Below are 57,311 nucleotides of genomic sequence, written 5' to 3' on the forward strand. Positions count from 1 at the left end.
GCGACCGGATCCCTCGGCGGCAAGGTCGTCGACGAACTCCTGGGGCGCGGCAAAAACGTCCGCGCCCTGGTCCGGCCGACCACCGACGCGAGCAGGCTCGAAAAGCGGGGTGTCGAGATCGCCCGCGGCGACATGCTCGACCTCGACTCGCTCGTCGCCGCCATGAACGGCGCCGACGCCGTCATCACCACCGCCGCCGGTTACACCCGCGGCGGCAAGAACGCGCACGACATCGACACCGTCGGCAACGCCAACCTCGCCGAGGCCGCCCATCGCTCCGGCATCCGACGGTTCGTCCTGACCAGCATCCTCACCAGCGACCAGACGCCCCAGGTCCCGCACTTCTGGCACAAGAAGCTCGCCGAGGACAGGCTCGAACAGCTCCGCGTCCCCTTCGTCGCACTGCGCCCGGGCGCGTTCCTCGACCAGATCGCGACCATGGCGGGCGACCCGATCGACAAGGGCCGTCTGACGTGGATCGGCAAGGCCACCGTCCCACTGACCTTCGTCCACACCTCCGAGCTCGCGGCGTACCTGGCCGCCGCCGTCGACGCCGAGGCCACCGACGGTGAGCGCGTCGACATCGGCTGGGACCGTCCGGTCAGCATGCGCGAGATGGCCGACCTGATGGGCAGGCGGGCCGGGAAGAAGATCAAGGTGCGGGCCGTGCCATCGATCGTCGCCCGCGCCGCGGGTGCCGTCGCCGGCCGCTTCCTGCCCCTCGTCAAGGACATGGCCGCGATGTTCAGCTGGTTCGACACCGGCCGCTACGTCGCCGACACCCGCCGCCAGGAGCAGCTGTTCGGCCCCGTGCCCACGGCCGAGGACGCCCTCGCCCGGTACACCGACGAGCTGGGCACGGCACGGCAGCGGTGACGGGCACGCATGCCGTTGCGGTCAGCTGGTGAGGCCGGCGTCGCGGGCCACGAGGGCGGCCTGGACGCGGTTGGTGACCTCCAGCGCGGTCAGGATGCGGCTCACGTGTGCCTTGACGGTGCTCTCGCGCATGGCGAGCCGGGTGGCGATGTCGGCGTTGGTGTCGCCCTGGGCGAGCAGCGCGAGCACGTCCCGTTCGCGGGGTGTGAGCCGCTCCAACCGGGCCTGGGCGGCTGTGACTTGGGATTGTTTCGTGGCGTGGTAGCGGTCGATGAGGCGCCGGGCAGCGGTGGGGTGGAGCATGGCCGACCCGGCGGCCACCAGGTGGACGGCCCGCAGGATCTCGGCGGGGTCGGTGTCCTTGAGGAGGAACCCGTCGGCTCCGGCGGCGAGGGCGTCGTAGACGTATTCGTCGAGGTCGAAGGTGGTCAGAGTGATCACCTTCGGGGGGTGCGGGAGGGCCCGTAGCCGGGTCGTGGCGGTGATGCCGTCCATGCGGGGCATCCGTACGTCGACGAGGGCCACGTCGATGCGGTGTGCCGCGGCCGGCTCGAGGGCCTGCAGTCCGTCGGCGGCCTGGGCCACGACCTCGATCAGAAGTGACGCTCCATCAGTTCTCCGTCTCTCAGGGCTCGTCTTCGAGAACTCGGGAGCGCCCGGCGCCGGGTCCCGGGACAATGATCGGTATGACGTCTCTCCACTCCAACCCGCTTTTCACTGGGCTTGCCGACGCCGAACGGATCCTCGTCTCGGGCGCGGGTGGGGGCTTCGACATCTACTCCGGCCTGCCGTTGGCTCTTTCCCTCTTGCATCAGGGCAAGCAGGTGTATCTCGCGAACCTTTCCTTCAGCGCGCTCGAGGGTCTTCCGATCGATGACTGGGTCGCCCCCGACCTGGCCGCTGTCACTCCCGACTCCGCTCTGCACCAGAGCTACTTCCCGGAGCGGACCCTCGCTCAGTGGCTGCACCGGCACGGCTACCCGTTCACCGTGTACGCCTTCCCCCGGACCGGGGTACGTCCGCTGCGCGCCGCCTACCAAGCACTGGTCGAGCTGCACCGTATTGACGCCGTGGTACTGGTCGACGGCGGTACGGACATCTTGATGCGCGGTGACGAAGCCGGGCTCGGCACTCCGGAAGAGGACTTGGCCAGCGTGGCGGCACTGGCCGCGCTGGACGGTATACCGACCCGCCTCGTCGTTTCAGTCGGCTTCGGGGTGGACGCGTACCACGGCGTGAACCATGTGCAGGTATTGGAGAACATCGCCGCGCTGGAGCGCGACGGCGCATACCTCGGTGCGTTCTCGATACCGCGTGCCACCCGTGAGGGCGCTCTCTACCTCGACGCGGTGACGCACGCTCAGCAGCACACCCCGGAGCACCCCAGCATCGTGAACGGTTCCATCGCTGCAGCCGTGCGCGGCTCGTTCGGCGATGTCCGGTTCACCGACCGCACCCGGGGCAGCGAGTTGTTCGTGAACCCGCTGATGTCCCTGTACTTCGCCTTCGACCTGCCGGGCCTGGCAGCACGCTGCCTCTACCTGGACCGGATCGAGGACACCCACCTGATGCGCCAAGTCCATTCACGGATTGCCGAGTTCCGCGAATCCACAGTGACTCGCCCGCCCCGCCGCTTCCCGCACTGACGACCAGGCCGACAATGCGGTGCTCGCGGTCCGTGTCCTCCGGTACCGCGTTGAGGCGATGGATCAGCACCCACCGACCGTCGTCCATCGCCTCACCGCCGGCCAGGCCGGTGACGCGCCCGCCTTCACCGACGTCATGGCCCGCCTGCGCGTCCCCGTATTCCTCCCGCGCGATCCGCGAGCACCTGCGCAGCGCGGTATCCGGGCGGTGATCCCCGTCCCCGCCGACCCGCGCGGACACCGGCTACGCCGGGCAGCCGCGGCAGCAGGTCACCGGCCTTCGACCGCGCGACCGACGAGCAGCGCAACACCGTCGAACGGTGCATCAACCGCCTGAAGCAGTGGCGCGGCCCCGCCACCTGAGGGCGTGCGGCGGTCCCCCGCGCCACTTCTCAGAGCTGGGTGATCGGGCGCATCGCCAGTCCCTCGGTGCCGGCCCAGCCGTTCACCCGCGCCGCGTCGTCGACGGAGACCGTGTCGAGACCGTCGGGCAGGTCGAAGATGAGCGTGCCCCTCAGTTCGGTGCCCTCGCCGGCGACCAGGGTGGCGGTGAAACGGTCGGACTGGTCGTACTCCGCCTCGCCGCCCTCGTCATTGCCGAAGACGTACAGGCCGGCGTACGCCTTGCCGCCTCCCTCGACGACGACGGGTTCGGTGTCCGGCTCTCCGAGCGTATCGACGCTCGGGGCGTCGTTGCCGGCCTTGAGCCGCACCTGCGGCGCGTCGTTGAGAACGCACGGCGTCCTGGTGCTGTTGGTGACGGTCAGCAGGAAGTGGCGGGGGGTCTCTCCTGCACCGTCCTGAAGCTCGACCGCGGTGTTGAGCCCGGTGACCTGGCAGTCGGCGTACGCGGTGCCGTTGCCGCCGCCGGTCTCGCCGCTGTCCCCGGTCCCCGCGCCCGTCGTGCTGCTGCTGCCGGTCCCGGAGTCGCCCGTGGACTCGGTGCTCTCCGACGTACTCCCCCCGGCCGAGGCGGAGCCCGAGCGGGCGGCGGTCGGCGATGCGGCTGCCTTGTCGTCACCTTCGGAGGGCTGGCAGGCGGTGGCCGTCAACAGAGCCGCGACCATGGTCGCGCCCAGGACGGCGCCACGCAGGCCCCGACGCGATGAGCCGGCTCCGACCGTCTTCGAGTTCATGCCGTTTCCTCTTCCCCCGTGACCGACCGAAGTCGGCCGATGTGTACGCGACATGGCTAGTCTTGCCACTCGGGGGAGCCGGATGACCGTCGGCCCGCGTTTGTTACAGCCCTCGCACGAACCAGCAGCCGTGACGTGACCATGACTCCGAGAGCCGCTGCGGCGAAGGGCTCGTTCGGGCGCCCCAGTCGTACTTGCTCCAGGGGGCGGCGTCTCGGTTCTCCCGGCGCGATGACCGGCACGACGGGGTCTTTCGGCCCGAGTACGCGATACCAGTCGTCGAACCCGGTCGGATCCGAGCCGCTCGCCGGGCGTCCGCCGCGTACGTGCACCCGCCCGTCTGATTCTGGTCGCCCGACTGGAACAGCGGGTCGGGCATGGGGAAGCGCCCCAGGGCGGGTCGTAGTTGCGCGCCCCGGGCAGGTCCAAGCCGGTCACCGAGTCCGTCGGCTTGCCCAGGCAGGCATGGTTCTCGTCCGCCGATCCCCACGTCGGCGGCTCCGAGCACCTCGGGTTCCCGTACGGGTCGTCATACCGACGCGTGACGACGAGACCGTGTCCTCGTGGGCGTACAGGCACAAGCCCTGCCGCCGCCACCGACCGCCGAACGAACGGCCCGTCAGGCCCCCTCGGCCACCGTCATCCAGCGCCACTGGGTGAACTGCTCCAGATTGGCGGTGCCGCCGATGCGGGAGCCGTTGCCCGATGCTCCCATTCCGCCGAAGGGGGCGTTCGCGGCGTCCTTGGCGGAGACGTCGTTGAGGTGCACCATGCCGGTGCGCAACTGCTCGGCGATGGCCGCGGCCCGCGGCACCGAACGGGAGTGCACGGCCGCTGTGAGGCCGTACACGGTGTCGTTGGCGATCTCGACGGCCTCCGTGTCGGTACGGAAGGCGACGACAGGGGCGACCGGCCCGAAGATCTCCTCGGTGAAGGCGGGCATGGTCCGCGCGACGTGGTCCAGGACGGTGGGCGGGTAGAACAGCCCGTCGCGGCGTCCGCCGGCCAGCACCCGTGCCCCGGCGGCCACGCTCTCGTCCACGATGCGTTCGATGTTCGCCGCCTGGCGCTCGCTGATCACGGGGCCGAGGGCCACGCCCTCCTCGCGGGGGTCGCCGACCCGCAGCGCGTCGGCCTGTCCGATCAGTGCCTCGGTGTACGGCTCCATGATGTCGGCGTGCACCAGATGACGTCCGGCGGCGACGCAGGCCTGCCCCTGATAGCCGAAGGAACTCATCGCCCCGGCCGCCGCGGCGGCGTCGATGTCCGCGTCGTCGAGCACGACGATCGAGTTCTTGCCGCCCAGTTCCAGGCCCACCCGCTTGAGCCCGTCGCCCGCGGCCCGGGCCACCGCCCGTCCCGCCTGGGTGGACCCGGTGAACACGACCATGGCGACGTGCGGATCGGCCACGACCGCCTCACCGGTGCCGGGGCCTCCGGGCAGCACGTGCAGCAGCCCCTCGGGAAGTCCGGCCTCCTCGAACAGCCGCGCCACGACGATGCCGCCGGACACCGGCGTGTGGGGATCGGGTTTGAGCAGGACGGCGTTGCCCAGCACGAGGGCGGGAGCGAGGGCCCGCATGGCGAACAGCAGGGGGGCGTTCCAGGGGTTGATGACGCCGACCACACCCAGCGGTACCCGCCACGCGTAACTGGCCGGGCCGGGTGTCGGCGGGCTCAGGATCTCGCCGCGAGGCAGCGAGGCGAGCCCGGCGGCCTGCGACAGCTGACTGAGTCCGGCCGCGATCTCGTAGTCGCCCTTCGCCGGGACGCCTCCGGACTCCCTGACGATCCACTGGCGGACGTCCCCGCTGTGGTCGCGCAGTGCCCGGGCGGTACCGAGCAGCACCTCGGCGCGCTCCTGAGGTGCCGTCTCGGCCCAGGCCCGCTGAGCCCGGGCGGCCAGGGCACCGGCCCGGGCGACATCCGCGGGCGCCGCCACACCCACCTCCGCCAGTCGCTCCCCCGTCGCCGGTTCGGTCACCGGCTGGGTCCCGCCCCCGGACTGCCGCCAGCCGCCGCTGTAGATCTTCCCGGTCCAATCGGCCGCGTCCGGCCACGTCCCCTCGCTGGTGGCAGTCATGGCAGGACCCCCATCATCGATCATTGGTAGCCTTTTGGGACTTATGACCTCGTTAAGCTTATATGTTCAACCACTTCCCGACCGAGGTGAGGGCGGATGAACGTGATGACGGGTTCTGAAGCCGCCGACGACGATCGGGCGGCCTTGCGGCCGGAGGACCCCGTCGACGAGTCGGCCACGGCCAGAGCCACCGTGGATCCCCGCGGCATTGTGACCGGGTGGAGCGAGGGCGCACGGCGACTGCTCGGATACCGGGCCGCGGAGATCATCGGCCGGCCCGCGGCGCCGTTGCTCGCCGCGGAGCCGCCCTTGGAGGCGCTGCGCTCCCTGCACACGCTGCCGAGGTGGAACGGGGCGGCGACTCTCCTGCACTCGGACGGCCACCACCTCACAGTGAACCTGCTGGCCCACCGCCGGGAACCCCACTCCGAGGACGACGGGGGCGACGAGTGGCTCCTGGTCTCCCCCCTGGCCCGGCCGCCGTCGCCCCTGCAGGACAACGCGCTGCTGAGGTGGGCGTTCACCCAGTCCCCGGCCACGTCGGCGCTCTACGACACCGGTCTGCGGCTGCGGCGGGCGAACGCGGACATGGAGCGGGTGATCGGCCTGCCCGAGGCGGCGATGCAGGGGCTTCGGGTGTCGGAGATCGTGGTCGACTCCGAGGGCGACCGGACGGAGCAGTGCATGCGGCGGGCGCTGGAGACCGGAGAACAGCAGCATCTGCAGCAGGTCCTGCGCCTGGCGGGCCACAGGAGCGAGAGCATCTGGTCGACGTCGCTCACCCCCGTGAAGGACGCCGGGGGAACGGTACGGGGCGTGCTCCTCTCCGCCTCCGACGTGACTGAGGAGCACCTGGCCCGACGGCGTCTGGCCCTGCTCAACGAGGCCAGTATCCGCATCGGCAGCACCCTGGACCTGGCCCGGACCGCGCAGGAACTGGCCGACGTCGCCATCCCGCACCTCGCGGACTTCGTCACCGTCGACCTGCTGCCCGCCATCGAAGGCGGCGACGACCCACGCGCCAGTTCGCCGGCCGGCCCGGTCATGCTGCGCCGTGTCGCCTACCAGTCGGTCCTGGAGGGCTGCCCCGAGGTCGTGGTGGAGCGCGGAACAGTGGCCGCCTACCCGGACGAGTCGACTGCGGCCAGGTGCCTGAGCGCCGGCCGACCGCTGATCGAGAACGTGACCGCTTCCGCGATGGACCGGGTGGCGAGCCAGACCCCGGACCGGGCCGAGCGGATGCGACGCTTTGGCTTCCACTCGGTGCTGGCCGTGCCGATGCGGGCCCGCGGCATCACTCTCGGCGTGGCGACGTTCTCCCGCCACCGGCGCCCGGAACCCTTCGAGCGGGACGACCTGCTCCTCGGCGAGGAGATCACCGCCAGGGCCGCCGTCTGCATCGACAACGCCCGCCGCTACGACCGTGAGCGCCGCACCTCCCTCACCCTGCAGAGCAGTCTCCTGCCGCAACGGCTGCCCCCGCAGGCCGCCGTCGACGCCGCCTCCCGCTACCTGCCCGCCAGCGCGCAGGCCGGCGTCGGCGGCGACTGGTTCGATGTGATCCCGTTGTCCGGCGCCCGGGTCGCGCTCGTCGTCGGCGACGTCGTCGGCCACGGCATTCATGCGTCGGCCACCATGGGACGGCTGCGCACCGCCGTACGCACTCTCGCCGATGTCGACCTCCCGCCCGACGAGCTGCTGACCCACCTGGACGACCTGGTCATCCGCCTGTCCGCCGAGGCCGAAACCACAGCCGACGCCGTGGGCGACATCGGCGCGACCTGTCTGTACGCCGTCTACGACCCGGTCTCCCGACGCTGCACCATGGCTCGCGCGGGCCACCCCGCACCCGCGGTGGCGACGCCGGACGGCACCGTGGAGTTTCCCGACCTCCCCGCGGGTCCGCCGCTGGGGCTCGGCGGCCTGCCCTTCGAAGCCACCGAGATCGAACTGCCCGAGGGCAGCCTTCTCGCGCTGTACACCGACGGTCTCGTCGAGGAGCGTGGCCGCGACATCGACGAGGGCCTCGACGCGCTGCGCGAGGTGCTGGCCCGGCCGGCCGCGTCCTTGGAGGACACCTGCGACACCGTGATCCGGAGGCTTCTCCCCGACCGCCCCGCCGACGACGTGGCGCTGCTGATAGCCCGCACCCGCGCCCTGGACGCGGCACATGTCGCCACCTGGGACGTGCCGGCGGATCCCGCAGCGGTCGCCGAGACCCGTAAGAACACGCGTCGGCAGCTGGCCACCTGGGGCCTGGACGAGGCCGCCTTCGTCACCGAACTGGTCGTCAGCGAACTCGTCACCAACGCCATCCGCTACGGCGGCGCCCCCATCCAGCTCCGGCTCATCCGGGACCGCAACCTCATCTGCGAAGTCTCCGACGCCAGCAACACCGCCCCCCACCTGCGCCGCGCCCGCACCTTCGACGAAGGCGGCCGCGGCCTGCTCCTCGTAGCCCAGCTCACCCAGGGCTGGGGCACCCGCCAGACCTACGACGGCAAGACGATCTGGGCCGAACAGGCCCTCCCCACGGCCTGAACGACATCGCCCTCCGCGCAGTGTCCGCAGCCGGACGAGGCGATGGCCATCGGCGTGCAGGTGGTCGGCGAGGGTCGGGCGGGCTCCTCGTCGAAGAGCGGCAGGGTCGCTTCGGCCGGTTCCATCGGTCTCTCGGGTCGGAAGCGGACGTGTGCGGACGTGTGCGGACGTGGCGAGCCGTGCACGGGGCACTGACAGGCTTCGGCTCAGCCGCTCGTGGGGAAGCTCGCGGCGCTCATCGGGCACCGGGGCGGTCGCGTCGCGGCAGCCGCTCGGCGACCAGGTCGTAGGAATCCACGACCGCGTCGGTGATCAGCCGCTCGGTGATGCCGGGCCCAGGACCGAGGGAGATCCAGTGGCGTTTGTCGAGGTAGCGGCCCGGTGTGATCGAGGCGTAGGCGTGTACGTGGGCGCGGGCGCGTTCGGGTTCGCACTTGACCGTGATGATCTGCTCGTCCGGGTCGTCGGTGACGATCAGGAACACCTTGCCCGCGACCTTGTACACGTCGAGTCCCGGGGTGAAGGGGTAGCCGTGACTGACGTCGGGGAGGGCCAGGGCCGTCCGGCGGGCGGTGTCCTGGAGGCGGTCACCGGCCGCGCTCACCGGGCCGCCCGCGTGCCGGTGCCGTAGGTGTGCGGGTCGACGGGCCGCTCGGCCTCGGGCAGGTGCGCGACGACGAGCCGGTAGGAGTCGGGGCCGAGCTCCCCGACGAGCTCCTTGCCGCGCACCTTGTAGACCTCCCAGTCGGGGCCGAAGGGATGCTCCAGCTGGGCTCCGGGGAGCTTCTCCGCGCAGTCGACGGCGGTCTTGTGCAGGGTCGATGGGTTCATGGGTGGTGGGCCTTCTCGGGTGGTGACGGACTGCGGCATCGAAGGAGGCGGAGGGCGCGCCGCGCGGGCGCCGTGGCACGTCCCATCCTTGCGTCGAAGCCGACGGGAAGAGCGGTAGGCTGCGGACACGTGATGGTCGAGAAGCGACACTCGGGGTCGAACGGGCAGGCCGGACCGGCTGCGGTTCCGCTGTACGGTTTCCAGCCCCCGGTCGGTACTCCGTACGGCCTCGAGGTGAGTACCGTCGAGGATTTCTTCGTCCAGCACGATGACTGGCCGTGGAACCCGCCCCGTCCGGGCCGTGCCACCTTCCACTACCTCATCGGGGTCACCGAGGGGGAGTTGCGGCATGACGTCGACTACGTCACGCGGACGGTCGCCCCCGGCCAGTGGCTGTGGGTGCGTCCCGGGCATGCGCAGTGCTGGCATCCGCCGAGCGCGGCCCGCGGCCCGTTCATCCTGTTCGAACCGGACGTGCTGCGGCCCGACATCGCCCGTCTCCTGGCCCCGCTCACCGCGCACGAGGCCCCTGCCGTGCTCAGCCCGCACCCCGACGACGCCGCCTGGCTCCAGCAGACGGCACTCCAGCTCCTGGACGAACACCGCGCACTCGGGCGCCGCCCCCTCGACATCCACCACGCCCTGCGGCGCAGCCTGCTCGAATCGCTGCTGCTGCGCCTGGCCAACTCCCCCGGCATCGCCCCCATCGGCACGGCCGCGGCCGGCGCGGGCCGTGCCGAGAGGTTCGGGCGCTTCCTGGACGCCTTGGAGCTGCACTTTCGCGAGCTGCACCAAGCCGCGGACTACGCCGAGTTGCTCGGCTGTTCGGTCCGCACCCTGAGCCGTGCCGCCCGGGACGCCACCGGCAAGGGGGTACGTGAACTGATCGACGAGCGGCGTCTCCTGGAAGCCCGGCGCCTGCTGGGAGGTGCCCGGTGGGATGCCCGGGCTGTGGCCGTCCACCTCGGCTTCACCGATCCCGCGAACTTCGGCCGCTTCTTCCGCGACCGCACCGGTCTCACCCCGGCCGCCTTCGCGGCCCGCGAAGCGAGGTCCGACGCCTGACGGCAGCGGTCTCGCGGCGATGGCCTTGGCGCTTCCCGCGATCAGTTCTCAGTCGTCCAGGACGACGACGTGCTTGCCCGGCGTGGTGCCGGATTCGAGGTCGGCCTGGGCGTCCCGGACCTGCTCCAGGCCGTGGTAGACCTTCGCGACCGGGACCTTGAGGCGTCCCTCCGCGATGGCCTGGAGTTGATCGGCGAAGACGTCGGCCGGGAGGTCGGCGGCCTCGCCCGCGTAGCTGGTCAGCCGCACCCCGCTGGGGATCATGAACGGGGTGAAGTCGGGGATGGCCCACGCGCCGCCCAGGGCACCGGTGAAGCAGACGGTGCCGTGCACGCGCACGCATCCGAAGGTGTCCGGCAGGGCTGTGCAGCCCACCAGTTCCAGCGCGGCGTCCACACCCTGCGGTGCGAGGCCCCGAACCTTCTCGGCGATGTGTCCGTCGTCCACGATCGGATGGTCGACGCCCATGGCCCGCAGTTCGTCGGCCCGTCCGGCGTGACGCGTGGTGGAGATGACGGTGGCGCCGAGCTCCTTGGCCATCGCCGCCGCGCTCAACCCGACCGTGGAGGTGCCGCCGCGGATCAGCAGCGTCTGTCCGGCCTCGAGGTCCAGGCCGCGGGTCAGGGAGCCGTAGGCGGTCTGGAACATCTCGGGCAGGGCGCCGACCACGTCCCACGGCAGGGTGGTCTCGAACGGGATGACCTGTGCCGCGGGGACGGTGACGTACTGGGCGTACGCGCCGTCGTACGAGCGGCCCATGTTGCCCATCATGGTGGCCACCTGCCGGCCCGGGCGCAGCCGGCTGTGCTCGTCGGCCTCGTCGACCACGCCGACGCCCTCGATGCCGGGAACCCGCGGGTAGGTGACCACCGCGTCCGACTCGCCCTTGCGGGTGGTGACCTCGGACTCGTTGACGCCGAACGCCTTCACCCTGATCCGCACCCAGCCGGGCTCGCGTACCGGCACCGGCAGGTCCTTGATCCGAAGTGCGTCCAGGCCGCCGGGCCGGGTGACGACGACGGCCCGCATCGTCGCCGGTGCGCCGTCGCCGGCTGCTATCGGTCGGCTCATACCGAGTTCCTCACTCTGTTTCGCCCCTTGGTGTGCTCTTCCGGATGGTGTCCCGCCAGCCGTCAGGGGCGGTCGATGCCCTCCCACAGGCCGAGGGCCTGCTGGTAGTGGGCGGTGGCCTCGAAGGGCGGATTGCCGACGCTTCCCGAGGTGGGTTCGTCCGTGACGGCGGGCCACAGACTGGACTGCTCACCGGTGGCGAAGTCGAGCACGATGTCGCGGATCCGCGTGTCACGCTCGGCTTGTTCGGCGCTGCGGCCCGGCTGTTCCTGGCCGACCAGGGCGTACATCTCGGTGCCGTGCACCGCGGGCGCGCCCTCGGCGGGCCCGATCATCAGGAGATGGGCGTTGCCGCCCGCGGCGGCGTGCGCCAGGGCGCCGCGGGCGGCCGGGAGCGCGAAGAGGTAGTCCGCCATGACCGCGGCGCGGACCTCGGCCGGGGTACGGCCGCCCTGGTCGTAGGCGTCGACGATCTTCTTCGCGCGGGAGCGGGAAATACGCCACCCCGCGACCTCGTCGACGACGCGGTCGCGGGTGTGCGGGTCGAAGCGGTCGAGGTCGTTCGCCACCCACCACCCCATGTCGTCACTCGCCATGCTCAGCAGCACGTCGACATCGCGGTGCGCGCCCGAGGCGAGGACGTCCATGGGATGGGCGTGCACCACCGCGCCGGGCTGCCCGATGTCCAGGACGACGCCGGTGGCCTTGTTGTCCACCCCGCCGCGGATTCCGAGGTCCGTCGGGGCGACCTTGCGCAGGGCGTCCCTCAGAGAGACCGCGTCGAGGTCGAGCAGTTTCTCCGGGTTGTCCGCCACGCCGAGTTCGGTGACGAACAGGTGCGCGAGCTCCTCGGCCCACCAGGCCGGGACGCTACGAGCGGGCCCGCCGGAGAACCCGGCCAGTCGCCGGTACAGGCCGTCGGCGGAGGAGGCGCCGAGCAGACCGAAGGTGGAGTAGGCGCCGGCGCTGTGGCCGTAGACCGTGACCTGGTCGGGATCGCCGCCGAAGTGGGCGATGTTCCGCTTGACCCAGGTGAGTGCGGCGATGACGTCCTGCAGGAAAAGGTTGCTTGCCTCGGCGAGCCGCCCGCCGTATTGCGAGAGCGAGAGCGCGCCCAGGGCGCCGAGCCGGTAGTTGACCGACACGCTCACCACGCGCCCCGTCGCGGCGAGACCGGCGGCGTTGGAGGTGATCTGTGTGTTCGCGCCGTACTCGAATCCACCGCCGTGGATGTACACGGTCACCGGAAGCGCCTTGTCGGCCGGCTGCTCAGGGGCCCACACGTTCAGGTTCAGACAGTCCTCGCCCATCCCGCTGTCCGCTTCGAGCCAGTCACCGCTGTCGGGCTGGACCGAGACGACGCCCTTGCGGTCATGGGGGAGGCCCGGATCGAAGCCCGCGACCACGGGGCGGCGGTACCGCTCGGCGGTGGCGTACGGGATCCCCCACCAGGACCGCACCCCTGGTGCAGTCGGCGCCTTGAGAGCGGGAGCGGTCATGACATCTCCTTCCAGCGCGGTTCGGGCGTTCGCGCGGTACTTCGGCGGCTGGTTGCTCGCGGTGACGTCCCCCATCGTTTCCCCGGATCCGACAAAACGCCCGGCGGGTGGCGGTCACCCGGTGGTCACCAGGTGACACTTCGGCAACCAGATCTCGGTGCAGGTCATGAGCTTCTCGCAGGAGGCGGCACCCCTGGCCCGGATGGCTGTCGCCGCGGCCGGTGAGCCCGCGCGGCACCCGAGGTCCTGCTCGACCGGACCGTCCGTGACGCGCCGTACGACGAACCCGACGACGGCCGCGTCGGTCTTGTCGAGCCACGTCACGTCACGTCACCGGCGAACACCAGCAGCACGCTCGGCGACCCTGGGCAGCGGACCAACACTGCTCCTCTCTGCTCTCCCTCTTGACACCCGCTCTTACCGCACCCTAACTTTTCGCCAAAATTACGAACAGTGTCCGGCATTTCGAACAAGATGCGCTCGCCGGACCTTCTGGCTCGCCTCCGCTCCCGCTCCGCGGCGCGAAACAAGGATGTCTCTGTCATGAGCATTGCTCCCGCATCTGCCGGTGTGGAACAGGCCGTCCGCCGACTCCAGTGGTCACGCGCCCGACACTCCGCTTTCACCCCGCTCCGGCACCCGCAGAAAGACAGGAAACGCACATGGCAAGGGTTCTCACCCGGGTCGCGGCGATACTGGTCGCCGTCGGCCTCTTCTTCACCTCCCAGTCCGTGATCACACCTCAGCGGGCAGCCGCCGCCGACCCCGGCTACCTGATGGTGCACTTCACCGGCGAGGGGGCGACCAACCAGCAGATGTACCTCTCGCACAGCACGGACGGCCTGCACTGGAACGACCTCAACGGCGGCGGCATGGTCCTGCGCTCCACGGTCGGCACGCAGGGGGTGCGTGACCCCGCATTCGTGAGATCCCCCGACGGCAGCAAGTACTGGATCATCGCGACCGACCTGTGCATCGACTGCGGGCAGACGTGGAGTCAGTCCATCAACGACGGCAGCCGCAACCTGGTGGTGTGGGAGTCGACGGACCTGGTCACCTGGTCGCAGCCGTGGCTGCTCAACGTCGCCGGCGCGATCCCCGACGGACGCAACGCCTGGGCGCCCGAGGCGATCTGGGACCCCCAGACCAACGACTACGTCCTGTACTGGGCGACGAACGTGCCCCTCAACGGCGCAACGAAGCACCGCATCTTCTACGCCCGCACCAGCGACTTCCGCACCATCACCACCCCGCAGCTCTACATCGACCGCCCCGGCAGCCAGGAAATCATCGACACCCAGATCATCGAGATGCCCTCCGGAGTGGGTAACTACCGTTACGTGCGGGCCTCCGGCGACGGGCAGATCACCCTCGAGGGCAGCAACTCGATCCTGGGGACGTGGACGAACCTGGGCAACCTCTCCGGCATCGGTCTGACCGGGTCGATGGTCGAGGGCCCGATGTGGATGAAGTTCAACGGCACCAACAAGTGGGCGCTCTACCTCGACCAGTACGCCACCAGCGGCGGTTACATGCCGGTCGTGACGACCGACCCGTCCAACCCCGCGACCTACCAGAAGCCGGCGTCGGGAAGCTACACCATGGGCGGCACGAAGAAGCGCCACGGCTGGATCATGAACCTGACGGCCGCCGAGGAGAGCCGTGTGCTCGCACGCTGGCCCAACACCGCGGCCAACCGGCTCCAGTCGTACAACTTCCAGGACCGGTACGTACGGCACACCAACTTCGACGTGCGCATCGATCAGAACATCACCGGCCCGGACGCGCAGTTCCGGCTGCGGCCCGGCCTGGCGGGCTCCGGCACCGTCTCCTTCGAGTCGGTGAACTACCCCGGACACTTCCTGCGGCACTCCGACTACGACTTCCGGCTCGCCCACAACGACGGCACCACCCAGTTCGCCGCGGACGCGACCTTCCGCCAGGTCGCCGGCCTCGCCGACTCGAGCTGGTCGTCGTTCCAGTCCTACAACCACCCCGACCGGTACATCCGCCACTACGCCTACTACCTGAAGCTCGACCCGATCACCACCGCGACAGCACGCAGCGACGCCACCTTCCGCGTGACGAACTGACCTGAGACCGGGATGCCGGCGCCTCCAGGGGAGAGCGCCGGCACCCCCCTCTGGTCGCACTACGGGCTCAACAGTGCCCGGCATTGTCGGCCGGGCAACCGCATCGGTGCAGCAGGAACGGCGCGACCAGCCCGTCGAGGCCTAGATGCCGTACTCCACACCGAACACACCGTGGCTGATGACACCGCGCCGCGTACAGCACTGGACGAGCGCCGAGCACCAGGGTGTTGCGCAGGATGGCGAGGTCGATCCACGAGGTGAAGAACTCCGCGTAGCGGGGGAGCGCGTCGGGCGCGAAGGCGGTGGCGAGCACCGCGACCAGCGGTACGACCGCGCCGGTTCCTTCCCCGGGCTGTCGGTTCGCTTTGCCAGATCTCTTGACTTGCCCTGCCGTCCGTCATTACCGTCTGGCAGCATTTCGAACGTCGTTCGATATTCCGAACGACGGATATCTCGCATGAGTGCCCAATGGAGGACACCTCTATGCGTCATCGACCCAGACCCGGCACCCGCCTGGTGGCCGCCCTGTGCGGCTCGACGCTGTCCATGGCCCTGTTGACCGGCGGCCCCGGGGCGACCCCCGCCCAGGCGGCCGACGACCCCAACGCGATCGCGCTCGACAAGGACGCGATCCTCGCCGCCAACCAGCTCGACGAGCCGCAGTGGTACAAGAACAACATCCCTTTCCTCGACACCCCCGACAACGACATCGACGATGTCTACTACTACCGGTGGAGCACCTACAAGCGTGCGCTCCGCTACACCGTGCCGGGAACGGGTTATGTGTCGACCGAGTACGACGTGCCGATCGGCTACGCCGGGAACCCGTACACCGCGCTCCCGGACGCGGCCGGCTACCACCTGCTGGACGGGCGCTGGCTGCGCAACCAGGACTACGCCGGTGACTACCTGGACTTCTGGCTGCGCGGGGCGGGCAACTCGGGCGCCCGCAACTTCAGCGAGTGGATCACGAGCGCCGCGTACCAGCGTTATCTCGTCACGGGGGACGCCGCCCAGATCAAGTCCGCGCTCCCCCACCTCATCGCGCTGTACAAGCGCTGGGACTCGAACTTCACCACCGACGTCACGGTGAACGGCACGCAGTCCACCAGCGACCTGTACCACCAGACCCCGCTGTCCGACGCCACGGAGTACACCGAGACGTCGATGCACAGCAGCGACTGGTTCGGCGGCGGCCGCGGCTACCGGCCCACGATCAACGCGTACATGTTCAGTGCCGCCCAGGCCATCAGCAAGATCGCCACGCTGAACGGCGACACGGCGACCGCGAACGATTACGACGCCAAGGCCGCGCAGCTCAAGTCGGCCGTGCAGAACTCGCTGTGGGACCCGCAGCGCAACTTCTTCATGCAGGTCTACAACACGGACACCACCAACGGCACCCTGAAGCAGACCAGGACCACCTGGCGGGAGCTGATGGGCTACGCCCCGTGGGCGTTCAACCTGCCCGACGCGCAGTACTCGTCGGCGTGGAAGTACCTGACCGACTCCAAGCGGTTCAAGGCGCCGTTCGGACCTACGACGCTGGAGCGGGTGCACGACTTCGAGGCGGAGCAGGCCACCCGCAACCACGCCAACCTGTTCAGCTCGTCGACCGCCTCCAACGGGCAGTACGTCGGGCAGATCGACTTCGACGACAGCTACGTCACCTTCACCGTGGACGCGCCCGGCGCCGGGACGTACCCGGTGACCGTGCACTACGCCAACGGCACCACGGGCACGTCGACCCACAAGCTCATCGTGAACGACGACACCGCCAACCCGATCACGGTCAGCTACGCGCCCACCGGGGCCTGGCAGAAGTTCTCGGAGTCGCAGTCCGTCACCGTGCAGGTCCCGATGAAGGCCGGCGCCAACACGCTGAAGTTCGCCAAGGGCACCGGCTTCGCCGAACTCGACCGGATCACGGCGAACCCGTACTTCGACTACCAGGCGATCCCCGCCACGCAGCAGCGTGACGACGCCAACTGCTGCCACTGGAACGGCCCGAGCTGGCCGTACCAGACGAGCCAGGTCCTGACCGGCATGGCGAACCTGCTCCAGGACTACCCGGCGCAGAGCTACGTCACCAAGGCGGACTACCAGACGATGCTGGCGCAGTTCGCCGACCTCCAGCACAAGGACGGCAAGCCGTACATCGCCGAGGCCGCAGACGGCGACACCGGCGCGTGGATCTACGACGGCTTCAACTTCAGCGAGAACTACAACCACTCCAGCTTCAACGACCTGGTGCTCACCGGTCTGCTGGGCATCAAGCCGCAGGCGAACAACACGCTGGTGCTGAAGCCGCTGGCCCCCTCGGGCTGGGACTGGTTCGCGGTGGAGTCCCTGCCCTACCACGGACACACCTACTCGATCCGCTGGGACCGTGACGGCACGCACTACGGCAAGGGGAGCGGCCTGCAGATCTTCCAGGACGGCCAGCGCATCCAGCAGTCGTCGACGCTCGCCGACACCACCGTGAACGTGGCCGCCCCCGTCACCCCGGCACCGGCCGCCCGGCTGATGAACGTGGCGGCCAACCCGCTGACCGCCGAACAGGACTGGCTCGGCCGGACCATCACCCAGCCCTACCCGAAGGCCTTCGCCTCCTACACCAACACCGTCTCCAACGGTCCGCACTGCCACAGCGGGCAGACCTGCAAGCCCACCACCTTCGACGCCCCGCTGCGGGCCACCGACGGCTGGATCCGCTACGACAAGATCCCCGACGACCGGTGGACCAACTCCGGCTCGCCCAACGCCACCGACCACCTCGGCGTCGACTTCGGCGCCCCTCGGAAAATCAACGAGGTGAAGTTCTACACCTACGACGACGGCGCGAACATCCGCGTCCCGGCGAGCTACACCGTCCAGTACCTCAGCAACGGCTCGTGGGTGAACGTCCCGAACCAGACCAAGAGCCCTGCCACCCCGGTCGCCGACAACGCCAACGAGGTGACCTTCCCGACGATCACGACCTCCCAGTTCCGGGTCGTCTTCACCCCCCAGGCCGGCAAGTTCGTCGGCGTCACCGAGCTGGAGTCCTGGTACCCGGAGACACCGGCCGTGAAGATCGTCAACAAGAACAGCAACCTCGAGCTCGGCATCTCCGGCTCCTCGATCGCCGCAGGAGGCGCCGCCCAGCAGCAGACGGCCGACGCCACGGCCAACCACCAGTGGAAGATCGTTCCCGCCGAGAACGGCTACTACAAGATATTCAACGCCAACAGCGGGCAGGTGCTCGGCATCAAGGACGCGTCCAAGACGGCCGGCGCCACCGCACTGCAGTGGGGTGACACGCTCACCGCCGACCACCTCTGGTCCGTGGTGGACGCGGGCGGCGGCTACTGCAAGATCATCAACAAGAACAGCGGCATGGTCCTGGGCATCCAGGACATGTCCACCGCAACCGGGGCCCAGGCCGTGCAGTGGGACGACAACGGCACCGCCGACCACCTGTGGCGCATCGCCGCAGCCGACGGCTCCACACCGTTCAACTCCTGACCGCCCGTCCACCGCGGTACGGCCGTCGGCCGGGATCCGGAATTCCGGGTCCCGGCCGACGCTGTCGCTGCCGAGTAGCCCTCGGCGACCAGGACCGCGCGACACTTCGACACCAGGGCCAACCCGACTTGGAGGAGCCGGGGTCGCGCAGGATGACGCGGCGCAGCAGGTCGACGGTTTTGGTGACAACGACTCCAAAAACCCCGGCGGCCCAGGCCTCACCGTCGCCGGTGAGGCCTGGGCCGCGTTCCTCCATGGCGATGACGCTCTCGACAGCGAGCCCTCCTGACAGTTCGCTGCGAGGGCGCCCTCCGCGCCGCTCCCGCGGAGAACAGGCACAGTGAGCTTCGCGATCAGTTCGGCCGCACGGAGGGCACAGTTCCCGTCCACAGGACTGGAACGGCGGCCTACAATTTAATTGTCCACGGAAGATAATTCTTCGGAAGATGAGTGATGGCTGACGCCGACCTGAAGCTGCTGTACCGGGAGCTGGTCTCGCTGGAGATCGAGCTGTGGGACGGCATTGAGGGGCGATTGAGGGCGGAGTACGACCTGCCGCTGACCTCGTTCGAGGTGCTGCACCTGCTGCTGCAGCAGCCCGGTCGGCGGATCCAGGACATCGCGGAGGAGTTCTCGATCACGGTGGGCGGCACGAGCAAGGTGATCGACCGCCTGGAGGCGGCGGGCCTGTGCGAGCGGCGCGCCAATCCGCACGACCGCCGTTCCTCGATCGTCGAACTGACGCCCGAGGGGCGGAAGTTGGTGGACGGGGCGCTGAAGGTGTTCGAAGAGGAGCTTGAGCTGCGTATCGGGTCGGTGATTCCCGAGCGGTCCGTGCGCGAGGTGACCGCGGTCCTCAGGACGCTGCGGGCGGCCGGACGCGCCCTGGCCGCTGAGCGGAAGGGCGCCGCGCAGACACCGGCGCCGGCCGTGCGGGCGCCGAAGCAGCCCGGCCGACCGGCATCGTGATCCGCGACGGCTCGGCAGTGCCCGTGGATTGATCAGCCGGGCCTGTTGAGCACAGCTCCCGGCCCGTCAGTCCACGATTCACTCGGCGATGCCGGCGAAGGCGATGACCTTGTCGATGCGGCCCCGGACGAGGAGGTTGCCGGGGCCACCGTTGCGTGCGGCGTACTCCTCGATACGGTCGTCGCCCATGTAGCGGGCACCGAGGAGACCTCCCCAGCGCAGCATGCCTTCCGGGTCCTCGGAGACCGTCGCGCGGCCTTGGAGGAGTACGAAGGCGTACGGGGGCCGGTCCTCGTCGACGCAGAGGGCGAACCGTCCGTCGCGGGCGAGGTTGCGGCCCTTGACCCCGCTCTTCTCGGTGGTGAGCACGATGTCGTCGCCGTCGAGGAGGAACCAGACCGGTGTGACGTGGGGGCTGCCGTCGGCACGGACGGTGGAGAGCTTGCCGGTACGGGTTCCGTACGTGGCGAACGCCCGCCACTGCTGCTCGGTCATCTTCCGCATGTGGGTGCCTTTCGTGTGCGTACGGACCGACTCGCGGGTGCCCGGCGCCGAGAGGCCCCGGGCACCCCGGGCTCTAGCCCCAGAAGGCGTCTTCGGCGGCCGGGTCGGCGGAGAAGAGCCACATCTCAGTGATCTTGCCGTGCTCGATGCGCAGGAGATCGACGCCGTCCATCCTCATCGACGCCTCGTCACGGCTGCCGGTGAAGTGGATGGTGGCGGCGACCAGGTCGCCGTTGCCCATGAGGGAGTGGATCTTGTCGATGGCGAAGGTGCCCCGGCTGGCCTCCATCATGCTGCCGAGCATCTGGAACACGGCACCTTGGCCCTTGTGCTCGCCGGAGAACCGGTTGGCGCCGGGCTGATGCCAGACGATGTCGGCGTCGAGGAGTTCACCGAGAGCGGCCATGTCTCCGGTCTGGACGGCCTGGAAGTAGGTGCGGGCGATGTCGATGTTCGAGCTGGTCATGTCGTTTGCTCCTTGGGTTCTTGTGCGGGGTGGTGGCTGTCGGGCGAAGTCGAGGCGGTCGGCGAGGCCGGCTTCGGTGAACGCGGCCTCGATCTCCGGTGGCTCCGGCAGGGGAAAGGCTGCGGGCCGCGCTGTGAGGTCGGCTGTGCGGCGGTGTCGTGCGGCGGACCGCGTCCGGTTCAGGGGGCGGGTACAGAGAAGACGCCGAAGTGGTTGCCGGCCGTGTCCCGCAGCCGGGCGAAGGCGAAGCCGGCGGCGTCGGAAACCGGCTCCATGAGCACCTCGGCACCCAGTTCGCCGGCGCGCTCGACGGTCGCGGTGACGTCCTGCACGAGGACGTAGAAGATCGCGTAGTTGGGGAACCTGCCCTCCGACTCCCACACGCCGCCCGCCGACTGTTGAAGGCGGGAATGGTCATGGCACTCACTCCTTGCGAGTCCGGTATATCGGGACGAGAGCAGCGGCCCACCTGTCGAAGGCGGGCGACCCAGCAAACCATTTAGATTCCATGGAATCAACTTCCAGGGATTATTGTTCCATGTGATGCAGGTTGCCGACAGCAGAGTCGAAGACCCTGTCGAACGACTACGTGGTCAACCCCTGCACCGGCTGCCACCTTCGCCTTCGTCGGCCCGCTCCTGCCCCACTTCGCCACCCAGCCGGAACTCCTGGACCACCTCTTCGGGCAGCTCGTAGAAGCGGGCATCACCGAGGTGTTCATGGAACACATCAACCTCAAGCGATACATCCGCGAGCGCATGGACCAGGTCCTCGCCGACGAACCCGACGAGGTGCGCGAGGCGTACGCACAAGCCCGCACCAGGGAACACCGCGAGCAGCTCGACGCGATCGTGACCGGCCTGCTGGCCGAGCACGGACGAGGTCGTCCACCACGACGACAACGACGCCCTGCGGCAGAGGCTGGCCGGCCAGGCGTGAGGGCGACGCTGCTGCGGCCGACCGGGCTTGTGGTCGGCACGCCGCTGGGGAGGGGGCGGTGGCGCGGAAGCCGCACCACCGCCCGGAGATCGTGACCCGAACCGCTTCGTCAGCTGACTGAGAACTGGCTGAAATTCGCGGTGCCCATAGTTCCCGCGTGGGCCGTGGAGAACATGCCCGCGTCCAGTGTGCTGTTCGCGCCGGTCAGTGTCGCGGTGCCGACGGTGGTCCAGGTGGCGCCGTCGGCGGAGTAGGAGCCGGTGACCGACGTACCGCTCCGGACCAGGCGGAGCCAGACCGGGGCGACGGTGGCGCTTGATGTCTTGATGGTGTTGGTGTCGAGGTAGCCGTCACCGTTTGAGTCCGACGACAGGGCGATTCCGTTGCCGGGGGTGCCGGCGAGGACGAGGTACCCGGTGGACGAGCCGGCGGCGGCGATGTTGTTACGCAGCATCAGACCGGCTTTGGCCCAGCTGTTGGTCCTGTCCTGGCTGTCGAGGTGGACGGTGACGGTTGAGGACGTTCCTGCGGCCCCCGTCCGGTAGGCGGCGGCGTACTCGTCGTCGTACTGCGTGCCGGAGCGCCACACGTCGATGCCCGCGCTGGTCAGGGAGGTCACTCCGCCGTGCCGGCCGACCGCGGCCGGAGTGGAACTGTAGGCCTTGTACGGAGAGGTGACGATCTGCAGGTTGCTGAAGGTCGCGCTACCGGTGGTGGTGCTGTGAGCGGTGTGGATGACGCCGGCGTCCTGGGTGGCCGCCATGGACGGCAGGGTCACCGTGGAGCCGACCTGGGTGAAGGTGGATCCGTCGGTGGAGTAGTAGGCGGACACCTGGGTGGCGGTGCGGGTGAGCCGCAACCAGACCGGTGCCTTGACGGTGGCGGCGGTGGACGTGAGCTGGTCGAGGTAGCCGTCGGCGTTGGAGTCCCGCTGGAAGCTGACGCCGTTGTTCGGGGTCACCACCACAGCCGCGTATCCGGCGGAGGAGCCGCTGCCCGTGAGGTCGTTGCGCAGGACGACGCCGGCCTTGGCCCACCCGTTGCTGTTGTCCACGTTGTCGACCCGGGCGGTCACCGAGGTGCCGTCGACAGCTGCCCCCGCCTGGTAGACGGTGCCATAGGCGTCGTCATGCTGTCCGCCCGCGCCCCAGATGTCCGCGCCCGCGTCGGTGATGGTGAAGCGGCCGCCGCCCTGACCGGTGTTGGCGGGAGTGGAGGAGTAGGCACTGTAGGGCGAGCTGACCGGGTCGGTGGTCAGCGGACGGTACAGCGGCTGGATGCCGGCACTGTCCATGACCGTCCTGGCGCCCGACGGCCAGTTGCCGTTGCCGACGACGACGGTGCCGCTGACCACGTCACCGCGGCCGTTGGTGTTGGTGATGTTCGCGGAACTGTTGTTCGTCCAGTTGTCGGTGAGGGTCAGGGCGCCGGTGTTGTTGGTCGAGCTGCTGTTCTCGTGGCCCCAACTGCCGGTGTTGCGGAAGACGTTGTTGGTGTCCGTGAAGTTCCGGGAGCCCTCGTCGTGGTAGAAGCCGAACCAACCGCCGTTGCTGTGGCAGTAGTTGCGTTCGAAGGTGCTGCCCGGTGACGCCGACAGGGTGTACATGCAGCCGCCGTCGGTCATCTGCTGCATGAGGTCGTGGATGTAGTTGTCGGTGACGTGGTTGTCGGCGGCGGTGGTCGCGGTCGTGTAGGTGGGCTGGTAGTTGTACAGGCCCCGGTTGACGTAGTCCTGGCTGCCGCCGACGTCGTTGGCGCCCCAGCCGTAGCCGATGGTGAGGCCGGAGTAGGGCAGGTTGTACACCTCGTTGTGCGAGACGGTCGCGCCGTTCACGTAGGTGACGAGGATGGCCGACATGTCGCGGTATTCCAGCGCCACGTCGTGGATGAGGTTGTTGCTCAACGTGATGTTCCGGTTGGCCATCCGGAGGTCACCAGGGTGGTGCGCGTCCGCCCGAAGACCGCCGACGGCGATGCCGCCGCCCGCGTCCTGGGTGAAGACGTTGCCGGTGGCGGTGATGGTGTCGGCGCCGAGTCCCACGCCGGTGGTGTGGGCGTTGGCGTCGTTGCCGATCCCGAGGGCGCTCTGTCCGAGCTGGGTGAACCGGTTACCGGTGAACGTGATGTGGTCGGCGGCCGAGACCTGGACGGCGGAAGGCATCTGCTCCCAGTGCGGGCGTGTCGCCTCGAAGAGCGGGCAGCCGCTCTGGCAGGAGGTCAGCGCGTCCGACGGACGGTCCCAGGTACCGGTGAGGTACGCGCCGGTCTGCTGGCTGGCGTAGCCGCCGGTGGTGGGGTCCAGCCAGCTGGTACCCGAGAACTGCAGGCCTGAGAAGGCGATGTGGGTGGCGGGTGCGGAGTAGGTCCCTCCGACGTTGACGAGCGACTGCAGCTTCGGCACCTCGACGTCGGCCGTGCTCATGTCCTGCCCGGGGAGCGGCTTGTAGTACAGGGTGCCGGCAGTGGTGTCGAGGTACCACTCACCGGCCGCGTCGAGGAACTCGTAGGCGTTCTCGATGTAGAGGGGGCCGGCCCGGAAGGGGCTGGTCAGGGTGTCGTAGCCGAACGTGTTGTTGTCCCACGAGGGCTGGGCCATGGTGATGGTGCCGCTGCTGATGCCGGTCACCGGGGCGTAGCGGTCGGTGAAGGATCCGATGCCGTGGATCTCGGTCCGGCCGGGCTGCGCGAGGCTGTTGAGGTAGCTCAGCGAGCTGTTGGTGAAGGTGTAACCGCTGGTGGTCGCGGTCAGGTCCGAGCGGTTGACCGCGGTGCGGGCCCTGGTGGCCAGGACGCCGTCGACGGAGAGGTGGCGCGTGTCGAAGCCCGTGCCGACGTTGCTCTTCCAGATGTTCTTGGCCGGATCCTGCACGGTCCAGCCGGTGGCCTTCTGTGCTCCGGTGACGACGGGGTGGGCGCCCAGTGCGGCCTTCCAGTTCACCGTGTGGCCGCCGGTGCCGGAGTCCGCCGACGTGAACGTGAGCGGCGCGGAGAGTCGGTAGGTGCCGTCGGCGAGCTGGACGGTGATGTCGGCCGTCATGGCGCTGTTGAGCGCCCGCACGTTGGTCTTGGCCTGGGTGATGGAGCACGGCTGGCTCGCGGAGCAGGTGGTGCCGGAGCCGCTCGGCGAGGCGTAGAGCGTCGTGCCGGCAGCGAAGGCGGGGCCCGCCTGGACGAGGACTGCGGCGGTCGAGGCGGTGAGCACCGCGGTTGTGGCCAGCCATGTTCTGAGCCGTTCGGGAACCGCGGGACGGATGCGGGCTGTTCGCACGTGACACCTTCCGGGTGGTTCAGAGGGACCTGCGGTGCCCGTGGCGGGCAGGAGAGAGCCCAGAGGCACAGGAGGGGAAGGGAAATAGGGCTGTAACATTAGACGTCATATGAATTTCGTCAAGAGATGCGCGCATGCCGACTCGGTCGGAGTTGGCCGTGGGCGGCCCGGGCATGCGAACGCCCCCGGCCTGTCGGCTCGGGGGCAGGTTCGGCGCGGGCGCTCTCAGGCGGCGTGGGGACTCAGGAGGCCGGGGAGCTCACGTTCGGCAGGCGGCGGCGGCTCCACGCGGTCTGGATGTGAGCCGCCATGGCCTGCGCGGCCCCGGCGGAGTCCCGGGCCAGCAGCCGCTCGGCGACTGCGCGGTGCTCCGCGTTGGCCCGCTCGCACGCGGTCGTGTCCGGTGTGCCGTTGTACAGGTACGTCGTGCGCGCCTGGGCATGGAGGATGCGGATGATGGAACGGCCGAGCCTGTTGTGGGACGCCTGCAGGATCCGGTCGTGGAAGGCCACATCGGTCTCGATGAAGCGTGCCGGGACGGCGGTCTCCTCGTCGAGCCGGGCGAGCAGCCGCTCGATGTCCCGTAGGTCGTCGTCGGTGGCCAGCTCCGCGGCCTGAGCCGTCATCTGAGCCTCCAGCGTCGACCGGATGTCGACCAATTGGTCGAGGACGACGAGCTGGTCGTCGTGCTGGACGGTCGCAGCGAGCACGACAGGGTCGAGGAGGTTCCATTCTTCCGGCGGGGTGACGGTGGTGCCGTAGCCCTGCCGGGCGAGGACGAGCCCCTTGGCCTCCAGGGACTTGACCGCCTCGCGGATGGTGATGCGGCTGACGCCGAACGTCTCGCAGAGCTCGGGTTCCACGGGCAGGGTCGATCCCGGAGGAATGGCGCCCGACACGATCGTGTCGGTCAGGCTCTCCATGACGGCCTGCGCCAGTCGGGCCGGACGCTTGGGCCAGGGCTTGAGAACGGGCGGCTCTCCTGCTCTGCCGGCGCTGTCCTGGGCCATGTGTGTCCCCCTTGCTGGTGCGGATGACGGCGATTCTACTGCGCGGGACTTCTTGACAGCATTCGTATGACGACTTACGTTACACGAAAATTTCGCAGCATTACTTCCCGCTCCAAGGGGTGCAAGCCGTGCGCGTTACCGAAGTCGAGTGCCATCCGGTCCGGGTGCCGGGAGTCAGTCCGCCCTTCGTCTGGCGGGACGGACTCCTGGGCAGCCCGTCCGAGGGCGAGGCCGCGGTGCTGCGCATCCGCACGGACGAAGGGGCGGAGGGGGTGGCGATGTCCCCTCGCCGGGGCAGCGGGGTCATCCTCAGGGACCTGCTGGACCGCGTACTGCGCAAGGAGTTGGTGGGACAGGACCCCTTGCAGCGGGAATGGCTCTGGCACCGCATGTGGGAGCTGGACCGCACGGAGGAGCTACCGCTCTACCTGCTGGGGCTGGTCGACACCGCGCTGTGGGACCTGGCCGGACGCCTCGCCGACCGGCCCACCTGGCAGATGCTCGGCGGCTACCGCACCTCGATACCCGCCTACGCCTCCACCGTCACCTACTCCTCCATCGAGGAGTACCTGGACATCGCCGACCAGGCCCTGGAGCTGGGCTACCCCGCCATCAAGCTCCACGCCTGGGGTGACGCCCGCCGCGACGCCCGTCTGTCGGTGGCCCTGCGTGAACACGTGGGGGACGACATCCCGCTGATGTTCGACGGGTCGGCGGGCTTCGACCTCCCCGACGCGATCCGTCTCGGGCACGCCCTCTCGGACGCCGACTACCTCTGGTACGAGGAGCCGATGAGGGAGTTCAGTGTCACCGCGTACAAGCGCCTGGCCGACGTGGTGGCCGTCCCCCTCCTCGTGGCCGAGACCTCCGACGGGGCGCACATGAACTCGGCCGACTTCATCCAGGCCGGCGCCGCAACCTTCGGAGTCCGCGCCTCCACCCAACTGCGCGGCGGCTTCACCGGCGCGATGCGCACCGCCCACCTCGCCGACGCCTACCGGCTGCGCGCCGAGGTGCATGGGCCGGAGATCCCCAACCGGCACCTGTGCATGGCCATCTCGAACACCACGTATTACGAGTCGCTGGTCATGGGCAACCCCATCAGTCGCGAAAGCGGCATCGACGCCCACGGCCTCGTTCATGCCCCCACCGGTCCGGGCGTCGCCCTTCCGGCGGGCCTGGACTACCCTCCCGCACTTCAGGGATTTGTCGACAAGGAGACCGTCACTCCGCCCCGGGCCTGACGACCGGAGCCGCAGGCCCGACCGCCTGACTCGAACACCCCGAACGCGGCGCCTCTCCCTGTTGTGCGCCATTTCCCAAGATCCGAGGTCAGACATGAACAACGACGTTCCGGTTTCCTCCCGCCGCCAGCTCAGACACACGGCAGTCGCCGTCCTGGGTGCCTTCTCCCTGCTCGCGCTCGCCGCCTGCGGCAGCGCGGACCCCACGCCCACGGCGACTTCCTCCCCCGCCGCCTTCAAGCCTGTCGCGCAGCAGGAAGGCAGCGAGATCACGGTCTGGGCGGACGCCGCCCGTGTGCCCGGCGTGCAGGCGTACCAGAAGGCGCACCCCGGCGTGAAGCTGAAGATCGTCACGTACAGCGGCGACGCCAACGGGGCCAACGACCTGCAGACCAAGGTGCAGCTGTTCGACCGGACCGGCAGCGGGTGGCCCGACGTCGCCTTCAGCGCCAACGTCAACGACGGCACCTGGGCCTCCCAGGGCAAGACGCCCTACGCCGCGCCCGTCAACCAGGACGTGATCTCCCCGTCCACGCTGCAGGGCTTCGCGGACGGTGCGCTGAATCCCTGCACCTTCAACGGCAACACCTACTGCCTCCGGAACGACCTGGCCCAGAACGTGCTCTGGTACAACAAGTCCCTCATGGGCAAGTTCGGGTACGAGGTCCCGACCACCTGGGAGGAGTACCAGGCACTCGGCGAGAAGGTCGCCAAGGAGCACCCCGGGTACCTGGTCGGCACCGCTGGGGACGCCTGGAGCCCCGAGGTGTACTTCTGGGCGAGCCAGTGCCCGGCCGGCACGGCGACCGGCGCCAAGAAGGTCAAGGTCGACCTGCAGGATTCCAAGTGCACCCGGATGGCCAAGCTGCTCGACGGCCTGATCGCCAAGGGCTCGGTCTCCAAGGACACCGTCTTCAGCGCCGGCTTCATCAAGAACCAGGCGAGCAAGGTCCTCATGCTCCCCGGACCGTCCTGGTACGGACAGGTGCTCTTCAACTCGACGTTCAAGATCCCCAAGGGGCAGATCACCGCCGCCTCACCGCTGAAGTTCGAGGGCGACGACAAGAACTACACCGGCAACGTCGGCGGTGGCCTGTGGTTCGTCTCCTCCCACAGCAAGAACCTCAAGGCGGCCTCCGACCTGGTCAGCTGGATGACGACCTCCGACGACTACCAGGCCACCGCGGCCACCTACCCCGCATACAAGGAGGCAGCCGTCGCCTGGCTCGCCGGCCAGAAGAAGACCGGCTACTTCGCCGAGGACGTCGGCCCGGTCTTCCAGGAGGCGGCGGAGCTCATCTGGCCCGGCTGGTCCGCCACCCAGTACAGCCAGGAGGCGATCTACTCCTCCACCGTGATCCCGGCCCTGAACTCCGGCAAGACCCTCACCGACAGCCTGGGCACCTGGCAGACGGCCATCACCGACAAGGCCAAGTCCCTCGGATACACCGTCAACTAGCGAAGCGGACCGATGACCACCCACCTCGCAACGGAGCGGAGCGGCCGCCGCGGCGGCCGCTCGGCCCGCAACCCGGTCGGACGCGCCGGTTACGTCTTCGTCTCCGGCTATGTCCTCCTCCTGCTCTCCTTCGGCGTCCTGCCCACCGGTTACGCGGTGTGGCTGGCACTGTCCAACTCCCGCAACCAGCTCGTCGGGATCGGCAACTTCACCCGGACGTTCAGTGACTACCGCTTCGGACCGGCCTTCCTCCACATCGGCCTCTACCTGGTGGTGTGGCTGGCCGGCCTGATGATCCTGGTGGTGCTGCTCTCCCTGATGCTGCACGGCCGCATGCGCAGGGCCTCCACCAGCCTGCGGTTCCTGTTCTACCTGCCGGGTGCCCTCGCCGGGGTGGCGAGCGTACTGCTCTTCCTGATCCTCCTCGACCCGGCTGCCAGTCCCGTCGGCTGGCTGCTGAAGGGCTTCGGCTGGAACACCCTCGCCCAGGTCAACGCCCCCGGGCACCTGCCGGTGCTCTTCACCGTCATCGCCTTCTGGACCGGGGCCGGCGGGTGGATCGTGGTCATGTACGGCGCGCTCAACAGCATCCCGGACGAGATCCTGGAGGCCGCCCGCATCGACGGCGCCAGTACGCTCCAGATCGCCCTGCGCATCCAGATCCCGATGATCACCAAGTGGATCGCGTACATGCTGATCCTGGCCTTCGCGGCCGGCACCCAGCTCTTCGTCGAGCCGCAACTGGTCTCCCTCGCCAGCTGGGGCATGATCCCCGACAGCTGGTCACCGAACCAGCTGTCCTACCAGTACGCCTTCCAGGCAGGCGACTTCAACGGCGCGGCGGCGCTCTCCGTCGACCTTCTCATCCTGGGCCTCGCCTGCGCGGCGCTCGTCGTGTTCCGTACCGGCCTGCTCGACAGGGACGAAAGATGACCACAGCTCCCACGACCGCGGCCCGCCGAACCCCGCCGCCCCGTACCGCCGGCGCCCCCACCAGCCCGAGGAAGCCCATGCGCCACAAGCGCCGCCCGAGCTCACTGGCCGCCCGGCTGGCCTGGCTCATCGTCATGGGCCTGGCCGTGCTGTTCTTCTGTGTGCCGGTGGTGTGGCTCCTGCTGGCCACGACCAAGACCGACGGCCAGATCGTGCGGGACAACCCGTTCTCCTTCGGCTCCCTCACCGCGATCGCCGACGCCTGGCACCACCTCTACGCCTTCCAGGAAGGCGCCATCCTCACCTGGCTGAAGAACTCGGCGCTCTACACCTTCGGCGCACTGGCCATCACCCTCGTGACCTCGATCCCCGCCGGGTACGCGCTGGCTCTCACCCAGTTCTTCGGGCGCCGGATGCTGCTGACCATCACCATGCTGGTGATGCTCATGCCGACAGCCGCGATGGTGCTTCCCCTGTACCTGGGGATGAACGCCGTGCACCTGGACGGCACGATCTGGTCGGTGATCCTGCCGTTCTCCTTCTTCCCGTTCGGGGTCTACCTCACCTACATCTACTTCTCCTCCAATGTCCCCTCCGACCTGCTGTCCGCAGCGCGCATCGACGGCTGCTCGGAGTGGCAGGTCTTCCGCCTCGTCGCGATGCCGCTGGCCAAGCCCGTGATCGCCCTGGTCGGCTTCTTCAACTTCGTCGGCAACTGGAACAACTTCTTCCTGCCGTTCGTGATGCTGCCCGACAGCTCGCAATACCCGGCGCAGGTGGGGCTGAACAACCTGCTCGCCGCCTCGCCGCTGTTCAACACCTCCAGCGGTGCGGGCAACCAGATCATGCGACCCGAACTGGCGCTGGCCACCCTGGTGACCATCGTGCCGGTCCTGATCGTCTTCCTCTTCTCCCAACGCGCTCTGGTGTCCGGCATGCTCGCCGGCGCGACAAAGGAATGAGGCGGCGACCGCACCCTCGGCGCCGCGCCGTAGTGGCTACGCCGCCGAAATGGCGACGCCTCCCACACTCGCCGGAAGGACCCCGATGAAACGGGTTGCCCAGACGATCCGCCTGCGGCCCGAGCACCGTGACCTGTATCTGCGCCTGCATTCCGCGGTCTGGCCGGGCGTCGAGGCCGTGCTGCGGGCCGCGAACATCCGCAACTACAGCATCTTTCTGCGCGAGGACACGCTGTTCGGCTACTTCGAATACCACGGCGACGACTTCGAGGCCGATATGGCCGCTATCGGCGCTGACACGGCCACCCGCGCCTGGTGGGAGCTCACCGGCCCCTGCCAGGAGCCCTGGGCCCATACCGGCACCGGGGGCAGCTGGTCGGACCTGACCGAGATCTGGCATCTGACTCCCCCGGCGACATCCGACTGACCACCACTCGTGCCAAGGAGAAGCCAGTGAGACTTCAACGAGTCGGCGCGCCCGGCGAGGAGCGACCCGCCGTCCGCACCGACGACGGCCGACTGCTCGACCTGTCGTCCGTGACGCCGGACATCGACGGCGTCTTCCTGGCTTCGGGCGGAGTCGACCGGGCCCGGGTGGCCGTCACGGCAGCTGAACTGCCCGAGCTGGACCCGGTCGGGCTGCGCATCGGAGCACCCGTCGCCCGCCCCGGCAAGGTCGTCTGCGTCGGTCTGAACTACCGCGACCACGCCGCCGAGACGGGCTCAGCGATTCCCGCGCGGCCGGTGGTGTTCATGAAGGACCCGGGCACGGTGGTCGGACCGTACGACGAGGTGCTGATCCCCCGCGGCTCCACCAGGACCGACTGGGAGGTCGAACTCGCGGTCGTCATCGGACGACGGGCCCGCTGCCTCAAGGGCCCCGGGGCCGCGCGGGCTGTGATCGCGGGATACGCGATCAGCCACGACGTCTCCGAGCGCGAGTTCCAGCTCGAATACTCGTCCCAGTGGGACCTCGGCAAGTCCTGCGAGACGTTCAACCCGCTCGGCCCCTGGCTCATCTCCGCCGACGAGGTCGGCGACCCACAGAACCTCGCGCTGCAACTGAACGTCAACGGCGTGAAACGGCAACAGGGCCATACCGGCGACGTGATCAACACCGGTACTCCCGCAGGCGTGGCCCTCGGCCTTCCCGGTACCCCCTACCTCCGCCCCGGCGACACCGTCGAGCTCGCCATCGACGGGCTTGGCACCCAACGCCAGACCTTCGCCCAAGCGTGAAAGGCACCCCTTTGAGCAGCTTGAGCGGCCTGTCAGGGCTCAAGGCCGTCGTCACCGGCGGCGCGTCCGGCATCGGGCTGGCCACGTCCCGGATGCTGGCCGAGCACGGCGCCACGGTGGCCGTCCTCGACCTCGACCCCTCCGGCGCCCCCGAGCAGCTGATCGCCATCAAGGCCGACCTCGGCGACGACGCCTCGGTACGTATCGCTGTGGACGCCGCTGCCGAGCAACTCGGTGGCCTGGACATCCTGGTCAACAACGCGGGCATCGGCGCCATCGGCACCGTCGAGGACAACCCCGACGACGAGTGGCACCGCGTCCTCGACGTCAACGTCCTCGGGACGGTGCGCACCACCCGCGCCGCCCTCCCGTATCTGCGGCGCTCGCCGCATGCGGCGATCGTCAACACCTGTTCCGTCGCGGCCACCACGGGCCTTCCCCAGCGCGCCCTGTACTCCGCCAGCAAGGGCGCGGTGCTGTCGCTGACCCTGGCGATGGCCGCCGACCACGTCCGTGAGGGCATCCGCGTCAACTGCGTCAACCCCGGCACCGCCGACACCCCCTGGGTGACCCGACTCCTGTTCGCCGCGGCCGACCCGAAGGCGGAACGCGCCGCCCTCGACGCACGCCAACCCCTGGGCCGCCTGGTCACGGCGGACGAGGTGGCGGCGGCCGTGGTCTACCTGGCGAGCCCCGCCGCAGCCGCCGTCACCGGCATCGCCCTCGCCGTCGACGGCGGCATGCAGGGACTCCGGCTGCGCCCGGCGGTCGGCGCATGAGAGCGACGACGCTGGGCGGCACCGGTGTCATGGTCACCGAGCTGTCGTTCGGGGCCGCCGGCATCGGCAACCTCTTCCGCCCGGTCACGGACGAGGCTGCGTTCGCCGCGGTGGAGGCGGCCTGGGACGCGGGCGTACGCACCTTCGACACCGCCCCGCACTACGGACTCGGGCTGTCCGAGCGCCGCCTGGGTGTAGCGCTGCGCGGACGCGACCGCGACACGTACACCGTCTCCACCAAGGTCGGGCGGCTGCTCGAACGCCACCCGGAGGGTGGCCGCGGCGACGACCTCGCACACGGCTTCGCCGTGCCCGACACCCACCGCCGCGTCTGGGACTTCAGCTCGGACGGAGTCCTGCGCTCCCTGGAAGCGAGCCTGGACCGCCTCGGCCTGGACCGGGTGGACATCGCCCTGCTGCACGACCCGGACCACCACGCCGAGCAGGCCCTCACCGAGGCCTACCCGGCGCTGGAACGACTGCGCGGTGAAGGCGTCGTCAAGGCGATCGGCATCGGAGTGAACCAGTGCGCGCTCCCCGCCCGCTTCCTGCGCGAGACCGACATCGACGTGGTGTTGCTCGCCGGCCGCTACACCCTGCTGGAGCAGGAGGGGCTCGCGGAGGTACTGCCGGAGGCCGCCGCCCGCGGCAGGAATGTCATCGTCGGAGGGGTCTTCAACTCGGGTCTGCTCACCGACCCGAAACCCGGGTCCATGTACGACTACGCGCCCACCCCACCACATGTGCTGGACCGGGCCCTGTGTATGAAGGCGGTCACCGAACGCCACGGCGTACCGCTGCGCGCAGCCGCTCTGCGCTTCCCGTTCGGACATCCGGCGGTCGCGAGCGTACTGTCCGGCGCGCGTTCCGCCGAGGAGGTCCGCGACACAGTGGACCAGCTGCGGCGAACGGTACCGGCCGAGCTCTGGGACGGACTGCGAGCCGAGGGTCTGCTGCCCCCGCACGTCCCTGTCCCCGTGCCTGCCGCCGCACAGGTCGACGAAGCCGATCGGCCGAAGGAGAAGTCGAGGAGTCGCGGAGGTGACCGCCATGGGCATGCAGGCGAACACCGCTGAGGGCGTCATCGACGCACACCACCACGTGTGGGACCTCTCCGTCCGCGCCCAGGACTGGATCACCGGACCGGAACTCGCCCCGCTGCGCCGCGACTTCCGGCTCGCCGACCTGGAGCCCGTGGCCCGGGCCGCCGGCGTCACCGCAACGATCCTGGTCCAGACGATCGACGTGCCGGAGGAAACGCCCGAGTTCCTGGCCTTGGCCCAGGACAGCGACCTGGTGGCCGGCGTCGTGGGCTGGACCGACCTGACCTCCCCGGATGCCACCCGCGCGCTCGCGGCGCTGCGGGAGGGGCCGGGTGGCGAGTACCTGGTGGGCATCCGACACCAGGTGCAGGGCGAGTCCGACCCTCGCTGGCTGATGCGGCCGGACGTACTGCGTGGGCTGGCCGCGGTGGCCGAGGCAGGGCTCGCGTACGACCTGGTCGTCCGGCCCCACCAGCTCGCGGCCGCGCATGAGGCCGCCCGACTGCTTCCCGGCCTCACCTTCGTACTCGATCACGCGGGCAAGCCCCCCATCGCCTCGGGCGAGCTCCGGCCATGGGCGGACGCGGTGCGCCTGCTGGCCTCGCTGCCCAACACCGTCTGCAAGCTCTCCGGCATGGTGACCGAGGCCGACTGGGGCGAGTGGAGCGTCGAGGACCTACGGCCGTACGCGAACACCGTGCTGGACGCCTTCGGACCGCGGCGGCTGATGTTCGGCTCCGACTGGCCCGTCTGCCGACTGGTCGCCACGTATGCCGAAGTCGTCGCCGCCGCCCAGGAGTTGACGGCCGCACTCCATCCCACCGAACGCCACGAGGTCTTCACCGGCACGGCCATGCGGACCTACGGCCTGACCGTCACCGGCTCCCCGGCCGCCCAGGAAGCCCCATGCGCATAGCCCTCTTCATCACCTGTTTCAACGACATGATGTTCCCCCGCGCCGGCCTCTGACCCTGGTCTCCGGTCCCTCAGCCACCAGCGACATCGAACTGGACCGGGTGGCGGGCGTGCACGGACCGCGAACGCTCGACATCGTCGTGATCGCCGAAGAGTAGCCAGGTCTGGGACACAGGACCGTCCATGGACGGCGGTGATCCAGTAGAAGGGGCCGCGCTTCGCGCGAGCGGAGGCACGGCGGTCGACGCCTGGCCCACGATCCAAGGCTCCGCACGGCACCTTGATCGGCCGGCGCCACTCCGTCGCCGACATCTGCGGTCTCGGGATGAACGGCACCTCCCAGGTGGCGGAAACACTGTTGAACTCACGCGCAGCGGATTCAGCCCGTTCAGGAAAAGTTGACGATCCGACACCCAAAAAAGAACGTTTCCGCAGGTCAGAAGCCTGCACAGTGGGGCGGGTGGGACTCGAACCCACGGCCGACGGATTATGAGTCCATTGGGGATCTTGGCGGTCCTTGCCGATCATTGCCGATTCACGCCGTTCTTGCAGGTCAGACGTGCTGATCCGTGTCAGCCCTGTGCGGTGCTTGTCGGTCTATTCCTGTCCTTGTGGCCCCTCAATGGCCCCTGGGGGTCGATGAGTTGGACGCTTACCACTGCAACAGCCGCGTCCGCCCAGTTCAGCCAAAGGGATAGAACCCTCGCACAGCGGAGTCCCTTACCGACGCGATGATGCTCCATCCCAGGCACCGGGGTGGAGCATCATCCCTGACATCAAGAGGCGACCCTGCCCACCGGACTGCGCGTGGACCTGGGTCGCAGCATCTCGATCGGATCAGCCGAGGACGTAGGTCTCGTCGCCGAAGTCAGCGACGATCTTCAGCTTGCCGCCGAGCGCCTTGACGTAGGCAGCGAGGGTGTCGACCTCGCTGCGCTCCAGTTGACCCTTCTCGATGCGCGAGACGCGGGCCTGGGTGACGCCCATGGCTTCGGCAACCTGGACCTGTGTGGTGTGCTGCCGCTTCCGCAACTCGGCGAGGCGGTGCACACGGGAGGCCAGGACCATCGCCTGCGCCCCCTTCTGGATCTGATCCTTTTCGGCATCGGTGAAGGTGAAATCCTCGGCCAGGTCTCCCCAGGAGACGGCCTGCGGGTCCTTGAGGTGATCAGTCATCGTGCCCCGTCCTCTCCATCGATTCGCTTCAGATGCTCCGCGTACGCCTGCTCCGCCTGGGGCACCGCGACGCGGTACCAGCCGGACCAGTTGCCCGCCTTGTCACCGCCGACCAGGATCACAGCCTGGCGGTCCGGGTCGAACACGAACAGCAACCGCACTTCAGTCGCCCCTGCCGAGCCGGGGCGCAGCTCCTTGAGGTTCGACAGCACCGAACCCTTGATCGTGTCCACCAGAGGCCGGCCCAACGCGGGACCTTCCTCCTGAAGGGCAGTGACAGCCTGGCTGACCTGAATCAGAGTGTCGCGGTCAGTACGGCGCAGACCGTGAAGCCACGAAAGGGCCGGCTCGACCACGACGATCTTCCAGGCCATGTACGCGTCCCCCATCTGCAAATTATTACACTGATAGCATACACCACTGACGTCATAATGGCAGGCGTGGGACCAGGCTGGCCCGGTCAGCCAAGAGGGAGCGCCTTGCCGGGCATCACGTCGCGGCGAGGACCAACCTGTGTGCTCAGGCGGGCTGACGGAGTGCGCTGACCAGTGCGCGCGGGTCGTCGGCGTGGAAGCGGATGGTGTGGGCCTTTTCCGTTGCGCCGAGGGGGCGGGTGAAGGGGAGTGGCCGGTTCAGCTTCAGGGTCACCGAGGTCTGACTACCCACGATCAGGTCGAGGACCCCGTCTTCGGAGAGGGTGATCAGGTGGCCTTCGGGGTAGCGTCGGTCGACCCGGACCGAGGCGACGGCGTCCGGCGGTACGGCGAGGTCGAAGAGGGCTCCGTAGCGGATCCGCAGAGAGCCGTCGGGGCGCACGACGTGCGGCCGGGTGACGCAGGCGGCGTGCAGGGCCAGCACGAGGACGACGCCATACAGGTCGATTACCAGGATCACCCGGTGGACCAACGGCCAAGGAATGAGCAAGGCCAGGACCACCGTCTCGATGACCATCACGAAGAGCAGCCCGTACATCATCGAGGTCTGGGGCCCGGTGTACGCGGCAGCGAGGTCCCCGGGGCGCACCCCGTGCGTGCGGCGCCGGACCCACCGCCCCAGGGAGGCGAGGGCGCGCAGCTCGTGGAGGATCAGGCGGCGGACCGTCACCGGCACCGCCTCCCGTACGGCAGCTCGCCGCGCCGCCCGGCGGTCCGCGCCACGGGTGCGCGCGGCCACGTACAGCGAGCGCAGCACCCAGGCTTCCAGCAGCAGCACCGCGAGCACCAGCGCCTCGGCGCCCGCCAGCGCCCACCCGGGCGGCCGGACCCCCGCCACCAGGCAGGCCGCCAGGACCAGTTCCCCCGGCAGCACGGCGGCTACCGCGACCCGCGCCGCCCGTACGCCCCTTGGCCGGCCGCTCATCCCCGGCCCCTTTCCACGAACGCCTCCATGAGCCGGCCCACGACTTCCGCCTGCGCGGAGGCGTACTCGGCGAGCAACGCCTCCTTGAACCCGGTCACGACCACCCCGTCCTCAGGGATCGCGGCGAACAGCTCCTCGGGGACCGCTGCCATCAGGTCAGCTGCCAGGGGTGCGATCCGCGGATCGTCGGTGGGGGCATCGGCGAGCGCGTCAAGGCGCTCATACAGTTCAACAACCGCGGGATCGGCGACCAGCGTCCCGAGCAGCGCAAAAATCTCTTGGTTACCGGTGCCGGTGGCATCCAGCAGTTTGAGGTACTCACGGTCCTTGGCCGCGCTCGGTGAGTCTGTTCGGGGGGCCTGTGCCAGCAGTGCGGCGAGGGCGGGCGAGACGGGCCCGGTCACGCCGGGCGGCTCGGCGAGCAGGGCGCCGAGCCGGCAACGGCGCTCCCTGATGTCGGCTTCCTGACGGGCCAGGTCGGCGTCGAGTTCCTCCAGCACCTCGGCCAGTTCGCGCCCCGCATCATCGGCGAGGGCGTCGCGCACTTCATCTAGGCTGAGGCCGAGTTCGGTGAGCCGGCGCACCCGAGCGAGCAGGACGGCATCACGGACCCTGTAGATCCGGTAGCCGTTGGGGCGCCGCTCCGGTTCCGGAAGCAGCCCGACATGGTGGTAGTGCCGGACCGCCCGGGTGGTGAGCCCCACGAGCGCGGCGATCTCTCCGATCCGCATGCCGCCAGTAGAAACCCTGCCGTTGCGTCAAGGTCAAGCGGCGAAAGCATCGTCAGGCGTAAAACGCTTCAAGCGCGTCTACACACCGGAGTGGTACGGCCTCGCCAGCGCACGTATCTGGCCAGAGTACGCTCCCGCTACCCCTCGTCGCCCTCGTCGAGTCCGAGTATGTCCGGGCCGCGCAGCGGGCGTAGGGCACCGCCGGCCGGGGTGGAGGCGGTGAAGTTGTAGCGGCCCAGGAAACGAGAGCGTGCTCTCCGGGGGCCAAAAGCTCGGCCGCCTCGCCACCGTCACCCCGATAGGACAGCCCCACGCCGGTCCCGTCATCGTCGGCTTCGACGCCGACTCCAACACCCTGCCGACCATCCAGGCGGGCGCGGGTTAACTGCTCAAGGACGCCCCGGGCGACGAGTTCTTCACGGCCGTCCGCGCGAGGGCCAACGGCCGCACCGCTAGGTGCCCACACAGCAGGTGAATCGGACAACGAATCGCCCCGGAGACACCGTCGGCCTGGACACCGCTGCGCCCTCTCGGCCCCTGTACGGCCCCTGGGCCTTGGCATCGGCCCTCAAGGCAGTCGCCCGGACCGCGTGCGACGACCTCGATCATCTACTCAGCCGCAGGTCAGACGGGTTGGAGCTCCCCCGGCCGCCGCCGGACCCCAAACCCACGAGCAGCGGATCCAGTCCGTTCAGGCAAAGTTGACGATCCGACAGGACAAAATGAACGTTTCCGCAGGTCAGAGGCTTGCGCAGGTGGGGCGGGTGGGACTCGAACCCACGGCCGACGGATTATGAGTCCGCTGCTCTAACCGGCTGAGCTACCGCCCCATAGCGGCGTGTCGCGTACATGTGTGCGCGCCGTCTGCCGCAGCATAGCCGCTCATACGATCTCCTGCTCCGCAGGGGCGACTTCGCCTGCCCGCAAGGACTCGGCTGTGACCTGGGCAGTTCCGTCGGACATGAAAAAGGACCCCATCGGGGGTCCTTCCTCGTCCTGCTCTCCCGACTGGACTCGAACCAGTAACCTGCCGGTTAACAGCCGGCTGCTCTGCCAATTGAGCTACGGAAGATCGAAGCTCCCCCGACTGGACTCGAACCAGTAACCTGCCGGTTAACAGCCGGCTGCTCTGCCAATTGAGCTACGGAGGATCGCCTCGTTGCATCGAACGTAGCTCCCTGGGTATTCGCCAGGGGGCGAACGCTCGCTGCGACACATACATTAGCGCAAGCAGGGGGGTGCTCCGCCAATCGGTTCCCCCGACACCGACGTCGCACCGGATACCTACGCAAGGAAGGGTGGCCGCCATGCGTTACAAGCTCACGTTCGTGGTCGGACTGACTCTGGGTTACGTGCTGGGCACCCGTGCCGGGCGCGAGCGCTACGAACAGTTGAAGAAATCCGCCCGTCAGGTCGCCCAGAACCCCGCCGTCCGCAACACCGCTGAGACGGCGGCCCAGCAGGGCCGCCAGTTCGCCGGCAAGGCGTACCACGCGGTTAGCGACAAGGTGGGTGACCGGGTGCCGGAGTCCGTGACCCAGCGGGTGCGCTCGCTGAGGGATCGCAATCCGAACGGCACCGCACAGGACGACTGGGGCACGAGCACCACTTGACCCCGGTGACGCGACCCATCCGCGGGGGCGGGACCGGCACTGCCGGTCCCGCCCCCGCGGTCGCGCGCACCATCGCGACGCTACGCCCATAGAATTTCCGCCATGGGGATAGTCGCCGGGTTGGACAGCTCACCCGAATTCACTCGCATCGTCGTCTGCGACGCGGACACGGGTGCCGTGCTCAAACAGGGGTACGCGCCGCACCCGGTCGAAGGCCGCCCGTCCGACGTCGACCCCCAGGCCTGGCTCCTGTCCCTCGGCGAGGCCGCCGGGGGCGGTCTTCTGGAGGGCGTGCAGGCCATCGGTGTTTCGGCCCAGCAGAACGCCGTGGTGCCGCTGGATGCCCAGGGCAACACCGTGCGCCCCGCCATGGTCGGCGGCGACAAGCGCGCGCAGGTCGCCGCGGCCGACCTGGTCGACGCGCTCGGCGGGCGCGAGGCGTGGGCGCAGTCGGTGGGATGTGTGCCACAGGCCGCGCAGCCCGTCACCAAGCTGCGCTGGCTGAACAAGACCGAGCCCGACGCCGCCCTGCGCACCGCCGTGCTCCTCCAGGCGCACGACTGGCTGGTGTGGCAGCTGCTCGGCCGGCCGGTGCGAAGGACCACCGACCGCGGCGGCGCCTCCGGAACCGGCTACTGGTCCGCCGCCACCGGCGCCTACCGCTCCGACCTCGTCGAGCTGGCCCTCGGCCACCCGGCGATGCTCCCCGAGGTCATAGGCCCCTCGGACGCGGCCGGTACGACCCCGGAGGGGCTGCTGATCTCCGCCGGGACCGGGGAGACCATGGCCGCCGCCTTCGGTCTCGGGATCGGGCTCGGGGACGCCGTCGTCTCGCTGGGCGCGTCCGGGTCCGTGATGGCCGTGCACCCCGAGGCGCTCGTCGACAACACCGGGATGATCACCTCCCTGGCCGACGCGACCGGCATGCACCTGCCCGTCGTCACCACCCTGAACGCCGTACGGACCCTGCGCGGGGCCGCCGAGATGCTGAGCCTCGGTGACCTCGAGAGCCTGTCCGACCTGGCGATGAAGTCGACGCCGGGCGCCCACGGCCTCGTACTGCTGCCCTATCTGGAAGGTGAGCGGACGCCGAACCTGCCGCACACCGCGGGGACGCTGACCGGTCTCAGGCGCGAGTCGATGCGGCCGGAGCATCTGGCGCGGGCCGCGTTCGAGGGCATGCTGTGCGGGCTCGCCGACGCGCTCGACGTGCTGCGCGGCCGGGGGGTCGAGGTGCGGCGGGTCTTCCTGCTGGGGGCGGCCGCCGAGCTGTCCGCGGTACAGGCCGCCGCGCCCGCGCTGTTCGGCGCGCAGGTCGTCGTGCCGCAGCCCGCGGACTACGCGGCGATCGGTGCCGCCCGGCAGGCGGCCTGGGCGCTCGGGGTGTCGCAGGGCACACTCGACCCGCGCACCCCGCCGATGTGGCAGGGTCCGGCCGCGCAGGTCCTGGAGCCGGGCGAGGAGCTGGCGGTGGGGCAGGCGGTGCGGCAGCAGTACGTGTCGGTGCGGGAGCAGACGTATCCGGGGGCGTTCCGCTAGACCTCGGAAGGTAAGACTCCGGTAGGAGCGGAGGGCCGCGAGGACCCGGAAGGCCGTACGGAGCACTGCTGTCGGCTTAATCGGTTGAGGTAACACGGGTGGAGTGTCCGACGATAGGGGCCAGGGGCAACCACTCGCCCCGTCGCCGACTCCGAGAGACGTAGCGTGCTCATACGACTTCTGCGGACCTATCTCAGGCCCTACAAGAAACCCATCACCGTCCTGGTGCTGCTGCAGTTCCTGCAGACCTGCGCCACCCTCTACCTGCCCACGCTGAACGCGGACATCATCGACCACGGCGTCGTGACCGGAGACACTGGCTACATCCTCAGCTTCGGCGCTCTCATGATCGGCATCTCGCTGGCGCAGGTGGTGTGCAACATCGGGGCCGTGTTCTACGGCGCCCGGACCGCCGCCGCGCTCGGCCGGGACCTGCGGGCGGCGGTCTTCGACCGGGTGCAGTCGTTCTCCGCGCGCGAGGTCGGCCAGTTCGGTGCGCCCACGCTGATCACCCGTACGACCAATGACGTGCAGCAGGTCCAGATGCTGGCCCTGATGACGTTCACCCTGCTGGTGTCGGCGCCCATCATGTGCGTGGGCGGCATCGTGCTGGCGCTCGGCCTGGACGTGCCGCTGTCCGCGGTGCTGGTGGCCGTGGTGCCGACGCTGGGCATCTGCGTGACGTTGATCGTACGGCGGCTGCGGCCGCTGTTCCGGTCCATGCAGGTGCGTCTCGACACGGTGAACCGGGTGCTGCGCGAGCAGATCACCGGCAACCGGGTCATCCGGGCGTTCGTGCGCGACTCGTACGAGGAGGAGCGCTTCCGGAAGGCGAACAGCGACCTGACGGAGATCGCCCTCAAGACGGGCAACCTGCTCGCGCTGATGTTCCCGGTGGTCATGACGACGGTGAACCTGTCCTCGATCGCCGTGGTGTGGTTCGGCGCCCACCGGATCGACAACGGCGGGATGCAGATCGGTGATCTGACCGCGTTCCTCGCCTATCTGATGCAGATCGTCATGTCCGTGATGATGGCCACCTTCATGTTCATGATGGTGCCGCGCGCGGAGATCTGCGCCGAGCGCATCCAGGAGGTCCTCGACACCTCCTCCAGCGTGGTGCCTCCCCTGGCCCCGGTCCGCGAGCTGCGGCGGCACGGACATCTGGAGATCCGGGGCGCCGGTTTCCGCTATCCGGGCGCCGAGGAGCCGGTGCTCAGGGCGATCGACCTGGTGGCCCGGCCCGGCGAGGTGACCGCCGTGATCGGCTCGACCGGCAGCGGCAAGTCCACCCTGCTGGGGCTCGTCCCGCGGCTGATCGACGTGACCGACGGCGAGGTGCTCGTCGACGGGGTGGCCGTCGCCGAGATCGACCCGGTGCTGCTGGCCAAGACCGTCGGGCTCGTGCCGCAGAAGCCGTATCTCTTCGCGGGGACCGTGGCGACCAATCTCCGCTACGGCAATCCGGACGCCACGGACGAGGAGCTGTGGCACGCGCTGGAGGTGGCGCAGGCCAAGGGCTTCGTCGAGGGGCTGGAGAACGGCCTCGACTCCCCCATCGCGCAGGGCGGCACCAACGTCTCCGGTGGTCAGCGGCAGCGGCTCGCCATCGCGCGCACGCTGGTGCAGCGGCCGGAGATCTACCTCTTCGACGACTCCTTCTCCGCCCTCGACTACGCGACCGACGCGGCCCTTCGCGCCGCGCTCGCCGAGGAGACCTCGGAGGCGACCGTCGTGATCGTCGCGCAGCGGGTGGCCACCATCCGCGAGGCCGACCGGATCGTCGTCCTCGACGAGGGCCGGGTCGTCGGCACCGGCACCCACCGCGAGCTGATGGCGGACAACGAAACCTACCGGGAGATCGTGCTCTCCCAGCTCACGGAAGCGGAGGCTGCCTGATGGCCGGGCCCATGGGGCGCATGATGGCGGGCGGCGGTCCCGAGACCCGGTCGATCGACTTCAAGGTGTCGGGCAGGCGGCTGCTCGCCCAGTTCAAGCCGGAGCGGCTGACCCTCTACGCGATGCTGTTCTGCGTCGTGCTGAGCGTCGGCCTGAACGTGGTCGGGCCGAAGATCCTCGGCGAGGCCACCGACCTGGTCTTCGCGGGCATCGTCGGACGGCAGATGCCCGCCGGCGCGAGCAAGGAAGAGGTTCTCGCGCAGATGCGGGCGCGCGGCGACGGTCAGGTCGCCGACATGCTCCGCAGCACCGACTTCACGCCCGGCGAGGGCATCGACTTCACCGCCGTGGGCCATGTCCTGCTGTTCGCGGTCGGGGTGTTCCTCGTCGCGGGGCTGCTGATGGCGGTGGCGACGCGGCTGGTCAACCGGACCGTCAACCGCACGATGTTCCGGATGCGCGAGGACGTGCAGACGAAGATGTCGCGGCTGCCGCTGTCGTACTTCGACAAGCGCCAGCGCGGCGAGGTCCTGTCCCGGGCCACCAACGACATCGACAACATCGGGCAGACGCTCCAGCAGTCGATGGGCCAGCTGATCAACTCGCTGCTCACCATCATCGGGGTGCTCGCGATGATGTTCTGGGTGTCCTGGCTGCTGGCCCTGGTCGCGCTGGTCACCGTGCCGCTGTCGTTCGTCGTCGCCACGCGCGTGGGCAAGCGCTCGCAGCCGCACTTCGTCCAGCAGTGGCGCACCACGGGCAAGCTCAACGCCCACATCGAGGAGATGTACACCGGGCACAACCTGGTGAAGGTGTTCGGCCGCCAGGACGAGTCGGCGGCGCAGTTCGCCGAACAGAACGAGGCGCTGTACGAGGCCGGGTTCAAGGCGCAGTTCAACAGCGGGGTCATGCAGCCGCTGATGATGTTCGTCTCGAACATCAACTACGTGCTGGTGGCGGTCGTGGGCGGGCTGCGGGTCGCCTCCGGTTCGCTGTCCATCGGTGACGTGCAGGCCTTCATCCAGTACTCCCGGCAGTTCTCGATGCCGCTGACGCAGGTGGCGTCGATGGCGAACCTCGTGCAGTCGGGTGTCGCCTCGGCCGAGCGGATCTTCGAACTCCTGGACGCGGAGGAGCAGGAGGCGGACCCGATGCCGAGCGCGAAGCCCGAGGAACTGCGCGGGCGGGTCGCCCTGGAGCATGTCTCCTTCCGCTACGCCCCCGAGAAGCCGCTCATCGAGGACCTCTCGCTGAAGGTCGAACCCGGACACACGGTCGCGATCGTCGGCCCCACGGGAGCCGGCAAGACCACCCTGGTCAACCTCCTCATGCGGTTCTACGACGTCTCGGGCGGCCGGATCACCCTCGACGGCGTGGACATCGCGACGATGTCCCGGGACGACCTGCGCGCCGGGATCGGCATGGTCCTCCAGGACACCTGGCTGTTCGGCGGCACGATCGCGGAGAACATCGCGTACGGCGCCTCGCGCGAGGTCACCCGGGGCGAGATCGAGGAGGCGGCCCGGGCGGCCCACGCGGACCGGTTCGTCCGGACCCTGCCCGAGGGCTACGACACCGTGATCGACGACGAGGGCAGCGGGGTGAGCGCGGGTGAGAAGCAGCTCATCACCATCGCCCGGGCGTTCCTGTCGGACCCGGTGATCCTGGTCCTCGACGAGGCGACGAGTTCGGTGGACACCCGCACCGAGGTCCTGATCCAGAAGGCGATGGCCAAACTGGCGCACGGCCGCACGTCGTTCGTCATCGCGCACCGCCTGTCGACGATCCGGGACGCGGACACCATCCTGGTGATGGAGAACGGCTCGATCGTCGAACAAGGCACGCACACCGACCTGTTGGAGGCCGGCGGGGCGTACGCGCGCCTGTACAAGGCGCAGTTCGCGCAGGCGGTGGCGGAGGTGGACTAGCTGAAGGGGGCCGTTGGGAAACGGCCCCCTTTCCTCAGTCCAGATAGCCCCGCAGCTGATCCGCGAAGGCGTGATCCCGCAGCTTGTTCAGAGTCTTCGACTCGATCTGGCGTATCCGCTCCCGGGTCACTCCGAAGATCCGCCCGATCTCCTCCAACGTACGCGGCCGCCCGTCGGCCAGGCCGTACCGGAGTTGGACCACCTTGCGCTCACGCTCGCCCAGGGTCGACAGCACCGCTTCCAGATGCTCCCTGAGCAGCAGGAACGCCGCAGACTCCACGGGACTCGCCGCGTCGCCGTCCTCGATGAGGTCACCGAGGGCCACGTCGTCCTCCTCGCCCACGGGGGCGTGCAGGGACACCGGTTCCTGGGCCAGGCGCAGGACCTCGCTGACCCGTTCCGGAGCGAGGTCGAGCTGGTTCGCGACCTCTTCCGGGGTCGGTTCGTAGCCGCGCTCCTGGAGCATCCGGCGCTGGACGCGGACGACCCGGTTGATCAACTCGACGACGTGGACCGGGACCCGGATCGTGCGGGCCTGGTCGGCGAGGGCCCGGGACATGGCCTGGCGGATCCACCAGGTCGCGTAGGTGGAGAACTTGTAGCCGCGGGCGTAGTCGAACTTCTCGACCGCGCGGATCAGGCCCAGGTTGCCTTCCTGCACCAGGTCGAGCATGGTCAGGCCGCGGCCGACGTACCGTTTCGCGACGGACACGACGAGCCGCAGGTTCGCCTCGATGAGGCGGCGCTTGGCCATCCTGCCCAACACGACCAGCCGGTCCAGGTCGAGCGCCAACTGGCTGTCCAGGTCGGGGGTGTTGGTCAGTTTCTCCTCGGCGAACAGGCCGGCCTCGACCCGGCGGGCGAGGTCGACCTCCTCGGCCGCGGTGAGCAGCGGGATGCGGCCGATCTCCCGCAGGTACTGGCGGAACAGGTCCGAGGACGGGCCGCCGGTGTCGACGCGGCCGCGGGGCGGCTCGGGCGGTTCGACCGGTTCGGTCTCCACGTTCGCGAGGACTTCGGCGGGCGGGGTGTCCGGTTCCGCCTCGGGGTGGTGCGCGACACGGTTCTGCGGGGGCACCGCGACGAGAACGTCGGGCTCGGCGTCCTGCTCTGTCGTGTCGTCCGTACTGTTCTGGGTCTGTGTGAGGGTCTGGGTCTGCACGGGGGCGACCTCCAGGATGATCGCTGCCAAGGAGGGCGGCAGCGGTACTTCGGGGGCGGAGTCGGCGGCCTCGCCGCTGTCCGTCCCGTACGCGATGAGCGGAACCGCGGGGGTCTGGGACCCGTTGGGGACGGATCGGCCGCGCTCCGAGGACTCAGGCACCGGAACCCAGTGTGGAGTACGACACATCACCGCCACGAGGGGCGTGCGGTGACTTTTTGAGTCCGGTCCGTGACCGGGTGGTTACTCCGCCCTGCGCGTGGGCGGCCCTGCGGGACACGAACCCGCTGATCAGGGGTGGCGCACGACTCAGAGGGCGGAGGGGCCCTCGTCCTGGAGGGCGCGGTCGTAGCGGGTAAGGATCATCATCTCGTTCTGGACGGCGGCCGACTGGGCCGGATCCGTGTGGCCGAGCCGGGTCAGGACACTCTGGAGTTCGGTGAGCCGACGGGCGACGGCCCTGCGGCGGACCGTGACCAGTTGTTCGCCGGCGTAGTTCTCGTCGACCGTGCGCCGCATGATCGCCTCGACGGCCAGCTCCGTGACCATCGCGCGGACCGCGTCGTCGGGGGCGGCCTCACGGACCCGCACGAGGTAGTCCTGGGAGTCCTGGACGCCGTACTCCGCGCCGCCCGCGTCCATGATGGCCTGGCGGACGGCGGCGTAGGGCGGGGCGGTGAACTCGTCCATGCCGTACGCGTCGAAGGCCGGGGAGACCAGTTCGGGGCGCTGCAGGGCGAGTTTGAGCAGCTCGCGCTCGGTGGCGTAGACGGGGTTGCGCAGGGTGAGGGCCGGGCCGGAGACGGCGGGCCGGTGGACGGTGTCGTACTGCCGCTGCTGCGGGCCGCGTCCCGAGGGGGCCGGTCCCTTGCCGCCGCGGTCGCGGGCCCACCGGGCCAGCTGGGCCACCCGCTTGACCACGAACTGGGTGTCGAGGATGCCGAGCATGCCGGCGAGCTGGACGGCGACCTCGTGCTGGGCGCCGCTGTTCTTGATGCGGGCGACGATCGGGGCGGCCTCGTCCAGGGCGGCGGCGCGGCCGGCGGGGGTGTCGAGGTCGTAGCGGACGACGATCTGGCGCAGTGCGAACTCGAAGAGCGGGGTGCGGGGTTCGACCAGGTCGGCGACCGCGTCGTCGCCCTTGGCGAGGCGCAGGTCACAGGGGTCCATGCCGTCCGGGGCGATCGCGATGTAGGTCTCGGCGGCGAACTTCTGGTCGTCCTCGAAGGCGCGCAGGGCGGCCTTCTGGCCGGCCGAGTCGCCGTCGAAGGTGAAGATCACGCGGGCCGAGCCGTTGTCCATGAGGAGCCGGCGCAGGATCTTGATGTGGTCGGTGCCGAAGGCGGTGCCGCAGGTGGCGATGGCGGTGGTGACGCCGGCGAGGTGGCAGGCCATGACGTCGGTGTAGCCCTCGACGACGACCGCGCGGGACGCCTTGGCGATGTCCTTCTTCGCGAGGTCGATGCCGTAGAGGACCTGGGACTTCCGGTAGATCGCGGTGTCGGGGGTGTTGAGGTACTTGGGTCCGTTGTCCGCCTCGTAGAGCTTTCTCGCGCCGAAGCCGACGACGTCCCCGCCGATGTCGCGGATGGGCCACATCAGACGGCCGCGGAAGCGGTCGATGGGGCCGCGGCGGCCTTCCTGGGCCAGACCGGACAGGAGGATCTCCTTGTCGCTGAAGCCCTTGCCGCGCAGGTAGCGGGTGAGGTGGTCCCAGCCCTGGGGGCTGTAGCCGACGGAGAAGTGCCTGGCCGCGTCCTGGTCGAAGCCGCGCTCGGCGAGGAACTGGCGGCCGGTGTCGGCCTCCGGGCTGGTGGCCAGCTGCTCCATGTACCAGTCGGCGGCGATCTTGTGCGCCTCGACCAGGCGGATGCGCTCGCCGCGCTGGTGGGAGGGGTTGTAGCCGCCCTCCTCGTACCGCAGGGTGATGCCGGCCTGGGCGGCCAGGCGCTCGACCGACTCCGAGAAGGTGAGGTGGTCGACCTTCATCACGAACGTGATGGTGTCGCCGCCCTCCTGGCAGCCGAAGCAGTGGAAGAGGCCCTTGCTCGGACTGACCTGGAAGGACGGCGACTTCTCGTCGTGGAAGGGACACAGGCCCTTGAGGTTGCCACCGCCCGCGTTGCGCAGCTGGAGGTACTCGGACACCACGGCGTCGATCGGGACCGCGTCCCGTACCGCCTTCACGTCCTCGTCGTTGATCCGTCCTGCCACGCGTGAAGTCTACGGGGATGTGCTGACACCTACGGGACGAGGCTGACGAGGGGAACGTGCGGGTCCGCCAGCGCCTCGGTGTCCACCTGAGCCCCGGATCGGATCAGGTTCTGGATCGGCTCCGTGACGTCCCACACGTTGACGTTCATCCCGGCCAGCACACGGCCCCGCTGCACCCAGAAGGCGATGAACTCCCGCTTCCCGGCGTCTCCCCGGATCACCACTTCGTCGTACGAGCCGGGGGGCGCCCAGCCGCTGTACTCCATGCCCAGGTCGTACTGGTCGGAGAAGAAGTAGGGCACCCGGTCGTACGTCACCTGGCGGCCCAGCATCGCTCGCGCCGCCGCCGGGCCGCCGTTGAGCGCGTTGGCCCAGTGCTCGACGCGCAGCCGGTTGCCGAAGAGGGCGTGGTGGAAGGAGGCCACGTCGCCCGCCGCGTAGATGTCCGGGTCGGAGGTGCGCAGTTGTCCGTCCACGGCGATGCCGCCGCCGTGCGCCCGGTCCGCCAGGTCCAGTCCGGCCGCCTCCGCGAGGGCCACGCGCGGGGCCGCGTCGACCGCCGCGAGGACGTCGTGCGCGGGGTGCTCCTCGCCGTCGTCGGTCCGGGCCGCGAGGACCATGCCGTCCTGCCCGACGATCTCCGTCAGTCTGGCCCCGAAGTGGAAGCGGACGCCGTGCTCGCGGTGCAGCTCGGCGAAGAGGTTGCCGAGCTCGGGGCCGAGGACGGAGTGCAGCGGGGTCGACAGGGGCTCGACGACGGTGACCTCGGCGCCGTACTCCCGGGCCGCCGCCGCGACCTCCAGGCCGATCCAGCCGGCGCCGGCGATCACGAGGTGGCCGTTGTCCCTGCCCAGGGTGGCCAGGACGCCCTTGAGGCGCTCGGCGTGGGCGAGGCGGCGCAGATGGTGGACGCCCGCGAGGTCGGTCCCGGGGATGTCCAGCCGACGCGGCTCGGCGCCGGTCGCCAGCAGCAGCTTGTCGTAGCGGACGGCGGTGCCGTCCGCGCCGAAGCGGACCGTCTTCGCCGCGCGGTCGATGGCGTCCACGGTCTCGCCGAGGTGCAGCTCGATGTCGTGCTGCGCATACCAGGCGGGTTCGTGGACGAAGACGCTGTCGCGCTCCTCCTTGCCGAGGAGGTAGCCCTTGGAGAGCGGCGGGCGCTCGTAGGGGTGGTCGCGTTCGTCGCAGATCAGTATCACGCGGCCGGTGAAGCCCTCCGTCCGGAGCGTCTCGGCCGCCTTGGCGCCGGCGAGACCTCCTCCCACGATGACAAAAGTCTGATCCGCGTCGACCACTTGATTCCTCCTCGTAAGGGTGCCGCCCACATGGGAGCGTCCCGCACGGAGCGTGATGGGGGAAGAGGGAGTGGCCCGATCAGGCCACGGAGGGTCACATTCGGGCACGATTCATGTCACTCCGGACTTCTCCGCATGACTTCTGCCCCGCAAGCATCACAGGTGGTCCGTGAGACGGGCGTGAAGCGAACGCGCCGACGCGTCGGTGAGGGACGCGATCTGGTCGACGATCACCCGCTTGCGCGCGCGGTCGTCGGACGCCCGGTCGAACAGCGCGCGGAACTGCGGGTCGAGGCCGTCCGGGGCGCGGGCGGTGAGCGCCTCGGCGAGTTCGGCGACCACGATCCGCTGGTCGGCCCGCAGCCGCTCCTGCTCGGCGCGCTGCATGACGTACCGGTCGGCGACGGCCTTGAGGACCGCGCACTCCAGGCGGGTCTCGTGCGGTACGACGAGTTCGGCGCCGTACCTCGTGAGTCTCCCGGTGCCGTACCGCTCGCGCGTGGCGGCCTCGGCGGACAGGCAGAAGCGGCCGATGAGCTGGCTGGTGGCGTCCTTGAGGCGGGCCTGGGCCACGGCCGAGCCGTCATAGCCGTGCGGCCACCACGGCTGCTCCTGGAGGCGGTCCAGTGCGGCGGCGAGTTCGGCGGGGTCGGTGTCCTCGGGGACGTACCTGCCGAGAGCGACCTCGAAGACCGCCCGGCGTTCCGGTTCGGCGTGCAGGCAGTTGGGGTCGATGTGGCCCGCGTGCAGGCCGTCCTCGACGTCGTGGACCGAGTAGGCCACGTCGTCGGACCAGTCCATGACCTGGGCCTCGAAGGTGGTGCGGGCGTCGGGGGCGTCCTTGCGGATCCAGTCGAAGACGGGGCGGTCGTCCTCGTAGACGCCGAACTTGCGGGACGGGTGCCCGCCGCGGGGCCAGGGGTATTTGGTGGCCGCGTCGAGGGTGGCCCTGGTGAGGTTCAGCCCCACCGACCCCTCTTCGGTGAAGCGCTTGGGCTCGATGCGGGTCAGGAGCCGCAGGGACTGGGCGTTGCCCTCGAAGCCGCCGCAGTCGTCGGCGAATTCGTTGAGTGCCTGTTCGCCGTTGTGGCCGAAGGGAGGGTGGCCGAGGTCGTGGGCGAGACAGGCGGCCTCCACCAGGTCGGGGTCGCAGCCGAGGGCCGAGCCGAGTTCCCGGCCCACCTGGGCGCATTCCAGGGAGTGGGTGAGACGGGTGCGGGGGCTGGCGTCCCACGCCTGGCTGAGGGTTCCCGGGGTGACGACCTGGGTCTTGCCGGCGAGCCTTCTGAGCGCGGCGGAGTGGAGGATGCGGGCGCGGTCGCGTTGGAAGGCGGTGCGGCCGGGGCGCTTGTCGGGTTCTGGGGCCCAGCGTTCGGTTGACTGCAGGTCGTACGGCATGCCTCGACAGTACGGGCACGGACTGACAATTCGCCTGCTCCCTCAGGCAGCCGCGGTCGCCTGCCGCGCCCATGCCCGGTCGTAGCGGTGCAGGACCAGGTCCGCCATCGCGGGGTGCGTGCCCAGCGGGGCCGAGGCGATCCACGGCGCCTTCTGCGCACACTGGGTCGCGAACAGGCCCGGCGCCGTGAAGTAGGACGCCACCGCCACCCTGTCGCGGCCTCGCGCCGCCAGTGCGCGGATCGCGGTGTCGACCGTCGGGGTCGCCGCGGAGGCGTAGGCCGGGACCACGGGGACGCCCAGGCGGTCCGACAGGAGGTGAGCGGTGCGGCGGGTGTCCACGGCCGAGTCCGGGTCGCGGGAACCCGCCGCCGCGAGGACCACCGCACTGGTGCGGCGAGTCTCCTCGTCCGTGCTCCAGCCCGCCTCGGTCAGGCGGGCGTGCAGGGTCTCCACCAGCAGCGGGTGCGGGCCCAGCGGGGCGGCCACGCGGGTGCGTGCCGCGGCGGCCGCCGCCATCTCCGGGATGTCGCGCTTCACGTGGTAGCCGCGGGAGAGCAGGAGCGGGACCAGGACCGCCTCCGCCGTGCCCAGGGACGCCAGCGTGTCCGGGAGCAGCGGCTCGTTGAGTTCGATGTGGCCCAGGTGCACCGGCAGGCCGGGGCGCTGCTCGCGGACCCGGTCGAGGAGTTCGTGAACCGTCTTCAGGGTGCGCGGGTCACGGCTGCCGTGGGCCACCAGGACGAGCGCGGGCGGCTCGGCGCGGCGCCTGTCGTCGAGGGAGACGAGACTGGGCTGGCTGCTGATCCGGTTCATGGATCGATGGTCGCGGCCGGAGATTGCCTCCCCGTTTCCTGACAATGACGCGTCCTTTCCAACGGTTCACGCGGGCGGGCGGCAGGATGTGAGGCGTCATGACCTGTGCCATGACCCGTGCCATGACCTGGGGGTTAGCCCTCAAGAGTGAGCGTGGTCACGCGCCGGCGGACGAACCGATCGGCCTTTCGGGACGTCTCTGCTTGTCGAACAACCGACCGGGAGGGGCCGTCCGATGCGACTGCCGAGGGTACGCGGACCGCGTCTGCCACGCACGCGTACCGGGCGGCGCAGGCTCGTGCAGGCCGTGATGGCGGGATGTGTGCTGGCGCTGCTGCCGTCCACCTGGATGTACGTCGCGACGGACGGCCGGCTGCGGACGACGGCCGACGCGCCCCGCACCGAGGTGGCCGTGGTCTTCGGTGCCGGGCTGTGGGACGGCGAGCCGTCGCCGTATCTCGCCCACCGGCTCGACGCGGCGGCGAAGCTGTACCGGGACGGGCGGATCAAGGTCGTCCTCGTCACCGGTGACAACAGCCGCAGGGACTACGACGAGCCCGACGCGATGCGCGCCTATCTGACGCGGCACGGCGTCCCGGAGACCCGGATCGTCAGCGACTACGCCGGCTTCGACACCTGGGACTCCTGCGTCCGCGCCAAGAAGATCTTCGGTGTGGACAGGGCGGTCCTCATCAGCCAGGGGTTCCACATCCGGCGCGCGGTCGCGCTGTGCCAGGCGGCGGGCATCACGTCGTACGGCGTCGCCGTCGCCGGCAAGCACAACGCCACCTGGTACTACGGCGGTACGCGGGAGATCTTCGCGGCGGGCAAGGCGGCCGTGGACGTGGTCTTCCGGCCGGACCCGCGGTTCCTGGGACCGAAGGAACTGGGCGTGACGAAGGCGCTGGCCTCGGCGCGCTGACCTTGGGCGGGCCGCGTTCCTCACCGCTTGGGGATGTCACGGGGGAGGTCGCCGTCTTGGGCGCGTAACACGGAGCCTCCCCCGGCGTAACACGGCCGACGCACGCTGAAGGGCATGCAGAACTCCGCGACGCCCACGCACTGCCCGTACTGCGCCCTGCAGTGCGGCATGAACCTGACCCCCGCTCCGGACGGGACCGTCGAGGTGAGCGAGCGCGCGGATTTCCCGGTGAACCGGGGGGCGTTGTGCGGCAAGGGCCGCACCGCGGCCGCGGTGCTCTCGTCCCGGGTGCGTCTGACCTCCCCGTTGGTGCGCTCCGGGGGCACACTTGTGCCCGCCACCTGGGACGAGGCACTGGACCGGATCGCCGGGGAGTTGTCCCGCACGCGCACGGAGCATGGCCCGGACGCGTGCGGGGTCTTCGGCGGGGGCGGCCTCACCAACGAGAAGGCGTACACGCTCGGCAAGTTCGCGCGAGTCGTCCTCGGCACCTCTCAGATCGACTACAACGGGCGCTTCTGCATGTCGTCCGCGGCGGCCGGCGGGATGAAGGCGTTCGGCCTGGACCGCGGGCTGCCCTTCCCGCTGGAGGACATCCCGAAGTCCGGCTGTGTGATCCTCGTCGGCTCGAACCTCGCCGAGACCATGCCGCCGTCCTTGCGGTTCTTCACCGAACTGCGGGAGAACGGCGGCACGTTGATCGTCATCGACCCGCGCCGCACCAAGACCGCGGAGCAGGCCGACCTGCATCTGATGCCCCGGCCCGGCACGGACCTCGCCCTCGCGCTCGGGCTGCTGCACCTGGTGGTGGCGGAAGGCCTGGTCGACGAGGAGTACGTCAGCGAGCGCACGGTCGGCTGGGAGGACGCGCGGGCCGCCGCGATGGCCCACTGGCCGGAGTACGTGGAGCGGATCACCGGGGTGCCGGTGCCCCAACTCCGGGAAACGGTACGGCTGTTCTGTGAGCCGGAGTCCGCGATGGTGCTCACCGCGCGCGGGCCCGAGCAGCAGTCCAAGGGCACCGACACCGTGAGCGCGTGGATCAACCTGTGCCTGGCGACCGGGCGCGCGGGACGGCCGTACAGCGGCTACGGCTGTCTCACCGGGCAGGGCAACGGACAGGGCGGGCGCGAACACGGCCAGAAGGCCGACCAGTTGCCCGGCTACCGCAAGCTCGACGACCCGGCGGCGCGGGCTCATGTCGCCGAGGTGTGGGGCGTGGACCCCGACTCGCTGCCCGGACCGGGGCGCAGCGCCTACGAGTTGCTCGACGCGCTCGGCTCGGACATCAAGTCACTGCTGCTGATGGGTTCCAACCCGGTGGTGTCGGCGCCGCACGCCGCGCACATCGAGGAGCGCATCAAGTCCCTGGACTTCCTGGCCGTCTGTGACGTCGTGCTGTCGGAGACGGCGGCCCTCGCGGACGTGGTCCTGCCGGTCACGCAGTGGGCCGAGGAGACGGGCACGACGACCAACCTGGAGGGGCGGGTGCTGCTGCGCCGGCAGGCGATCACGCCGCCGGACGGCATCCGCAGCGACCTGGACGTCATGCACGAACTCGCCGACCGGCTCGGGGTGGAGAAGGGCTTCCCGACCGACCCCGAGGAGGTCTTCGAGGAGCTGCGCCGGGCGAGCGCGGGCGGCCCGGCCGACTACTCCGGGATCACCTACCGTCGGCTGGCGGAGGAGAACGGGGTGTTCTGGCCGTGCCCGACCGAGGACACGGCGGTGCACCCGGGCACCCCCCGCCTCTTCCTGGACCGCTTCGCCCACCCCGACGGCCGGGCCCGCTTCGTCCCCGTCTCGCACCGGGCGATCGCGGAGGAGCCCGACGCGGAGTACCCGGTGCTGCTGACGACCGGGCGGGTCGTGGCCCAGTACCAGTCCGGCGCGCAGACCCGCCGCGTGGACGAGCTGAACGCCGCGGCGCCGGGCCCGTTCGTGGAGCTGCACCCGCGGCTCGCGGAGCGGCTCGGGGCGGCCGAGGGCGACCCGGTGGCCGTGGTCTCGCGGCGCGGACGGGCCGTGGCACCGGCCCGCATCACGCTCGGCATCCGGCCCGACACGGTCTTCATGCCCTTCCACTGGTACGGCGAGGGCCGCGCCAACACCCTCACCAACCCGGCACTGGACCCGACGTCCCGGATGCCGGAGTTCAAGGCGTGCGCGGTGCGGGTGGAGGCCGTCAAGTCGTAGGGGCGAGCGCCTGTTGGCTCGCGGGGGTGGAGGCGAACCGCTGGGTATGGGCTGCGGTGGTTCGCAGGGGCTGTGCGCCGGGGCGGACGCCGGGCGGCCGGTGGGCCACGGCAGACGCCGAGCCCGTACGCCGGGGCGGCGCCCTCCCTTCAGGACCGACGGCGACGGTCGAGGCCGGCCGGGGCCCCGTGCGGACCGTTCATTCACGCAGCCCGCACGGCTCGCACCGCTCAGCGGCCGGACAGCCAGTCGCCGCTCTCGATGAGCCTGCCGCGGGTGCGCAGACGGGCGGCGACGGGGGGCGCGGCCACGTACACCCACGCGCGCACGGCCCTGCCGTCGGCCGTCCTGGTCACCTCGCGTGCGACCCGTTCGTACAGGTTGCGCGGGTCGCCCGGGGTGTACTCCTCCAACTCGTCGAGGATGGCCAGGAGTTCGGCGTAGGCGTCGGTCCGCGGGGTGACGAGTTCCCCCATGACCTCTCCCCCGGCCCCCTCGACGGCGTACGGATAGCCGGGCCCGTCGTACAGCAGCGCGCCGGTGAGGCGGCCCGGTTCATCGGAGCTGATACGGCCGCGCAGGAAGAGGTCGTGGTTGGCCTCGCCGGGGCGGAGGGTGCCGTAGACGAAGAAGGGGAGGCTCGCAGGGGTCACAGAAACGATTCTCTCCTCCCTTCTCTCCTCCCTCAGATCTGCACGTGACGCGGTATGGACACGGCTTGTCATGACCTCTTAAATCTTCGACAACGTCCGCGCCACCCCCCACGCGCCCCGTTGGCGCCTTTCAGAGGAGACCGATGAGTCGGATACGGCCGTACGTCCGAGGTGCCCGTTCCCGTCGTCTCGCCACCGCCGGAGTGGCCGCCACCGCCGCCACCCTGCTGGCCGCCGCCCTCTCCCCCGCCGCCGGTGCGGCAGACAGGCCGACCAGGGCCACCGCGCTCGAGAACGCCGCCTCCGTCCTGGCCGACCGGGCCCCGGCGCTGGGGCTCACCTCCGCCCAGGGCACCAAGGTCCGTGACGTGATCGTCGACGCCGACGGCACACAGCACGTCCGCTACGACCGTACGTACCGCCAACTCCCGGTGCTGGGCGGCGACTTCGTGGTCCACCTGGCGGCGGACGGGGCGTACAAGAGCTCCTCGCGCGCCACGAGGAGCGCGATCTCCCTGTCGAGCGTCACTCCGGCCCTGTCCGCCCCGAAGGCGGCCGACCTCGCGGCGAACGCGCTGAAGGCGGCCAACCTCGGCGAGACGCTGAAGAAGCTGACCGCCAAGCCGCAGTTGGTCGTCGACGCGCTGCACGGGGCGCCGAAGCTGGCCTGGCGGACCGACGCCGCCGCGCAGGATTCCCTCGGCAACCCGGTCGCGCGCACCGTCCTCACGGACGCCCGCACGGGTGCGCAGATCGACGCCTGGGACAGCATCGAGCAGGCCGCAGGGGACGGGAAGTCGCTGTACAGCGGCACGGTCGCCGTGGAGACGACGCAGTCGGGATCGACGTACCAGCTCAAGGACGCGACGCGCGGGAACACGTACACCGGCGACGCGGCGAACAAGACCGACCTGTGCTTCCTGAACATCTGCTTCAGCCGGGCGCCCGCGACCCTGTTCACCGACGCCGACAACCACTGGGGCACCGGGGCGAGTTCGGACCGGGCCACGGCGGCGGTGGACGCGCAGTACGGGACCGACGTCACCTGGGACTACTACAAGAAGGTCCACGGGCGGAACGGGATCGGCGGGGACGGCAAGGGCTCCTACAACCGCGTCCACTACGGCAACAACTACAACAACGCGTTCTGGGACGACAGTTGCTTCTGCATGACGTACGGCGACGGTGACGGGACGCAGCTCGGTCCGCTGGTGTCGCTGGACGTGGCCGGCCACGAGATGTCGCACGGCGTGACGTCGAAGACGGCGGCGCTGACGTACTCGGGCGAGTCGGGCGGGCTCAACGAGGCGACCTCCGACATCTTCGGCACGCTGGTGGAGTTCTACGCGGGCAACTCCTCGGACGCCGGCGACTATCTGATCGGTGAGAAGATCGTCCGCTCCGGCTTCGGACGGGACGCCCTGCGCTACATGGACAAGCCCTCCAAGGACGGCAGCTCCGCGGACTCCTGGAGCAGTTCGGTCGGCAACCTCGACGTCCACTACTCCTCCGGCGTCGCGAACCACTTCGCGTACCTGCTGGCGGAGGGCAGCGGACCCAAGACCATCAACGGCGTCAGCTACAACTCCCCCACCTCCAACGGCTCCACGGTCACCGGCATCGGCCGCGACAAGCTGGGCGCCATCTGGTACCGGGCGCTGACGGTCTACATGACCTCCTCGACGAACTACGCGGGGGCGCGGACGGCCACCCTGAACGCGGCGAAGGACCTGTACGGCGCGGGCAGCACGGAGTACAACGCGGTGGCGGCGGCCTGGAGCGCGGTGAACGTGAACTGAGAGCCCTCGCGTGGGACACGGCCGCCCCGGGTTCCGGGGCGGCCGTTCCCGTCGGGCCCGGAGAGCGTCACTTGCCGTAGGGCTGGTCGGCCCTCCCCGCCCTCAGCACCCTCCCCCACCACACCAACTGGTCCAGCATCGTCTTGGCCGCCGCGTCCGGGCCCGACGGGTCCTTCAGGCGGCCCTCGGTGAAGGAGCCTCCCGCGTTGTGGAAGCTCACCGTGTCCCGGACCGTCACCGCGTGCAGTTCGGCGAAGACCTGGCGCAGGTGCTCGACGGCTCGCAGGCCGCCCGAGATGCCGCCGTAGGAGACCAGGGCCACCGGCTTGGCCTGCCACTCCGTGAAGTGCCAGTCGACCAGGTTCTTCAGGCCGGCCGGGTAGCTGTGGTTGTACTCGGGGGTGAGGACGACGAAGGCGTCCGCCGAGGCGAGCTTGGGGGTCACCGAGGCGAGGGCGGCGGCCGCCCCGGGGGTCGGGGCCATGGACATGGGCAGGTCGGCCTCGGCCACGTCCACGACGTCCGCGACCAGG

Annotated in this window: 47 protein-coding genes, 3 tRNA genes and 4 pseudogenes (2 of these 54 cut by a window edge); 26 read left to right on the forward strand and 28 right to left on the reverse strand. The window is 69.8% G+C overall.

From position 1 onward, the window contains the following. Positions 1-876, forward strand: the 3' portion of a protein-coding gene (locus tag ACGFWE_RS12070) for an SDR family oxidoreductase (protein WP_352383601.1). 51 nt of this gene lie to the left of the window's left edge; the window shows 876 of its 927 coding nt (coding positions 52-927); its start codon lies beyond the left edge, outside the window; it ends in the stop codon at positions 874-876. 21 nt (positions 877-897) lie between these two features. On the opposite strand, the pseudogene ACGFWE_RS12075 reads toward ACGFWE_RS12070, so the two are convergent. Beyond that, positions 898-1,470, reverse strand: a pseudogene (locus ACGFWE_RS12075) (response regulator); the annotation flags it as partial. A 92-nt stretch (positions 1,471-1,562) separates the two neighbouring features. On the opposite strand from ACGFWE_RS12075, the gene ACGFWE_RS12080 reads away from it, so the two are divergent. Then, complete coding sequence (locus ACGFWE_RS12080; RefSeq protein WP_352383603.1) at positions 1,563-2,522, forward strand: DUF1152 domain-containing protein; 960 nt, start codon at positions 1,563-1,565, stop codon at positions 2,520-2,522. Positions 2,523-2,577: 55 nt separating this feature from the next. After that, positions 2,578-2,879, forward strand: a pseudogene (locus ACGFWE_RS12085) (IS5/IS1182 family transposase); the annotation flags it as partial. A 35-nt stretch (positions 2,880-2,914) separates the two neighbouring features. Here the strand turns inward: ACGFWE_RS12085 and ACGFWE_RS12090 are convergent. Together ACGFWE_RS12090 and ACGFWE_RS12095 are read right to left on the reverse strand one after the other, a co-directional pair. After that, complete coding sequence (locus ACGFWE_RS12090) at positions 2,915-3,658, reverse strand: DUF4232 domain-containing protein (protein WP_393599628.1); 744 nt, start codon at positions 3,656-3,658, stop codon at positions 2,915-2,917. 619 nt (positions 3,659-4,277) lie between these two features. Then, positions 4,278-5,741 carry an aldehyde dehydrogenase family protein gene (locus ACGFWE_RS12095; RefSeq protein ID WP_393599630.1) on the reverse strand — a complete coding sequence of 488 codons (1,464 nt, stop codon included), beginning with the start codon at positions 5,739-5,741 and terminating at the stop codon, positions 4,278-4,280. A gap of 96 nt (positions 5,742-5,837) precedes the next feature. Here ACGFWE_RS12095 and ACGFWE_RS12100 point away from each other — a divergent pair, with 96 nt between their 5' ends. Then, positions 5,838-8,282 carry a SpoIIE family protein phosphatase gene (locus tag ACGFWE_RS12100; protein WP_393599632.1) on the forward strand — a complete coding sequence of 815 codons (2,445 nt, stop codon included), beginning with the start codon at positions 5,838-5,840 and terminating at the stop codon, positions 8,280-8,282. A gap of 235 nt (positions 8,283-8,517) precedes the next feature. Here the strand turns inward: ACGFWE_RS12100 and ACGFWE_RS12105 are convergent, their stop codons facing one another. Both ACGFWE_RS12105 and ACGFWE_RS12110 read right to left on the reverse strand, forming a co-directional pair. Further along, complete coding sequence (locus tag ACGFWE_RS12105; RefSeq protein WP_352383611.1) at positions 8,518-8,886, reverse strand: MmcQ/YjbR family DNA-binding protein; 369 nt, start codon at positions 8,884-8,886, stop codon at positions 8,518-8,520. After that, positions 8,883-9,113: a hypothetical protein gene (locus tag ACGFWE_RS12110; RefSeq protein WP_393599634.1), complete on the reverse strand. Its 231-nt coding sequence runs from the start codon at positions 9,111-9,113 to the stop codon at positions 8,883-8,885. The genes ACGFWE_RS12105 and ACGFWE_RS12110 overlap by 4 nt, the downstream gene beginning before the upstream one ends. A 234-nt stretch (positions 9,114-9,347) precedes the next feature. On the opposite strand from ACGFWE_RS12110, the gene ACGFWE_RS12115 reads away from it, so the two are divergent. Next, on the forward strand, positions 9,348-10,178 hold the full coding sequence (locus ACGFWE_RS12115) for a helix-turn-helix domain-containing protein (RefSeq protein ID WP_393599636.1): 831 nt from the start codon (positions 9,348-9,350) through the stop codon (positions 10,176-10,178). Between the two features lie 48 nt (positions 10,179-10,226). On the opposite strand, the gene ACGFWE_RS12120 is transcribed toward ACGFWE_RS12115, so the two are convergent. The 3 genes from ACGFWE_RS12120 to ACGFWE_RS12130 all read right to left on the reverse strand — a co-directional run bounded on the left by ACGFWE_RS12120 (position 10,227) and on the right by ACGFWE_RS12130 (position 13,072). Beyond that, positions 10,227-11,249, reverse strand: coding sequence for an alcohol dehydrogenase catalytic domain-containing protein (locus tag ACGFWE_RS12120; protein ID WP_393599638.1), 1,023 nt, complete (start codon positions 11,247-11,249; stop codon positions 10,227-10,229). A 62-nt stretch (positions 11,250-11,311) separates the two neighbouring features. After that, positions 11,312-12,748, reverse strand: coding sequence for a carboxylesterase family protein (locus ACGFWE_RS12125; RefSeq protein ID WP_393599640.1), 1,437 nt, complete (start codon positions 12,746-12,748; stop codon positions 11,312-11,314). A gap of 114 nt (positions 12,749-12,862) precedes the next feature. Continuing rightward, positions 12,863-13,072 (reverse strand): hypothetical protein, encoded by a 210-nt coding sequence (locus tag ACGFWE_RS12130; RefSeq protein WP_393599642.1) that lies wholly within the window; start codon positions 13,070-13,072, stop codon positions 12,863-12,865. Between the two features lie 338 nt (positions 13,073-13,410). Here ACGFWE_RS12130 and ACGFWE_RS12135 point away from each other — a divergent pair, with 338 nt between their 5' ends. The 3 genes from ACGFWE_RS12135 (at position 13,411) to ACGFWE_RS12145 (ending at position 19,317) form a co-directional block, all read left to right on the forward strand. After that, positions 13,411-14,841, forward strand: a complete 1,431-nt coding sequence (locus ACGFWE_RS12135; RefSeq protein ID WP_393599644.1) for a glycoside hydrolase family 43 protein — start codon at positions 13,411-13,413, stop codon at positions 14,839-14,841. Between the two features lie 483 nt (positions 14,842-15,324). Beyond that, on the forward strand, positions 15,325-18,348 hold the full coding sequence (locus ACGFWE_RS12140) for an RICIN domain-containing protein (protein ID WP_393599646.1): 3,024 nt from the start codon (positions 15,325-15,327) through the stop codon (positions 18,346-18,348). A 453-nt stretch (positions 18,349-18,801) separates the two neighbouring features. Continuing rightward, a complete protein-coding gene (locus tag ACGFWE_RS12145; RefSeq protein WP_393599648.1) occupies positions 18,802-19,317 on the forward strand; it encodes a MarR family winged helix-turn-helix transcriptional regulator in 516 nt (171 codons plus the stop codon). A 78-nt stretch (positions 19,318-19,395) separates the two neighbouring features. Here the strand turns inward: ACGFWE_RS12145 and ACGFWE_RS12150 are convergent, their stop codons facing one another. From ACGFWE_RS12150 to ACGFWE_RS12175, 6 genes are all read right to left on the reverse strand, one after another. Next, the gene (locus ACGFWE_RS12150) at positions 19,396-19,821 is read right to left on the reverse strand and encodes a PPOX class F420-dependent oxidoreductase (protein WP_352383625.1); all 426 of its coding nucleotides are present in this window, start codon (positions 19,819-19,821) and stop codon (positions 19,396-19,398) included. Between the two features lie 73 nt (positions 19,822-19,894). Beyond that, the gene (locus tag ACGFWE_RS12155; protein WP_393599650.1) at positions 19,895-20,287 is read right to left on the reverse strand and encodes a nuclear transport factor 2 family protein; all 393 of its coding nucleotides are present in this window, start codon (positions 20,285-20,287) and stop codon (positions 19,895-19,897) included. 179 nt (positions 20,288-20,466) lie between these two features. Then, positions 20,467-20,670, reverse strand: a complete 204-nt coding sequence (locus ACGFWE_RS12160) for a VOC family protein (RefSeq protein ID WP_393599652.1) — start codon at positions 20,668-20,670, stop codon at positions 20,467-20,469. A 210-nt stretch (positions 20,671-20,880) separates the two neighbouring features. After that, the gene (locus ACGFWE_RS12165) at positions 20,881-21,162 is read right to left on the reverse strand and encodes a hypothetical protein (protein WP_393599654.1); all 282 of its coding nucleotides are present in this window, start codon (positions 21,160-21,162) and stop codon (positions 20,881-20,883) included. Positions 21,163-21,335: 173 nt separating this feature from the next. Beyond that, positions 21,336-24,494, reverse strand: coding sequence for a DUF1349 domain-containing protein (locus ACGFWE_RS12170; RefSeq protein ID WP_393599656.1), 3,159 nt, complete (start codon positions 24,492-24,494; stop codon positions 21,336-21,338). A 242-nt stretch (positions 24,495-24,736) separates the two neighbouring features. After that, positions 24,737-25,504, reverse strand: coding sequence for a FadR/GntR family transcriptional regulator (locus ACGFWE_RS12175; protein WP_352383634.1), 768 nt, complete (start codon positions 25,502-25,504; stop codon positions 24,737-24,739). 128 nt (positions 25,505-25,632) lie between these two features. On the opposite strand from ACGFWE_RS12175, the gene ACGFWE_RS12180 reads away from it, so the two are divergent. The 10 genes and pseudogenes from ACGFWE_RS12180 to ACGFWE_RS12225 all read left to right on the forward strand — a co-directional run. After that, the gene (locus tag ACGFWE_RS12180; RefSeq protein WP_393599658.1) at positions 25,633-26,748 is read left to right on the forward strand and encodes an enolase C-terminal domain-like protein; all 1,116 of its coding nucleotides are present in this window, start codon (positions 25,633-25,635) and stop codon (positions 26,746-26,748) included. Positions 26,749-26,842: 94 nt separating this feature from the next. Further along, the gene (locus tag ACGFWE_RS12185) at positions 26,843-28,207 is read left to right on the forward strand and encodes an ABC transporter substrate-binding protein (protein ID WP_393599660.1); all 1,365 of its coding nucleotides are present in this window, start codon (positions 26,843-26,845) and stop codon (positions 28,205-28,207) included. Between the two features lie 12 nt (positions 28,208-28,219). Continuing rightward, positions 28,220-29,140, forward strand: coding sequence for a carbohydrate ABC transporter permease (locus ACGFWE_RS12190; RefSeq protein ID WP_393599662.1), 921 nt, complete (start codon positions 28,220-28,222; stop codon positions 29,138-29,140). A 77-nt stretch (positions 29,141-29,217) separates the two neighbouring features. Further along, positions 29,218-30,102: a carbohydrate ABC transporter permease gene (locus tag ACGFWE_RS12195; protein ID WP_393600199.1), complete on the forward strand. Its 885-nt coding sequence runs from the start codon at positions 29,218-29,220 to the stop codon at positions 30,100-30,102. 85 nt (positions 30,103-30,187) lie between these two features. Further along, entirely contained in the window at positions 30,188-30,529 is a 342-nt protein-coding gene (locus ACGFWE_RS12200; RefSeq protein WP_393599664.1) for an L-rhamnose mutarotase, read from the forward strand. A gap of 26 nt (positions 30,530-30,555) precedes the next feature. Further along, positions 30,556-31,341 carry a fumarylacetoacetate hydrolase family protein gene (locus ACGFWE_RS12205; RefSeq protein ID WP_393599666.1) on the forward strand — a complete coding sequence of 262 codons (786 nt, stop codon included), beginning with the start codon at positions 30,556-30,558 and terminating at the stop codon, positions 31,339-31,341. Between the two features lie 20 nt (positions 31,342-31,361). Further along, positions 31,362-32,120: an SDR family NAD(P)-dependent oxidoreductase gene (locus ACGFWE_RS12210; protein ID WP_393600200.1), complete on the forward strand. Its 759-nt coding sequence runs from the start codon at positions 31,362-31,364 to the stop codon at positions 32,118-32,120. Further along, positions 32,117-33,196, forward strand: a complete 1,080-nt coding sequence (locus ACGFWE_RS12215) for an aldo/keto reductase (RefSeq protein ID WP_393599668.1) — start codon at positions 32,117-32,119, stop codon at positions 33,194-33,196. The genes ACGFWE_RS12210 and ACGFWE_RS12215 overlap by 4 nt, the downstream gene beginning before the upstream one ends. Continuing rightward, positions 33,171-34,079, forward strand: a complete 909-nt coding sequence (locus ACGFWE_RS12220; RefSeq protein WP_393600201.1) for an amidohydrolase family protein — start codon at positions 33,171-33,173, stop codon at positions 34,077-34,079. The genes ACGFWE_RS12215 and ACGFWE_RS12220 overlap by 26 nt, the downstream gene beginning before the upstream one ends. A 37-nt stretch (positions 34,080-34,116) precedes the next feature. Continuing rightward, positions 34,117-34,236: pseudogene (locus tag ACGFWE_RS12225) on the forward strand (LUD domain-containing protein); the annotation flags it as partial. Between the two features lie 679 nt (positions 34,237-34,915). On the opposite strand, the gene ACGFWE_RS12230 reads toward ACGFWE_RS12225, so the two are convergent. The 4 genes from ACGFWE_RS12230 to ACGFWE_RS12245 all read right to left on the reverse strand — a co-directional run bounded on the left by ACGFWE_RS12230 (position 34,916) and on the right by ACGFWE_RS12245 (position 37,344). After that, positions 34,916-35,254 carry an XRE family transcriptional regulator gene (locus ACGFWE_RS12230; RefSeq protein WP_393599670.1) on the reverse strand — a complete coding sequence of 113 codons (339 nt, stop codon included), beginning with the start codon at positions 35,252-35,254 and terminating at the stop codon, positions 34,916-34,918. After that, entirely contained in the window at positions 35,251-35,628 is a 378-nt protein-coding gene (locus tag ACGFWE_RS12235) for a type II toxin-antitoxin system RelE/ParE family toxin (RefSeq protein ID WP_393599672.1), read from the reverse strand. Before ACGFWE_RS12235 ends, ACGFWE_RS12230 begins: the two co-directional genes overlap by 4 nt. 145 nt (positions 35,629-35,773) lie before the next feature. Next, positions 35,774-36,613: a hypothetical protein gene (locus tag ACGFWE_RS12240; RefSeq protein WP_393599674.1), complete on the reverse strand. Its 840-nt coding sequence runs from the start codon at positions 36,611-36,613 to the stop codon at positions 35,774-35,776. Further along, positions 36,610-37,344, reverse strand: coding sequence for a MerR family transcriptional regulator (locus ACGFWE_RS12245; RefSeq protein ID WP_393599675.1), 735 nt, complete (start codon positions 37,342-37,344; stop codon positions 36,610-36,612). Before ACGFWE_RS12245 ends, ACGFWE_RS12240 begins: the two co-directional genes overlap by 4 nt. Before the next feature lie 337 nt (positions 37,345-37,681). Here ACGFWE_RS12245 and ACGFWE_RS12250 point away from each other — a divergent pair. Continuing rightward, positions 37,682-37,807 (forward strand): annotated as a pseudogene (locus ACGFWE_RS12250) (DNA-binding response regulator); the annotation flags it as partial. Between the two features lie 293 nt (positions 37,808-38,100). Here the strand turns inward: ACGFWE_RS12250 and ACGFWE_RS12255 are convergent. The 3 genes from ACGFWE_RS12255 to ACGFWE_RS12265 all read right to left on the reverse strand — a co-directional run bounded on the left by ACGFWE_RS12255 (position 38,101) and on the right by ACGFWE_RS12265 (position 38,495). Beyond that, positions 38,101-38,174 (reverse strand) — tRNA-Ile (locus ACGFWE_RS12255). Positions 38,175-38,343: 169 nt separating this feature from the next. Then, positions 38,344-38,416: transfer RNA gene (locus tag ACGFWE_RS12260), tRNA-Asn, on the reverse strand. 6 nt (positions 38,417-38,422) lie between these two features. Next, positions 38,423-38,495: transfer RNA gene (locus ACGFWE_RS12265), tRNA-Asn, on the reverse strand. 156 nt (positions 38,496-38,651) lie between these two features. Here ACGFWE_RS12265 and ACGFWE_RS12270 point away from each other — a divergent pair. The 4 genes from ACGFWE_RS12270 (at position 38,652) to ACGFWE_RS12285 (ending at position 44,323) form a co-directional block, all read left to right on the forward strand. After that, positions 38,652-38,957 carry a YtxH domain-containing protein gene (locus tag ACGFWE_RS12270; RefSeq protein ID WP_352383661.1) on the forward strand — a complete coding sequence of 102 codons (306 nt, stop codon included), beginning with the start codon at positions 38,652-38,654 and terminating at the stop codon, positions 38,955-38,957. Between the two features lie 102 nt (positions 38,958-39,059). Further along, entirely contained in the window at positions 39,060-40,496 is a 1,437-nt protein-coding gene (locus tag ACGFWE_RS12275) for an FGGY family carbohydrate kinase (RefSeq protein ID WP_393599678.1), read from the forward strand. Between the two features lie 165 nt (positions 40,497-40,661). Further along, complete coding sequence (locus ACGFWE_RS12280; RefSeq protein ID WP_393599680.1) at positions 40,662-42,395, forward strand: ABC transporter ATP-binding protein; 1,734 nt, start codon at positions 40,662-40,664, stop codon at positions 42,393-42,395. Then, positions 42,395-44,323 carry an ABC transporter ATP-binding protein gene (locus ACGFWE_RS12285; protein WP_352383667.1) on the forward strand — a complete coding sequence of 643 codons (1,929 nt, stop codon included), beginning with the start codon at positions 42,395-42,397 and terminating at the stop codon, positions 44,321-44,323. The genes ACGFWE_RS12280 and ACGFWE_RS12285 overlap by 1 nt, the downstream gene beginning before the upstream one ends. Positions 44,324-44,357: 34 nt before the next feature. On the opposite strand, the gene ACGFWE_RS12290 is transcribed toward ACGFWE_RS12285, so the two are convergent. From ACGFWE_RS12290 to ACGFWE_RS12310, 5 genes are all read right to left on the reverse strand, one after another. Beyond that, positions 44,358-45,647, reverse strand: coding sequence for an RNA polymerase sigma factor (locus tag ACGFWE_RS12290; protein ID WP_352383669.1), 1,290 nt, complete (start codon positions 45,645-45,647; stop codon positions 44,358-44,360). 147 nt (positions 45,648-45,794) lie between these two features. Beyond that, positions 45,795-47,699: a DNA primase gene (gene dnaG / locus ACGFWE_RS12295; protein WP_393599682.1), complete on the reverse strand. Its 1,905-nt coding sequence runs from the start codon at positions 47,697-47,699 to the stop codon at positions 45,795-45,797. A gap of 29 nt (positions 47,700-47,728) precedes the next feature. Further along, the gene (locus tag ACGFWE_RS12300; protein ID WP_393599684.1) at positions 47,729-48,994 is read right to left on the reverse strand and encodes an NAD(P)/FAD-dependent oxidoreductase; all 1,266 of its coding nucleotides are present in this window, start codon (positions 48,992-48,994) and stop codon (positions 47,729-47,731) included. Positions 48,995-49,150: 156 nt separating this feature from the next. Continuing rightward, on the reverse strand, positions 49,151-50,392 hold the full coding sequence (locus ACGFWE_RS12305; protein WP_352383675.1) for a deoxyguanosinetriphosphate triphosphohydrolase: 1,242 nt from the start codon (positions 50,390-50,392) through the stop codon (positions 49,151-49,153). Between the two features lie 42 nt (positions 50,393-50,434). Then, the gene (locus ACGFWE_RS12310) at positions 50,435-51,208 is read right to left on the reverse strand and encodes a sirohydrochlorin chelatase (RefSeq protein WP_393599686.1); all 774 of its coding nucleotides are present in this window, start codon (positions 51,206-51,208) and stop codon (positions 50,435-50,437) included. A gap of 235 nt (positions 51,209-51,443) precedes the next feature. On the opposite strand from ACGFWE_RS12310, the gene ACGFWE_RS12315 reads away from it, so the two are divergent. Next, a complete protein-coding gene (locus ACGFWE_RS12315) occupies positions 51,444-52,130 on the forward strand; it encodes an ElyC/SanA/YdcF family protein (protein ID WP_352383679.1) in 687 nt (228 codons plus the stop codon). 114 nt (positions 52,131-52,244) lie between these two features. Continuing rightward, positions 52,245-54,326: a molybdopterin oxidoreductase family protein gene (locus tag ACGFWE_RS12320; RefSeq protein WP_393599688.1), complete on the forward strand. Its 2,082-nt coding sequence runs from the start codon at positions 52,245-52,247 to the stop codon at positions 54,324-54,326. 230 nt (positions 54,327-54,556) lie between these two features. On the opposite strand, the gene ACGFWE_RS12325 is transcribed toward ACGFWE_RS12320, so the two are convergent. Next, positions 54,557-54,979, reverse strand: a complete 423-nt coding sequence (locus ACGFWE_RS12325) for a gamma-glutamylcyclotransferase family protein (protein WP_393599690.1) — start codon at positions 54,977-54,979, stop codon at positions 54,557-54,559. Between the two features lie 143 nt (positions 54,980-55,122). Between ACGFWE_RS12325 and ACGFWE_RS12330 the strand changes: the two genes are divergently transcribed. Continuing rightward, entirely contained in the window at positions 55,123-56,778 is a 1,656-nt protein-coding gene (locus tag ACGFWE_RS12330; protein WP_352383684.1) for a M4 family metallopeptidase, read from the forward strand. A gap of 67 nt (positions 56,779-56,845) precedes the next feature. Here the strand turns inward: ACGFWE_RS12330 and ACGFWE_RS12335 are convergent, their stop codons facing one another. Continuing rightward, positions 56,846-57,311, reverse strand: the 3' portion of a protein-coding gene (locus ACGFWE_RS12335; RefSeq protein ID WP_393599692.1) for an NADPH-dependent FMN reductase. It continues 116 nt past the right edge of the window; the window shows 466 of its 582 coding nt (coding positions 117-582); its start codon lies beyond the right edge, outside the window; its stop codon occupies positions 56,846-56,848.

Source organism: Streptomyces sp. NPDC048523 (assembly GCF_043199815.1).
Classification (GTDB): Bacteria; Actinomycetota; Actinomycetes; order Streptomycetales; family Streptomycetaceae; genus Streptomyces.

Coding starts and splice junctions, on each gene's coding strand:
- ACGFWE_RS12240 (WP_393599674.1), bottom strand. CDS start 36,613: ATGAGCGGCCGGCCAAGGGGCGTACGGGCGGCGCGGGTCGCGGTAGCC.
- ACGFWE_RS12330 (WP_352383684.1), top strand. CDS start 55,123: ATGAGTCGGATACGGCCGTACGTCCGAGGTGCCCGTTCCCGTCGTCTC.
- ACGFWE_RS12100 (WP_393599632.1), top strand. CDS start 5,838: ATGAACGTGATGACGGGTTCTGAAGCCGCCGACGACGATCGGGCGGCC.
- ACGFWE_RS12275 (WP_393599678.1), top strand. CDS start 39,060: ATGGGGATAGTCGCCGGGTTGGACAGCTCACCCGAATTCACTCGCATC.
- ACGFWE_RS12145 (WP_393599648.1), top strand. CDS start 18,802: ATGGCTGACGCCGACCTGAAGCTGCTGTACCGGGAGCTGGTCTCGCTG.
- ACGFWE_RS12095 (WP_393599630.1), bottom strand. CDS start 5,741: ATGACTGCCACCAGCGAGGGGACGTGGCCGGACGCGGCCGATTGGACC.
- ACGFWE_RS12150 (WP_352383625.1), bottom strand. CDS start 19,821: ATGCGGAAGATGACCGAGCAGCAGTGGCGGGCGTTCGCCACGTACGGA.
- ACGFWE_RS12245 (WP_393599675.1), bottom strand. CDS start 37,344: ATGCGGATCGGAGAGATCGCCGCGCTCGTGGGGCTCACCACCCGGGCG.
- ACGFWE_RS12155 (WP_393599650.1), bottom strand. CDS start 20,287: ATGACCAGCTCGAACATCGACATCGCCCGCACCTACTTCCAGGCCGTC.
- ACGFWE_RS12220 (WP_393600201.1), top strand. CDS start 33,171: ATGGGCATGCAGGCGAACACCGCTGAGGGCGTCATCGACGCACACCAC.
- ACGFWE_RS12285 (WP_352383667.1), top strand. CDS start 42,395: ATGGCCGGGCCCATGGGGCGCATGATGGCGGGCGGCGGTCCCGAGACC.
- ACGFWE_RS12195 (WP_393600199.1), top strand. CDS start 29,218: ATGCGCCACAAGCGCCGCCCGAGCTCACTGGCCGCCCGGCTGGCCTGG.
- ACGFWE_RS12320 (WP_393599688.1), top strand. CDS start 52,245: ATGCAGAACTCCGCGACGCCCACGCACTGCCCGTACTGCGCCCTGCAG.
- ACGFWE_RS12235 (WP_393599672.1), bottom strand. CDS start 35,628: ATGGCCTGGAAGATCGTCGTGGTCGAGCCGGCCCTTTCGTGGCTTCAC.
- ACGFWE_RS12185 (WP_393599660.1), top strand. CDS start 26,843: ATGAACAACGACGTTCCGGTTTCCTCCCGCCGCCAGCTCAGACACACG.
- ACGFWE_RS12215 (WP_393599668.1), top strand. CDS start 32,117: ATGAGAGCGACGACGCTGGGCGGCACCGGTGTCATGGTCACCGAGCTG.
- ACGFWE_RS12310 (WP_393599686.1), bottom strand. CDS start 51,208: ATGAACCGGATCAGCAGCCAGCCCAGTCTCGTCTCCCTCGACGACAGG.
- ACGFWE_RS12305 (WP_352383675.1), bottom strand. CDS start 50,392: ATGCCGTACGACCTGCAGTCAACCGAACGCTGGGCCCCAGAACCCGAC.
- ACGFWE_RS12110 (WP_393599634.1), bottom strand. CDS start 9,113: ATGAACCCATCGACCCTGCACAAGACCGCCGTCGACTGCGCGGAGAAG.
- ACGFWE_RS12120 (WP_393599638.1), bottom strand. CDS start 11,249: ATGAGCCGACCGATAGCAGCCGGCGACGGCGCACCGGCGACGATGCGG.
- ACGFWE_RS12270 (WP_352383661.1), top strand. CDS start 38,652: ATGCGTTACAAGCTCACGTTCGTGGTCGGACTGACTCTGGGTTACGTG.
- ACGFWE_RS12090 (WP_393599628.1), bottom strand. CDS start 3,658: ATGAACTCGAAGACGGTCGGAGCCGGCTCATCGCGTCGGGGCCTGCGT.
- ACGFWE_RS12125 (WP_393599640.1), bottom strand. CDS start 12,748: ATGACCGCTCCCGCTCTCAAGGCGCCGACTGCACCAGGGGTGCGGTCC.
- ACGFWE_RS12315 (WP_352383679.1), top strand. CDS start 51,444: ATGCGACTGCCGAGGGTACGCGGACCGCGTCTGCCACGCACGCGTACC.
- ACGFWE_RS12135 (WP_393599644.1), top strand. CDS start 13,411: ATGGCAAGGGTTCTCACCCGGGTCGCGGCGATACTGGTCGCCGTCGGC.
- ACGFWE_RS12140 (WP_393599646.1), top strand. CDS start 15,325: ATGCGTCATCGACCCAGACCCGGCACCCGCCTGGTGGCCGCCCTGTGC.
- ACGFWE_RS12080 (WP_352383603.1), top strand. CDS start 1,563: ATGACGTCTCTCCACTCCAACCCGCTTTTCACTGGGCTTGCCGACGCC.
- ACGFWE_RS12190 (WP_393599662.1), top strand. CDS start 28,220: ATGACCACCCACCTCGCAACGGAGCGGAGCGGCCGCCGCGGCGGCCGC.
- ACGFWE_RS12230 (WP_393599670.1), bottom strand. CDS start 35,254: ATGACTGATCACCTCAAGGACCCGCAGGCCGTCTCCTGGGGAGACCTG.
- ACGFWE_RS12175 (WP_352383634.1), bottom strand. CDS start 25,504: ATGGCCCAGGACAGCGCCGGCAGAGCAGGAGAGCCGCCCGTTCTCAAG.
- ACGFWE_RS12200 (WP_393599664.1), top strand. CDS start 30,188: ATGAAACGGGTTGCCCAGACGATCCGCCTGCGGCCCGAGCACCGTGAC.